This window comes from Vibrio sp. 378, from assembly GCF_033339435.1.
Genome location: NZ_JAWOUO010000014.1, coordinates 57,672 through 100,274, shown reverse-complemented (window position 1 = coordinate 100,274; position 42,603 = coordinate 57,672). Strand labels below are relative to the sequence as shown.

The window sequence follows — 42,603 nt, the reverse complement described above, 5'->3', positions numbered from 1 at the left end:
AGCGTTCAATCTGAGCCATGATCAAACTCTTCAATTTAAGATTTTGTTCGGCTCAATGAATACTGAACATTACATAAGTAATGTTTGAATTGACTGTGCTGAATCTTTCGATTCAATGGTCACTTCGTATCATTGAAACCTAAATTGTTTCCGAAGAAACTATTTGGATTATCATCAACGAGTGCCCACACAGATTGATAGGTCTATATTGTTAAAGAGCTTGCTTTGCGAGAAGTTTTTCTCTCAAAGCGGAGGTGCATTCTAGCGATTTAGTTGTTAGTGTCAAACACTTTTTTAAACTAATTTTTTGTAGAAGCTTTTTACCTCTTCGACCCTGCTAAAGCCTTGTGGCGTCTGCCGTGTCGATGGATGCGCATTATAGGGAGAAGATTTTCTTTGGCAATACTAAAAATGCATTTTTTCTAAAAAAACATGCCAAATGGATACTTTCCATCCAACCCTAAAATTACCCAGAAATAACACTCAGGATTTATACAATTTACCCACAAAAAGCTGTGGATAACTACTCATCACTATCAAAGAAATAAGAAATACGCGAACGCGGATTTAGATACTCTTTTACTTTATCCGGTAATTTTGACGGATGAATCGCGTTAACTATCTTTATATCTTTTGAGGCAAGATCAATGATTGGCGCTTGCGTCCTTGGTACTGATGGATCGTAAACCAAGACATTCGGGAATAATAAATGCGATGCATTCACTGAGATAACCAGGCCGACCATATTATTAGAAAGCTGAACTACGGTACCCGGAGGAAACACGCCCATAAACTTAATTAGGATGTTCAGGTTCTCTTCTTTATATAGGTGTTTACAGTTCTTATATAAATGAGAGAGTGCGGTATAAGGAATCTTTTGATCTGAGACTATCGGTGTATGACACAAGTTATCAAACGCATTGGCTACAGCAATAATTTGAGCAAACTCGTTGATCTCATCTCCTTTCAGGCCTTTAGGATAACCAGACCCATCTCTTAGCTCATGGTGCTGCGCGATCACAATTCTCGCGACTTCGGGAAAAGCCTCGATTTGACTCGCAAGATCGACGCCATATTTAGTGTGCAACTTTAAGTAGTTGGTTTCTGGCTCTGTTAGAGGTAGTTGCTTTCTTAATATTGCAGTCGGGATTTTTATTTTCCCGATATCATGGAATAGTGCGGAGAAGGAAAGCTCTTTCAACTGTGCTGCTGAGTACCCTTTAGCACGGCCAATCATCATCGAGATAACAGCCACGTTCAATGAGTGGAAATAAATATCTTCAAACTCATTTTTTCCGTTCATCAGATGTAACGTAACATTATCATCGCACATTAACTTCTCGACGATATCTTCAATAAGAAGCTTTGCTTCATCAACTGCTGCTGTCGGACGGTTACGGATTTTAGTCATGACTGAACGCATACGTGCCAGAGAGCGCTCAAACTCTTTTTCACACTGAATCACGCGTCGACGGTATGCACTTAACTTTTCTATGCGGTTCTGTTTTTCTTGCCACATTTTTTGAGTTTCATGATCTAACGACGCTTCATTTGTTACTCTGTCAGCTTGTCTTTGATCAACAGGGAGTGGAACGGCATCGCTTTGCTCTGGATTAAAGTAAACGAACTTTACGCCGAGGTGGCGGATCATCTCGACTTGCTCTTGGTCTTTAATCTTAAAGCTATTGAGTAGAAAGGGGTGATCGTTCCACTTTAGCGGAAGACGGATATGTAATCCGGGTTGAATACGATCGACCGTTAGTTTAATGGCTGCCACTTATTCACTACTGATTTATATTTCTTAAGAGAGTTAGAATACTAGTAAATTTTGTGAATAAATTCATCAGTAACTATCAAAACATCAAACCGTTATTTCTAAGCGACTCACTTAATTAGATAGAAGTAAGCTACTTTAAGGAGCGATCTGCTTTGCGTATTTTAAGCTTGGCCTCGAACACTGGCTTGTCTATTACTTCTTGATCTTTGACTAGCCCCATTAACGTTTGTACCGCTACACGGGCCATGTCACTGATAGGAAAGTGCACTGCTGATACTGTAGGGTAAAGACTTTCACAAAGATCAACACTGTCAAAGCTAGTTAATGAGATTTGCTCTGGTACAGAAATACTGTGCTCGTGTAAGTACTGCATTGCGCCAACCGTCATTTCTTCACTGCACGAAAAGACAGCCGTCACATCAGGGTGTCGTTGTAAAATTGCAGCCATTGCATCATAACCACTTTGCCGACCATAATTCCCTTCTTCACACCAGCTTTCATCAATATCTATACCAGCATCCTTCATTGCATCAATATACCCAAGCTTTCTCAATACACTGTTATGACGTTGGGATGGACCGGCAATACAAGCAATCTTTCGATGACCACCAGCTAAAAGGTGCTCAACGGCAATACGGCTTGCATGATGATGGTTAAAGGTAACACAACGCTCTTCTATTCCTTCCACGTAGCGATCCAGAAGAACGAAAGGTGTTGGCTGTTTAGCTAATTCACGTAAGTCATCATCTGACAAATAACGACTATGAAGTACATAGCCGTCACAACGTAAATCATTAAAACGCTGAATTGCCTCTTTTTCACCTTGTGCAGAATGATGGCCTTGAGCTGTAATCAAAAACTTCTTATGAATATCCAGCTCGGTCTGAACCTGCTCCATCATCTCGCCAAAGAAGCCCCCCGTATAGTAAGTCACCAATAACCCAACCATATTACTGGATGAGGTTGCGAGTGAACGAGCAATTGCACTAGGACGATAATTCAATTGCGCCATAGCTTGCTCTACTTTTTTTCGAGTTTCCTCGCGAAATTTCCCCTCTCCATTAATAATTCGAGAAACGGTAGAGCGATTTACACCGGCGAGTTCGGCTACATCTTTAATCCTTGCCATAATGCTATTGGGTCCAACTGCAATTGTTATTAAATATTCGTTTGTGTAGAACGGCTGCCAGCAATTCGTAAGGTGCTATAGGGGGCGAAGCTGGCAGCCTTTAATCATACACCGACCATTTGATTGGTAGAAACAAGCTCAGAGTAATCCGTGACAGTTATGCCATGATGAGCTAACTGTTCTTTTAAAATGGGAGAGGTAAGAACTTGTAACTCTAGCTCTCGCTGAAGCGCATAGCCACTCTTTAAGATAAGCGCCTGATCGGCCTCTGCCGGGTGGCACATCACCTCAACCAAGTCATAGTCAGCTTTTAAGCTCAATAGATGTGCCATTAAGCCATCCAAGCTCACTTTTTGATCATAAAACTCATCAGTAAAGATATACCTGATTGTCATCGATTCTTGACACAAGCCAGTGCCCCGCAGTGGCACTCTGTATTCATTCGCTACTTCTTTAATAACGGGCAAAATTTGAGGGTGAGTATGCGCGTGATGATGGCTATCTAAGTGGCTTAGCTCTAACCCAAGCGATAAAAAATGTTCCACCTGAGCTTTTGCTTCATCATAAATGACCTGAGTTTCGAAGTCCTGCTTACTCCAAAGTTCGTCATAGTTGATAAAGTGCGCTCGGCCGTTGGTCAAGTTAGGATGCTTCGTTATAGGCACACCTGCTGTAAACCTAAGATGAACGCCAATTTTCAAGTCTGGATTATGGCGAGCTAGTTCTAAGGCATGTTGCTCAGCATCCATACCCACCATCATGGTGGTTGAATGAACCACACCTTGCTGATGAGCTTTAACGATGCCGCTATTTACACCTCTCGTTAAACCAAAATCATCAGCATTAAAAATGACTTTCATCGGCGCCCTTCCTTAGTCTTACAACGTCGTTAGTTTAAATTGAGGTAAATACGGAGCGTTCACCGCTAGGATATCATCCAGGATTGACTTGGCGCGGCCAATGTCAGGCACCAATGGGTTATTGGTTAATGCCATAAGCGCCTTGTCATAATTACCTTCGACAGCAGCTTCTATTGTTAGCTGCTCATACGCTTTAACTTGATGGAGTAATCCTTTGATATTGTTTGACAACTCGCCAACCGCAAGAGGTTTCGCCCCCCAGCTACCAATCACGGCACTACATTCAATCACAGCATCGTCAGGTAGGCCGTTGATCGCTCCATTATTTAAAACGTTAACAACATGAATACTATTACGATTGTTATAAATTGAATCAACTAGGTTCAGTGATGCATCAGAATAATAAGCACCACCCCGCTCCTCTAACTCTTTCGGCTTATGATCGAGGGTAGGATCTTGATAGAGCTTAAATAGCGCATTTTCTGTTTCCATTACCTGCTCAGCACGAGTGCCTTTTTCATCGGCACTTTGTTTCTCTTCAGCAAGCATGGCATCAGTTTGGTAGAAGTAACGATGATAAGGACATGGTATCGCCCCCAGTGCTTTTAGAAATGCCGGATCCCACGGCTCTTCCCAGATATTCTTCATACTGAAGTTGGCACCATCACCGACTTTCTCTAATACCGTTTGAGTAATATCTTCCCCATTGAGCCATGCTTTGTGTACCCACACGAGATGGTTTAACCCAGCAAACTCAAGTTGCAGCTCTTTTGGCTCGCACTCCATCATTTCTGCAATCATCATTTCCATTGAAACGGGCACATTGCATAAACCAATACTCTTTACTTTGGTGTACTTACTGACCGCTTCGGAAACTAAACCCGCTGGGTTGGTGAAATTGAGCATCCATGCGTTTGGAGCCAACTCTTCAATGTCTTTACAGATATCAAGAATGACCGGAATGGTTCGCAGTGCTTTAGCAAAACCACCAGGGCCCGTTGTTTCTTGGCCGATGACGTCGTACTTGATTGGGATTCGCTCATCGTTAGCGCGTGCAGCAAGGCCACCAACACGAAACTGCGTCATCACAAAATCCGCATCTTTTATCGCAGCACGGCGATCGAAACCGGCTTTTATCTCAATTTTTGCTCCGGCTTTATCGACCATTCGCTGAGCCAATCCTTTGATGATCTCAAGCTTCTCAGCTCCTGACTCAATGTCCACAAAATGAATCTTCTTAACGGGTAAATATTCTAAGCGCTTAATAACCCCTTCAACCAATTCCGGGGTATAGCTACTACCACCGCCAATAATGGCAAGTTTGATCGCCTCTCTAGACATTTTCATCCCCCTTTATTTGTTCGAGATTTTTTTGTTCAGTGCGACGATTTCTACAGCCATCTCTTGAGCCAAAATCGTAGTCATTAGGTGATCTTGAGCATGCACCATCACTAACGTCATCGGGACTTTCCCTTCTCCCTGATCTTCTTCAATAAGCTGAGTCTGTATTAAGTGGGCTTTATTAATGCACTCTCTTGCTTGAGAGAGCTTCTCATCAGCCGCTTCAAAATCTTGTTCTCGAGATAAACGCAATGCCTCGTAGCTTAAACTTCTGGCTTCACCAGCATTGCAAATGATCTCCATTACAACCAATTCTTGTTCCATCATTTTCTCTCCGAAAATCGGGCCGCGGTAATTGCGGCCCATTAAGCACAGTTAAGCAGTAACGCCTTCGCCTGACGGCTGCGTGTCACCTTTAGTTTCCTTCGTCGTTGGTAGTTCTTGCTCCAACATTTGCTTCTCAAACATTTTGAAGAATGGGAAGTAGATGATTAGATCAAGAATTAATAAACCAATGACGAGCAATACTGGCGCAAAGGTCCAACCGCTACCCCACGAAGCACCTATCAGTGCCGGTGTTGTCCAAGGTGTTGTAGCGACACCCATACCCACAAAGCCGACATGCACAGCAAAATACGCAATCGTAGCGTTGATGACTGGAGCGAAGACGAACGGGATAAACAAGGTCGGGTTCATCACAACTGGGCTACCGAAGATCACAGGTTCGTTGATTTGGAAAAAGCCAGGCACCGCACTCATTCGACCAATGCTCTTAAGGTGAACAGAACGGCTAAACGACATCAGCATAACAAGAGCAAGTGTTGCACCAGAGCCGCCAATAAAGATGTAAAAATCCCAGAACGGCTGAGTAAATACGTTTGGAATCGGTTCACCTGCAACAAAGGCTTCAATGTTGGCACCAATGTTGGTCAAAAAGATTGGAGAAAGCAGTCCAACAACAATTGCAGCACCATGAATACCCGCAAACCAAAGCAGCTGGCAAAGCAATAAAGCGCCAATAATGGCAGGCAATGAGTTAGACGCACTAATTAGCGGTTTAAAGATAGCCATAACAGCATCTGGAATCAGCATGTCGTACTGGGTTTGTACAAAAAGGCTAAGTGGATATAAGGTAATGAATATCGCTAAGACTGGTAGCAATACTTCAAATGATCGCGCAATCGCCGGTGGCACCTGCTCTGGCATGCGAATCGTAATATTGTGCTTTTTCATAAAACGGTAGAGCTCCACCGAGAAAAATGCACACATCACTGCGGTGAAGATCCCGGTTCCGCCCATGTGAGACATAGACAACGCGCCATCTTTAGCTGGGGCTGCAATGAGTAAAAAAGACATTAGTGACAATACAGCACTCGTGATCCCATCCATCTTGTAAGCCTTCGCTAAACTATAAGCAACGCCCAGCGAAACAAAAATGGTCATGATCCCCATCGACATGTTGTAGGGCATCATTATGGTATCAAAATGTGTAGTGGCGAAATCGAGCCAAATTCGACCAAAAGTAAAGGTTGTATCTTCGGCAAATGGGGGGAATGCAAAAATCAAAATGAAACTACCAACAATAATAAACGGCATTGCGACAATAAAACCGTCTCTCATTGCGCGAACATGGGGCTGATTCCCCACTTTAGCTGCTATAGGGGCTATATGCTTTTCGACTGCGCCTATAATTGCGTCATAAAGCTTCATAGAATCCATCCTTATTTTAGGCAAAAGAATCCCACATCAAATATTTATATTTGATGTACAGTTATCTTTTTTAATTTAAAACTATGGTTTAGTTAATTAATTCTAATGCTTGCTCTAGTACTTCCTCTCCCTTCATCATTCCATAATGCTGAGGAGAAATCGCGTCAATGTTTTTACCATGCTCTTGCGCCGTTTTTCTTAGCTCTTCTAGCTGAAAACGTACTTGAGGCCCGAGAAGACAAACATCGTACTCTTTAATTGCATCTTCAAATGCATTCACTGACATCGCATCAATTTTGCATTCAATTCCTTTATTTTCAGCAGCTTGCTCCATTTTCTTAACAAGCATACTGGTTGACATCCCTGCGCTACAGCATAAAAGGATCTTTTTCATAGCCTTACTCCCGTTGTGTAAATTTCAACCTGCAAAAACTGTAGCAAAAATAACCAAGACAAAAAAGCGCAACCGGTTGCATTATTCGTGAACACAATCCCAATTTAGAAAATACCACCTATTTTTTTGTAATTATTTAGGTCTAGGATAAAAGTCATAAAATAATTTAAGACATCACATTAAGTTTCAAATTATCAATATTTTACTACTGACAACGTCGTTATTAATTTCTTAAAAGGAATAGAGAATGAAATTTAATAAATTGGCTATTGCAACGCTTGTAAGTGCCGCACTATCACAACACTCATTTGCTCAAACCGACTCTAAAGGCACAATTTATCTAACGTTTGATGATGGACCAATCAATGCATCTATTGACGTTATTCAAGTACTTAACCAGGAAGATATCAAAGCGACGTTTTACTTTAATGCTTGGCATTTAGATGGAATTGGTGATGAGAATGAAGACCGTTCCCTAGAAGCCTTAAAGCTCGCATTAGACACTGGTCATATTGTTGCGAACCACAGTTACGATCACATGGTGCACAACTGCGTGGATGAGTTTGGACCGAACAGTGCTGCGGAGTGTAATGCGACCGGGGACCACCAGCTTAACTCGTATCAAGACCCTGTTTACGATGCCTCAATGTTTACGGAAAACTTATCTGTGTTAGCAAAGTATTTGCCGAACATTACAAGCTACCCGAACTACAAGGCAACAGAGTTTGCTAGACTGCCCTACACCAACGGTTGGCGCGTGACGAAAGACTTCAAAGCAGATGGGTTATGTGCCACGTCTGATGACCTGAAACCTTGGGAACCAGGATATGTATGCGATACATCCAACCCATCCAACAGTGTAAAAGCAGCTATCGAGGTTCAAAATATCCTAGCGAATAACGGCTATCAAACTCACGGTTGGGATGTGGACTGGGCACCCGAAAATTGGGGCATTGAAATGCCAGCAAACAGCCTTACAGAAGCAGAAGCATTTCTTGGATATGTGGATTCCGCGTTAAACACTTGTGCACCAACAACGATTAACCCGATCAACTCCAAAGCTCAAGAGTTCCCATGTGGTACACCTTTACACGCCGATAAAGTTATCGTATTAACTCACGAGTTCCTATTTGAAGATGGTAAGCGTGGCATGGGTGCAACGCAAAACCTACCTAAGCTCGCTAAGTTTATACAGTTAGCAAAACAAGCGGGTTATGACTTCGACACAATGGATAACTACACACCGAACTGGCAAGTTGGTCATAACTACGACGCTGGCGATTACGTCTTACACCTAGGTACTGTATACCAGGCTGTAACAAACCATACTGCGCAACAAGATTGGGCACCGTCTCCAACCTCTAGCCTTTGGACAAATGCAGACCCAGCCACTAACTGGACTCAGAATGTTTCCTATAAACAAGGTGATGTGGTGACTTATCAAGGTTTGCGTTATCTAGTTGATGTACCGCACGTGTCCCAAGCAGACTGGACTCCGAACACTCAAAATACCTTGTTCACAGCTCTATAGGCTGTTCCTACTATCACCATGTAGTAGTTTGCGCGAGGCATACCCCTCGCGCTTTTTTGTTTTGAAGATCCAGATACAACAAAGCCCCGACTTTCATCGAGGCTCTGTCTTAAAATATGGTACCGGTGGACGGAGTTGATTGGACTGGCATTCCTGCCGCCACCGCGAAGGCAACGCTAACTTTCTTTTGATATTTACGAACACCTAAAACGACGAAAGGCCGCTATAAAAGCGACCTTTCTAATATGGTACCGGTGGGCGGACTTGAACCGCCACGCCCGAAGGCAACGGATTTTGAATCCGTCGTGTATACCAATTTCACCACACCGGCATCTTTGGGCTATTGCCCTTTGATGGTTGGCATTATACGTAAGCTTTTGACCTGCGCAAGCAGAAATACCTTAAATAACTATCGTTTGCTGATAATTTCGCCACAAAGTGTGACAAAGCTGTACTCATAAGAAACGTACGCTCCATTTTCTACTACTCTTCCAGATGAAAATGAGTATACGAAACTCTTTTTAAGTTCTATTCACTGTAATATCAGAAACATAACCATTCCCAATGCTCGACAACGCATTATGGAGCATCTCTGCGGCATCTTCTGCTTGCATGAAGTGACTCGTGTCCATCGTATTGCCGCTTGTTTTCCAGAATTCCGTATCCATTCCACCAGGATAAACCGCGATAATTTTCATAGGTTTTCCTTTTAGCTCCAAACGAACCGACTCAATTAATCCTTTGATGGCCCATTTCACTGCACAATACGTAGACTCTTGCGCTTTAGGTTGTTGCGCGGCTGTAGACATGATCATGACCACTTTTATTGGATGATCTTTGTAACGCTTTACTAACTCTCTTAGCACATGAACCGCAGAATTCAGGTTGTTATCAATCAACTTTTGAATCTCTTCCGGCTCCTGCTCTTCCAGTAAGCCAAAATAACCACTTCCCGCACTATGAATGACCATTTCAGGGGACTGTTTCACCCCATCAAAGAGCTGTTTCACATTTTGGTGCAATGAGAGGTTGCAAGCTTGATAACCAACGTTATGAGAGAGTTGTTTTGCTAGTGCGGATAGTTTTTCTGTATTTCTTCCTATTACATACGTCTCTTTGCCTTCCGCATCATAACGCTTTGCTAGTTCCGCCCCTAAGCCGCTACTTGCACCTGTAATTACAATCATGCGCTACCTCTTTTCAATCACATACTTTTAATTCATCTATCAATTAAGGTAACAGAATCGTTGTAATTCACACCTCAAGAGCACCATTCTTTGAAGCAAGCAGCTTTCTTACTTTCGTGATGCATGAAATATCAAGCAGAACGACGGGCATTTAACCTATGCTTAAGCAAGAATAACTTTCTGAATTTTCTATCGACTTTCTAGTGAGAACTGAATAGGAGCAAAGAATGACTGGGTCAAAATGGCAGTGGTTACTGAAACAGATGACACGAAAACTGTGGGTCCGGACGTCACTCTACGCATTACTAGCTGTTGCTACCGCCTTAATGTCGATTGTTTTAAACCAGTTCATTACTCTGCCCCCTGCCATCAACGTCAGCAAGGATTTGTTGAACAACATATTAAATATCCTCGCAACCTCCATGCTTGCAGTGACTACATTCTCTCTCAATATTATGGTCTCAGCGTACAGTGCCGCTAGTGCAGGGGTAACGCCGCGAGCGACAAAACTGTTGATGGAAGACAGCACAACACAAAATGCCTTAGCAACCTTTCTTGGCTCTTTTCTATTTAGTTTGGTAGGAATTATCGCGCTAGGTATTGGGGCCTATCATCAACAAGCACAAATTTATCTATTCATCGTGACTATCGCCGTAATCGTGATGATCATACTCACTCTGCTACGTTGGATTCAGCACCTTTCCGTACTAGGAAGGGTCAGTGAAACCACTTCATACGTAGAGCAAGCCTTGTTAGATGCGATAAGAAAACGGGGCAAAGAGCGCTGGCTAGGTGCTCACCCATGGAGCTACCCAGAGCATAAGCCCAGAGGAAGTAAACCTATTTTGAGCCAAGAAATTGGCTACTTACAGCATGTTGATATGCATCACCTCGATAGTATTGCTGAAGCAAACCAATGCACCATCTACCTTGAGCGACAACCGGGAAGTTTTGTGTACGTAGGTCAACCATTGGCTTTGGTTTGTGGTGAGTTGCCAGACGAAAGCGAAGTAACGGCAGCCTTCACGATTCGAACGGAGCGTTCATATGATCAGGACCCTCGCTTTGGTTTAGTCGTTATGGCGGAAATTGCCTCACGAGCACTATCTCCGGCTGTAAATGATAATGGCACCGCAATTGACGTTCTTGGGCGTTCTGTACGAGCACTTTCATTATGGGGAGACCTACTCAGTGAGCCGCCTACCAAAACTCGATATCCTAGACTATTTGTGCCCGCATTGAGCTGCCAGGATTTGTTTGATGATGTCTTTTTGCCGATAGCACATGATGGTGCAGCGCAACTCCAAATACAGATTCGCCTACAAAAGGCCTTGCTAGCTCTCTCTAGTATGCACCCTAAGTTATTTTTGTCACCAGCAATCAAGCTGTCAGAAAAAGCTTTAGAGCTTTCGTTAAGCCAACATTATACCGAAGATGAGAAACACCAACTCTCTCAGCTATCTAATCTGGTCACAGACCAAAGAGCCAATGGTTAAGAGAATCGAATTCAGTTGAAACATATTGCTGCACGGCCTCGTGTATCATGACATGTGCTGATAACGTAGGGCAGAAAAGTCACTTCGTTTATACACAATTAAAGACTCTGTGCGTTAGGTCTCTTTTCTCTTGGTGAGGGAATCTATATTCTGACGCACAATTTTTAAGGTAAGTGATGGAATAATGACAACGTCTACAACTCTTCCACCTGCTGGTCTCTTTCGTCGACTTGCAGCGTTGATTTACGACACATTGATTATTATCGCAATTGAAATGATGGCCGCTGGTATTGTTATGGCCGTTGTGTTTGCACTAAATGCAGCAGGATTGTTGAGCTATGGCGAGTACGCTGATGCCGCAGATATGCTCGGAAAGCACCCTGTATTGAGCCCTCTATTTACACTTTATCTTGCGGGTGTGTGGATATATTTCTTTGTGTTCTTCTGGACGCGAGCAGGACAAACTCTTGGGATGCGCGCTTGGAAGCTTCGAGTTCGCAATGCCAAAGACGGAGCACCAATTACGGTAACTCAAGCTCTGATTCGTATTTCGACATCTGGCTTTGGCTTGGCAAATTTGACTGTACCGATTGATCCGAAGAAACGTGGTTTCCACGACATTTGGGCCAAAACAGAGGTTGTTGTATTACCTAAGGCAAACTAACTTGTCTAGGAACACAAAAAAGGAAGGCGTAATGCCTTCCTTTACATTTGGTTCGGTAAAACTTGGTTTATTCGATGATGCTTCAGTTATAGCTTTCTTCGTAGTAGTGCAATCGCAATAGCTAAGAACACCAAACTCGGGGCCAAAGCACCAAACACTGGGGATATGCCATACACCAAGCTTAATGGGCCAAAGAACTCACTGGATATGTAAAAAGTAAACCCGGCAACCACGCCCGACAATACCCTTGCCCCCATGGTCACGCTTCTGAGTGGACCGAAAACAAAAGATAGCGCCATTAACATCATCACAGCAATTGAAAGCGGCTGAGTCAACTTACGCCAAAATGCCAACTCATAGCGAGATGCATCTTGTTCCGACGCTTTTAGGTAAGTCACATAATCATACAAACCGCTCAGTGACAGTTCTTCTGGCTTCACAGTCACCACTGCTAGCTTATCTGGTGCCAAAGAAGTGTGCCACTCCATCTGTTCGATGTCTTGCTTCGAAATTACGTTTTCATTTTCCATATCGGTAATTTGTACGTAGCGCATCAGCCAGTTGTTATCTTGTTGGTAGTCGACTTCTTCGGCGAAAATAACTTTTTGTAGATTCTTATCATCATCAAAACGCCACATATTTAAAGCATAAAGCTTGTCGTCTTCGACTTTACCTATAAAGATAAAGTCGTTTGCGTCACGAGCCCACACACCTGAGCGCACAGACACAATGCTACCACCTGATATCGCAAACGCACGTAAGTCACGGGCCATCTTCTGGGCCTCAGGAGCGCCCCATTGACCTAACGCCATAACGACAATCATGAGCGGGACGGCCGTTTTTAGTACCGATAACCCGATATCCAGCTTAGAGAAACCAGCAGCTTGCATCACCACCAACTCAGAGCTTGAAGCCAACATACCTAAGCCGATCAGGGCACCGAGTAATGCCGCCATTGGAAAGAACATTTCGATATCACGCGGCACACTGAGTAACACAAAGTACAACGCATGAGTGAGGTCGTACACACCTCGCCCTACTTTACGTAGCTGTTCTACATATTTGATGATGCCTGATAAGCCAACAAACGTCGCTAAAACCAAGGCAGTGGTAGAGATGATGGTTCTACCGATGTAAAGGTCTAAGATTTTGAACACAGCTTACGCGAGCCTCTTCTTGCGGAATTTGTCTTTTATTCGTCTAGCAGCAACGCTGTCCATCATATTCGCCATGATAGCAACAATCAGCAACATCGCATTGATTGGCCACATACCAATAGCAGCCGGGATGTCACCATCTTCTAATGCAGATTTGGTTGCACTGATCGCCAAGAAATACGCTAGGTAGATCAGAATCGCAGGCCCCATTTTGGCAAACCGTCCCTGACGCGGATTCACCGCAGACAAAGGAATAACGAGCATCGTTAAGAGTGGAATACACACAAATAACGAAATTCGCCATTGTAGCTCCGCTTGCGCCTCTGGATCTGGGTGACCTATCAAGTCAACCGTTGGGAATGCTTCCCAGTCTCGCCCTTTCTTTTTGACCTCACGTTGGCCGATAACACCTTCGTATTCATCGAATTTCGTGATCATATATTCAACGCGAGTAGGCACACCTTCATAACGCGTACCTTCTTTCATAGTGATGATCTGACGACCGTCCGAAAGCTCTTTTACCTCACCAGAAGATGAGAACATCACACTCGGTAACACCGAATCTCGAGGGCGCATCTGCGCAACAAAAACGTTGCTCAAGGTATTGTCTTTAATGTCATCGATGAACACAACCGATGAACCGTCTGGTGTACCTTGGAACTGACCTTTTTTAAGTAGGTCAACGCTGTTTTCTGACGCTACCTGCTCATAAAGCTGCTCAACGCGGTCTTGAGACCACGGCGATAGCCACAACGCATTGAAAGCCGCCACCGCTGAAGTAATCAACGCTAGGTATAAGGCCGCTTGAACCAAGAATTTATTACCAATACCTGTCGCGTTCATTACGACAATTTCGCTCTCTGCATACAGACGACCAAATGTGATCAATATGCCGATATACAGACTTAAAGGCAGCATTAACAGACCCATTGCTGGCATGTTCAAACCAACAATCGAGAAAATCAATCCAGCAGGAATATCCCCATCAGAAGCATCAGCAAGAACACTTATGAATTTCTGGCTTACAAACACCAAAAAAAGTACGAAAAAAATCGCAAATTGGCTCTTGAGTGTTTCGCGGATCAAATATCTAACAATAATCACGCTGAAATTACCTATACAAAACTTGTTTTTTTGGTCGAATCACTATAGTTTCCCGTTGAACCATTTATTTTTTTAAAAATTATAAACTAGATGTTAGTCGCTTAATCAGCTCTGCATGTAAGCCTGGAGCTAAAATTCAACAAGTAAGCGATCATTATCTAACATTTAGAGCAATTTGTCTTCAGGATGTAGGAGTACGCATGGAGTTCAGTGTAAAAAGTGGCAGTCCAGAGAAACAACGTAGCGCATGTATCGTTGTTGGTGTGTTTGAACCACGTCGCCTTTCTCCAGTAGCCGAACAACTTGATAAAATCAGTGACGGTTACATCAGTTCACTACTTCGCCGTGGTGATCTAGAGGGTAAACCTGGTCAGATGCTGCTACTGCATCAAGTACCAGGTGTTTTGTCAGAGCGCGTTTTACTTGTCGGTTGCGGCAAAGAGCGTGAACTTGGCGAGCGCCAGTACAAGGAAATCATTCAAAAGACGATCAGCACACTTAACGAGACAGGCTCAATGGAAGCGGTATGTTTCCTAACTGAACTGCATGTTAAGGGTCGTGATACATACTGGAAAGTGCGCCAGGCTGTAGAAGCGACTAAAGATGGTCTATACACATTTAATCAATTCAAGAGCGTGAAACCTGAGACTCGCCGCCCACTGCGCAAGCTTGTTTTCAACGTACCAACGCGTCGTGAATTGAACTTGGGTGAAAAAGCAATCACTCATGGTCTTGCTATCGCATCAGGTGTCAAAGCCTCAAAAGACCTTGGCAACATGCCGCCAAACGTAGCTAATCCAGCTTACCTTGCTTCTCAAGCTCGTCGTCTAGCGGACGATTACGAAACTGTAACCACCAAAATTATTGGTGAGCAAGAGATGGAAAAGCTGGGTATGACCTCTTACCTAGCAGTAGGCCGTGGTTCTAAAAACGAATCTATGATGTCTATCATCGAGTACAAAGGTAACCCTGACTCAGATGCAAAACCGATTGTGCTCGTAGGTAAAGGTCTAACCTTCGACTCAGGCGGTATCTCTCTAAAGCCGGGCGAAGGTATGGATGAGATGAAGTACGACATGTGTGGTGCGGCATCGGTATTCGGTACAATGAAAGCGCTAGCGAAGCTAAACCTACCAATCAACGTTATTGGTGTTCTAGCGGGCTGTGAAAACATGCCTGGCAGCAACGCTTACCGTCCAGGTGACATCCTAACGACCATGTCTGGTCAAACTGTAGAAGTTCTGAACACGGATGCTGAAGGCCGTCTTGTTCTTTGTGACGCACTGACTTACGTAGAGCGTTTCGAACCAGACTGCGTGGTTGACGTTGCAACGCTAACTGGTGCTTGTGTTATCGCACTAGGCCACCATATCAGCGGCGTAATCTCTAACCACAACCCTCTTTCTCATGAGCTAGTAAACGCTTCTGAGCAAGCGAGTGACCGTGCATGGCGTCTACCAATGGCAGACGAGTACCACGAACAGTTGAAAAGCCCGTTTGCGGATATGGCAAACATTGGTGGTCGCCCTGGTGGCACAATTACTGCGGGTTGCTTCTTATCTAAGTTCGCGAAGAAGTACAACTGGGCACACGTCGATATCGCAGGTACCGCGTGGAAATCAGGCGCAGCGAAAGGCTCAACGGGCCGTCCTGTCTCAATGCTTGTCCAATTCCTTTTGAACCGCAGCGGCCAAGAGACAGAAGAGTAATTTCTGAACAGAATCTAAAAGGGCCGCAAGGCCCTTTTTTATTATCCTAATTTTCTAAAATGAAAGTGGGACTTAAGATGGTCTTAGGAAGAGACCCAAGGCAAGTGAGAGAATGATGCAAACTGCAACCTTCTACATCATTAACGAAGAGAGCCCGCAAGCAACGGTGGCTGGCTTTGAAGAATACATCGTGTTTTTGGCTCAGCACTTTGCTCGCCAAGGCGCTAAAGTGTATTTAAACTGCCAAGACAAACCACACGCCGAGCAGCTCGCTGAAGCCTTTTGGCAAGTTGATGCAGACAAGTTCATGGCACATAACCTCGTAGGCGAGGGACCGAAATACGCCACCAATATTGAAATCGGCCATGAAGGTGTAAAACCTAATTGGAACCGTCAGCTGGTAATTAATTTGGCGGAAAATGAGACAACCTTTGCGAACAAGTTTGCTCAAGTGGTAGACTTCGTGCCCTGCGAAGAAAAAGCTAAACAACTCGCAAGAGAAAGATATAAAATTTACCGTCAAGCAGGTTACCAGCTGCAAACGATCGAAATTCAATATCCTTAACGGTCAATCCTTATAGTTAAGGCGATCTTGTTAAGATCCCTCACTTATAAAGATTGACTAAGATTCAACCATCAACGTATCCATTAAAAGAGCGCTATGGAAAAGACATACAACCCAACTTCAATCGAACAAGCTCTGTATCAGACTTGGGAAGAGAAAGGCTACTTTAAGCCACACGGTGACACTACTAAAGAATCATACAGCATCATGATCCCGCCACCGAACGTCACTGGTAGCCTACACATGGGCCACGCGTTCCAAGATACGATCATGGATACGCTTATCCGTTGTGAACGTATGAAGGGTAAAAACACCCTTTGGCAAGTAGGTACTGACCACGCTGGTATCGCAACTCAGATGGTTGTTGAGCGTAAGATCGCTGCAGAAGAAGGCAAAACAAAACACGATTACGGTCGTGAAGCTTTCATCGACAAAATCTGGGAATGGAAAGGCGAATCTGGCGGCACTATCACTAAGCAGCTTCGTCGTCTTGGCGCATCTGTAGACTGGGATCGTGAACGCTTCACGATGGACGATGGTCTATCTAACGCCGTTCAAGAAGTGTTCGTACGTCTATACGAAGACGATCTAATCTACCGCGGTAAGCGTCTAGTTAACTGGGATCCAAAGCTACACACAGCGATTTCAGATCTAGAAGTAGAGAACAAAGACACTAAAGGCCACATGTGGCACTTCCGCTACCCACTAGCAGATGGCGCAAAAACAGCGGATGGCAAAGACTACATCGTTGTTGCAACGACTCGTCCAGAGACCGTGCTAGGCGATACGGGTGTTGCAGTTAACCCAGAAGATCCACGTTACAAAGATCTTATCGGTAAAGAAATCATCCTTCCTATCGTTGATCGTCGCATCCCAATCGTGGGCGATGAGCACGCAGATATGGAAAAAGGTACTGGCTGTGTGAAAATCACACCTGCGCACGACTTCAACGACTACGAAGTAGGTAAGCGCCACCAGCTACCAATGATCAACATTCTGACTTTCGACGCGAACATCCGCGACTCAGCAGAAGTATTCAACACTAACGGCGAAGCAAGCGACGCTTACAGCACTGAGCTACCAGCTAAATACCACGGTATGGAGCGTTTTGCCGCTCGTAAAGCTATCGTTGCTGAATTCGACGAGCTAGGCCTACTTGAAGAAGTGAAAGATCACGATCTACAAGTTCCTTACGGCGACCGTGGTGGCGTGGTTATCGAACCAATGCTAACTGACCAATGGTACGTGCGTACTGCGCCTCTAGCGAAAACCGCAGTTGAAGCAGTAGAAAACGGCGACATCCAATTCGTTCCTAAGCAATACGAAAACATGTACTTCTCTTGGATGCGTGACGTTCAAGACTGGTGTATCTCTCGTCAGCTATGGTGGGGTCACCGCATCCCAGCTTGGTACGACAACCAAGGTAATGTTTACGTAGGTCGCACTGAAGAAGAAGTTCGTAAGAACAACAACCTAGAGTCAGTCATTGAACTTCACCAAGACGAAGACGTACTGGATACGTGGTTCTCTTCTGCACTATGGACGTTCGGTACTCAAGGTTGGCCAGAGCAAACTGACGATCTGAAAGTATTCCACCCTTCAGACGTACTAGTAACTGGTTTCGACATCATCTTCTTCTGGGTTGCGCGCATGATCATGATGACCATGCACTTCGTGAAAGACGAAAACGGCAAGCCACAAGTACCATTTAAGACGGTTTACGTTACTGGTCTAATCCGTGACGAAAACGGCGACAAGATGTCCAAGTCGAAAGGTAACGTACTTGACCCAATCGACATGATTGATGGTATCGACCTAGAGTCTCTCGTAGAGAAGCGTTGTGGCAACATGATGCAGCCTCAACTAGCGAAGAAGATCGAGAAGAACACTCGTAAGACGTTTGAAAACGGTATCGAAGCATACGGTACAGACGCACTGCGTTTCACTCTTGCAGCAATGGCATCAACAGGTCGTGATATCAACTGGGATATGAAGCGTCTTGAGGGTTACCGTAACTTCTGTAACAAACTATGGAACGCAAGCCGTTACGTAATGATGAACACAGAAGAGCAAGATTGTGGCTTCAACGGTGGTGAGATTGAATACTCACTAGCAGACAAATGGATCGAGTCTCAGTTTGAACTTGCAGCGAAAGCATTCAACAACCATATCGACAACTTCCGTCTAGATATGGCTGCGAACACGCTTTACGAATTCATCTGGAACCAATTCTGTGACTGGTACCTAGAGCTAACTAAACCCGTTCTATGGAAAGGTACTGAAGCGCAACAGCGTGGTACTCGCCGTACACTAATCACGGTACTTGAGAAGACTCTACGTCTGGCTCATCCTGTGATTCCTTACATCACTGAAACTATCTGGCAAAGCATCAAGCCACTAGTTGAAGGTGTAGAAGGTGAGACAATCATGCTTCAAGCACTGCCTCAATTCGACGAAGCAAACTTCAACCAAGAAGCGCTAGATGATATCGAATGGGTGAAGGCGTTCATTACCAGCATCCGTAACCTACGTGCTGAATACGACATCAACCCTGGTAAGCCGCTTGACGTTATGCTGAAAGCAGCAAATGCAGAAGATGCCTCTCGTCTAGAAGCAAGCAAGCAAGTACTGATGTCACTAGCGAAGCTAGAAGCAGTACGCGTGCTTGAAGCTGGCGAACAAACTCCAGCGTGTGCAACGGCACTGGTTGGCAAGTCTGAGCTGATGATCCCAATGGCGGGTTTGATCGACAAAGATGCAGAGCTTGCTCGTCTAGATGGCGAAATCAAGAAGACGCACGGCGAAATCAAGCGTATCGAAGGCAAACTTGGCAACGAAGGCTTTGTAGCGAAAGCACCTGAAGCTGTTGTTGCTAAAGAGCGTGAGAAGCTTGAAGGCTACAAAGAGACACTAGCTAAGCTAGAAGAGCAGAAGACAACGATCGCTGCACTTTAAGCCTCCGTGAAAGAGAAGAATTAACACTTCTCACTTTGAATCCAAAGGTTGGCCATCATGGTCAACCTTTTTTGTATATCTTTCACCAAAAACCATCATCAATAGCTTTCCCCTATCGCAACAATACTCATCATCCATTAGCATTAATGAGAATTATTATCGATAATGAACTCATCGAAACAAACACGATTGAGTAATTATCATGAAAAAGACACTAACTTTCGCAGCACTGCATTTTACTATCGCATTTAGTGTCGCTTACGTACTCACAGGCGACATTCTAATTGGTAGTTTAATTGCCATGATTGAGCCTTCAGTGAACACCGTAGCCTTCTACTTTCATGAAAAGGCATGGGCAAAAGTCCCAGCACTTAAAGCTCGTCAGTGGATGACCAAATTAAAAACCGCAAGCTTTGCGACCGTGCACTTCAGCGTCGCTTTTACCGTGGTTTACTTACTAACAGGTGATGCATTCGTCGGCGGCGTAATGGCGATGCTAGAGCCGAGTTTGAACACGGTGGTTTACTACTTCCACGAGAAAGTATGGATGCGTAAATCATCAGAAAAAGCTCCAGCACCGCAGTTTTGTTTACATCACCACGCTTAAACATGGAGGCTCACTACGTCTCCTAACGAGAAAAATGACATTTACCATTGACAAGGTTGCGCACCGCAATTAATTTAATTGCGATGCGCAACTTTATTTTTAGAGGTAAGTGATAATGAACGCTCGTCAACTTCGACACTACTCCCGTCAAGCCGTCCGATTGCTTGGTATGCTTGATAAACAATGCGGCGATGTCGCTCTCACTCCAGTGCAAGCGCACGCATTGGGTGAAATCCAATTGCAGCCATTGACCATCAATCAGCTGGCACAGCAGCTTAATGTCGACAAGTCCAACGCGAGCCGAACCGTTACTGGTTTGATTAAATTAGGTTTGGTCGAGAGCATCGAAAACCCAAAAGACAAACGTAGTCAACTCGTAGCGATTACAGAGCAAGGCCAACAGGCGTTATCGCAATTGGACCAACAGCAAAACCACTTCTTTGAACAGCTGCTTACCCAACTCGATGACAGCGAGCAAGAGCAACTCAAACTTGGTCTAGAGACTTACCTAAAAGGGCTAACAAAAGTGTGTCAGGCTGAGGAATACGTTCTTCGACCTCTTACTAAAGCAGACAACCCGCAAGTCGCAGATGTGATTCGTAAAGTCTCTGCAGAATACGGCTTAACCGCAGACAAAGGTTATGGTGTGGCCGATCCAACGCTTGATGATATGTATTCGGTTTACAATCAATGCGGGGCCGCCTACTGGGTCATTGAACATCGCGGAGAGATCGTTGGTGGCGGTGGCTTTGCCCCTTTAGCTGGCGAGCCAAATGTGTGTGAACTACAAAAGATGTACTTCTTACCTCAAACACGAGGGCACGGTTTAGCCAAACGCATCGTCGCATTGAGCTTACAATTGGCGAAACAATTTGGGTATCAGCAGTGCTATTTAGAGACAACTGAATGTCTGAGAGAAGCGGTAAGCTTGTATGAAAAGCTAGGCTTTGAGCATCTCGATACCCCGCTTGGACAAACAGGGCATGATGCATGTGAAGTAGTGATGCTTAAAACACTGTAATAAAGAGCATTACTAAGAGTTAAAGCACAACATGGGTAACACAAAGCTCCTGGCTCAAGGCAACAGTGAAGTTTTGGTGCTGCCCATCCAACTCAACAGACAACTGGTAGAGATCACTTGGATCAGGATCAGTAAGATCGGCATACTTTGGCGCTTCGATCTGGAATAAAGCGCTCGCATGCTCCGCTCGGACATCAATAGGAATATGGTAAGTCATACCATTAAACTTAACCGATGCAGAGACCAGACCCGGCGCAAAAGTTTGATAGTACAAGTCTACTTTAAACTCGCAACCACCACCGTGGTGCCAAATCTGCTCGGTTGCCACGCGGTCTAAACGTACATTGCGAATGAACTGCAGATACGGTTCTTGCCATACCCCTAAGCGCTCGTCACTCTTTTGGTATTCATGATCTGCAAGTGAACACAACTCCGGTTTATCCTCATCCAACAGAAGATCTTCTTCTTCCTCAAGGAATAGGATCTCAAAACGGTTGCGCCCCATCTGCATGAACGGGCGAATGTCTTTCTTGTAGACATTTTGAGAACCGTCACAGTCAAACAATGCTACTCCGTTCAAACGCACTTCTGCATGGTAATCCACACCACCCAACACCATTTCTACCGCTGGGAATGCCATCATGGATTCGTCCACTTCAATGTCATGCATCAGGTGCCACTCTTGCTGACGAATTGCTTCTTCTGTCAGTTCAGCTGGCAATACCTGACTCAAAGGAGCAGGGAAAGTAATGTCATCCTGTGGGATAGAAAGGTCCGTCAGTGGAGAGACTTGCCATAAACCGGCGAGTGAGAGTTGCATATACACCTTGAGCTAGATCAATTTTCACGCATTATAGGGAGAAATCCCCTATAAACTCAATGTGAATTATTTATCGTCTCCACATTCGTCAGTTTTTCAAGGTATAAAAAAACCAGCGTTAAACGCTGGTTTTTCCAAAAGTAGTGAGCTTTGATTACTCGCCGTCTTCATCTTCTTCAGGGTAAAGCGCATCTTCGCCTTCGTAGTACGTACCCCAACCGTCATAGATGATGTCGTATTTTTCTGCCAAGTGAATCAATTTTTCAACTTGCGCATCAATTGCTTCTGCGTCAAGTGCGGACTCCATAGTCGCATCACAGCAAAGCAACTTGTTACCATCTTCATCTTCAGTTTCTTCTGCTTCAAGAACTTCAAAGCCCATCTTGAATGCTTCAACTACCGCTTTTTCTAGCGTGTCAAAATCTTCTGCAAACAGGTGGTGCTCAATTTCGTATAGCGAATCTGGATCGCTGCCATCTTCTAGCAATGCTGCAATGATATCGCGAGTCTCTTCCTTTTGAATCTCAATTAATTCTTCTACTGATAGATATTCATCTTCGTGAGACATGTTTTGGCTCCAGATTAGTTACTTGATGGAAACACAATACCCGATACTGAGTATGCTGATCCGGTGAAATATGGCATGGATTGCGATGAAAAGCCACAAACAAACATCATACCACTGCGATTCTTATCGGTTATTTGAATCTAAATATTAAACCGACCACACAAAGAAACAAAAAATTAACAAAGAATGGCATTTTTTAATATTCAGAACATCCTAATTGACACTTAATGTGGTTATTTTCTCTTTCTATGCGTGTTTATGATGCTTTCTTGAATACACTCACGTGTAAAACGAAGAAGCATAACGAATAAATTCACTTTAATAATGCATAGTTTAGAATAAAAATGCACGTTTTATGCACTGTGCGTGTATTCTTTCTCAACGGGAAAATTAGAATAAAAACGCACGCACTCTAATTTTAGTAAAATAGCATTTATATCTAATAATAAATTTCATAAGAATCAAAATAAAAATAAAAAACTCACAAAACCAGAAACACCAGAATATAAACAAAGCTTGATAACTTGCATCTTTCTAGGAAGCTTGTCATAACTAATGGCTGGAAAATTTGTAAGGATACAAAATGAGCAAGCTGTACGTTGGATCAGAAGTTGGTCAACTTCGACGAGTTCTATTAAATCGCCCTGAACGCGCCCTAACCCACTTAACTCCGTCAAACTGTCATGAGTTGCTATTTGATGACGTTCTTGCTGTAGAAGCGGCAGGTGAAGAGCACGATGCATTCGCACGTACGCTGCGCGAGCAAGACGTTGAAGTGCTTCTCCTCCACGATTTACTGGTCGAAACCCTCGCCGTTCCAGAAGCAAAACAATGGCTGCTGAACACTCAGATTTCTGACTTTCGCTACGGGCCAACATTTGCGCGAGACCTACGCCAATACTTTTCAGAAATGGATGATGAACATCTTGCCTGCATCTTTTTAGGTGGCTTAGCTTACTCAGAGCTACCGATCTCCTCATCTTCTATGCTGCCAAAAATGAAGCGTCCTCTCGACTTTGTTATTGAGCCACTGCCTAATCACCTCTTTACTCGTGATACCTCATGTTGGGTTTATGGTGGTGTATCGCTCAACCCAATGATGATGCCTGCACGCCAACGTGAAACAAACCACTTACGTGCAATTTATCGTTGGCACCCAATTTTTGCTGGCCAAGATTTTATCAAATACTTCGGTGACGATGATCTGCATTATGATAATGCGAATGTCGAAGGCGGTGATGTGTTGGTTATTGGTAAAGGTGCAGTTCTTATCGGTATGTCTGAGCGTACGACTGCTCAAGGTGTAGAGAACCTTGCAGCGAGCCTATTTAAAGCAGGCCAAGCTACCGAAGTTATTGCAATTGATCTGCCTAAACACCGCTCATGTATGCATTTAGACACTGTGATGACCCATATGGATGTAGATACTTTCTCTGTCTACCCAGAGATCATGCGCAAAGATCTCGACACATGGCGCTTAACACCAAAAGGCAACGGTGAAATGCATGTTGAAGCCTCACATAACTATCTGCACGCGATTGAGTCCGCTCTTGGCTTAGATCAGCTGAAAATCATCACCACTGGTGGCGACAGTTATGAAGCGGAACGCGAACAATGGAATGATGCCAATAACGTTCTAACTGTAAAACCGGGCGTAGTAATTGGTTACGAACGCAACGTATACACCAACGAAAAATACGATAAAGCTGGCATCAAAGTACTGACAGTACCTGGTAACGAGCTTGGTCGTGGTCGCGGTGGCGCTCGCTGTATGAGCTGTCCAATAGAACGAGACGATATATAACTTACTCGTCCCTTTACATTAGGCGAATCAAAACTAAGGTTGATGTGAATACATCAACCTTTTTTAGCTTCAGTTGAAAATAATTATTCACAATAAAAGCATTTATATGTTTTAATGGATTCTATTAATCTAATCACATGTACTAAGGGACGAGCTATGGCTTTCAATTTACGTAACCGCAACTTTTTGAAGCTATTGGACTTCTCAACCAAAGAAATCCAGTTTTTGCTCGAACTGTCTGCAGAGCTGAAAAAAGCTAAATATGCAGGAACAGAGCAGAAGACACTTCAAGGTAAAAACATCGCACTAATCTTTGAGAAATCTTCGACTCGTACCCGATGTGCGTTTGAAGTCGCTGCCTTTGACCAAGGTGCTCAAGTCTCTTACATCGGCCCTTCTGGCTCGCAGATCGGTCATAAGGAATCGATGAAAGACACCGCTCGTGTTCTTGGTCGTATGTACGACGGGATTGAATACCGAGGCTTTGGCCAATCCATTGTTGAAGAGCTTGGTACTTATGCTGGTGTTCCAGTGTGGAATGGTTTAACGGATGAGTTCCACCCAACCCAGATCCTTGCTGACTTCCTGACCATGCAAGAGCACGGCCGTGGTAAACAGCTACATGAAATAACCTTCGCTTACCTAGGTGATGCACGCAACAACATGGGTAACTCACTTATGGTGGGCGCAGCGAAAATGGGCATGGATATTCGCCTTGTCGCGCCAAAAGCGTTCTGGCCTGAAGAAGAGCTCGTGGCAACTTGTCAAACTATCGCGCAACAAACCGGTGCAAAAATCACGTTAACAGAAAGCGTTGAGGAAGGTGTGAAAGGTTGTGACTTCCTATACACCGACGTTTGGGTGTCTATGGGTGAGTCTGCCGAGGCATGGGATGAACGTGTAGCGTTAATGACACCTTATCAAATCAATATGGACGTGATTGAGCAAACGGGTAATCCACATGTGAAATTCATGCACTGCCTTCCAGCTTTCCACAATGATGAAACCACCGTCGGCAAAGAAGTCGCTGAAAAATACGGTATGAAAGGCCTTGAAGTAACAGAAGAGGTATTTGAATCGGAATACTCCATCGTATTCGACGAAGCTGAAAACCGTATGCATACCATCAAAGCCGTGATAGTTGCGACGCTAGGAAGCTAAACCAGTGCGCAAAAACAGCCGATAAAAACCATGATGTAATCGCTTGCGCTCACGAAAGTTAAGCGTATAATGCTCGGCAATTTGTCTGAGGATTAAGAAATGACCACGCTGATTGCTGACGTAAAAACGCGATTTGCTCTCGCTAAGCGACTACGCTTACGTGGTGTTATTTTCGTTAATTCTATTGAATTTTAAAACCTCCCCATTGGGGAGGTTTTTTTATGTCCAAAATTCCTTTCGGTTATTTGGATGTAGTCATCAATGTTATAGGGAAGAAGATCATGGCGAACTCGCTTTACCAGAAGCACATCATCTCTATTCCAGAGCTTTCACGCGAAGAACTGGAACTTATCGTAGAAACAGCAGGTAGCCTTAAAAAAGCACCTCGACCAGAACTGATTAAAAACAAAGTCGTTGCAAGTTGTTTCTTTGAACCATCAACACGTACACGTTTATCGTTTGAAACAGCGATTCAGCGCATTGGTGGTGACGTGATTGGCTTTGATAATGATGGTAATACCTCTCTGGCGAAAAAAGGCGAAACACTCGCAGATTCAGTACAAGTCATATCTTCTTACGTCAATGCCTTTGTGATGCGTCATCCACAAGAAGGCGCCGCTCGCTTGGCATCTGAATTTTCAAATGGCGTGCCAGTGATCAACGCGGGCGACGGTGCAAACCAACACCCAACTCAAACGCTACTCGACCTATACACCATCGCGGAAACACAAGGGCGTCTAGACAACCTGAACGTCGCATTCGTAGGTGACCTAAAATATGGCCGCACAGTGCACTCACTGACTCAAGCCTTAGCAAAGTTTAACAACATCCGCTTCTTCTTTGTTGCACCAGATGCGCTGGCAATGCCAGATTACATCTGCGAAGAACTAGACGAATCTGGCATTCAATATAGCCTACACACAGACATGGAAAGTGTGATTCCTGAACTGGATATTCTGTACATGACACGCGTACAGAAAGAACGTTTTGACGAATCGGAATACGCACATATTAAGTCGGCTTACATCCTAACGGCGGCACTACTAGAAGGCGCGCGTGAGAACTTGAAAGTGCTGCACCCACTACCACGTGTGGATGAAATCACAACTGATGTTGATAAAACGCCTCATGCTTACTTCTTCCAGCAAGCTCAAAATGGCGTGTATGCTCGCCAAGCACTGCTGGCGCTTGTTCTAAACGAAACACTGTAATCGAGGGGAAAAATCATGGCTAAAGAAACTCAATTGCAGGTAGAAGCAATCAAAAATGGTACGGTCATCGACCACATCCCTGCGCAAATCGGCATCAAAGTATTAAGACTGTTCGATATGCACAATTCATCACAACGCGTAACGATTGGACTGAACTTGCCATCATCAGCACTCGGTCATAAAGATCTACTCAAAATCGAAAATGTGTTTATCAATGAAGAGCAAGCGAGCAAGCTAGCGTTGTATGCTCCTCACGCGACCGTGAATCAAATCGAGAATTATGAAGTGGTGAAAAAGCTCGCGTTAGAGCTTCCTGAGCGCATCAATGATGTATTTGAATGCCCAAATTCAAACTGTATTTCTCATAATGAACCAGTAGAAAGCAGCTTTAGCGTGTTCGAGAAAAAACAAGAAATCCGCCTAAAGTGTAAATACTGCGAGAAAGTGTTCTCACGCGAGATCGTAACCGAGCGATAAACACGCCGCACGACTAGGCTGTGATACGTTTAAAATACCCTGCAATGCCAGGGTATTTTGCTCTTTACCTACCGAGGGTTTAGAGGCAAACTGAGAATCTTTATTCCCTACAACTGATGGAAAAAATCAAATGACGAAAGTACTTCACACTGAGTCTGCACCAGCAGCAATCGGTCCTTACGTTCAAGGCGTAGATCTAGGTAACATGGTTCTTACTTCAGGCCAAATCCCAGTAAACCCAGCGACAGGTGAAGTGTCTGCTGATATCGCAGAACAAGCTCGTCAGTCTCTAGAAAACGTAAAGGCTGTAGTTGAATCTTCAGGTCTTAAAGTATCTGATATTGTAAAGCTAACGGTTTTTGTTAAAGACCTAAATGACTTTGGCACAGTGAACGAAGTTTACGGCAAGTTCTTTGATGAGCACGGCGTAGCAAACTACCCTGCACGCTCTTGTGTAGAAGTGGCTCGCCTACCAAAAGATGTTGGCATCGAGATTGAAGCAATCGCTGTTCGCAAATAATTGCACTTGCTGACAAACAATAAAAAACGGGTAGCTCAGGCTACCCGTTTTTTATTGTCTTTTCGTGATGATATCGCAGTAAAACTTAAGCAGCGTTGCGCTGTTTGACTTCTTCATCTAACGATTCAAGCTTCTCTTTCATCTGTTCACGACAGATATTCGCTAACTCGCGAATGCCCTCTTTACCATAGCCTTCAGTGCTGATTGGAGGTAGCATTTCAACAATCACATGACCATTGTTCCAACGGTTCAGCTTAATTTTATTCGTCGAGCTACATACGATAGGAATGATTGGCACACCTGCACCAATTGCCGCATGAAAAGCACCTGTTTTGAATGGCAGCAAACCACGTCCACGAGAACGCGTGCCTTCTGGGAACATCCACACCGAAACATCACTTTCTTTCATGCTGCTCACGACCTGATCGATAGTACCTTTTGCTTTAGAACGATTCGCTCGGTCAATCAGAATGTTACCCGTAAGCCAGTAAAGCTGACCAAACAGTGGCATCCAAGCCAAGCTCTTTTTACCTACTGTCACAACTTTCGGAGTCACAGCCGCAGAAACAGTAAACATGTCCCAGTTGTTCTGGTGGTTAGCAATGTAAACATGTTGGCCGCGTGAATACGCATCTTCAGGGATACGCAACTCTAACTTAATCCCAAACACACGAGACATCTTGGCAAACAAACGGCCAAAAGTGAAAACGTGCTTAGGGTTTCTAGGGCTTAATAGGCAGTAACCACAACCACCAATAAACATAACAATCGCAAAGATAGCGACAGCAAATACACGTAACAGTGCAATCATTCTTGTTCTCCAGGAACCGGCTTTTGCCAGATACAGCTATTAATATCTCTCTTTCCATAAAGGGAAAATATGGTCATGAGAGTGATATAAAAAAGCCGAAACTCAGGTTTCGGCTCTCTTGATATCCAAGTTACCTGCGGTGCAGTTTAACTTGCCTAGCTCACTCGCTCAATATTTGCGCCAAGTGCAGCCAGTTTATTTTCGATTTTGTCGTAACCACGGTCGATATGGTAAATACGATCAACGACGGTTTCGCCTTTAGCAATGCAACCTGCAATAACCAAACTAGCCGAAGCTCGTAGATCGGTTGCCATCACTTGCGCACCGCTAAGTGACTCAACATCACCACAGATAACCGTATTGCCTTCGATCTCAGCTTTAGCGCCCATACGCATGAGTTCTGGTACGTGCATAAAGCGGTTTTCAAAGATAGTCTCAGTGATTACGCCGCCACCTTTCGCCATCATGTTCAGTAGCGTAAATTGAGCTTGCATATCCGTCGGGAAACCAGGATGTGGCGCAGTACGTACACTTACCGCTTTTAGCTCGCGGTCGGTCATATCAACGGAGATCCAATCTTCACCCGTTTCGACAAGCGCGCCAGCTTCTTCCAGCTTGGCGAGAACCGCTTCAAGCAAATGAGCATTAGTGTTGCGACATACCACTTTACCGCCAGATACCGCTGCTGCGACAAGGAATGTTCCCGTCTCAATACGGTCAGCAACCACGTTGTGTTTACAACCGCCTAGGCGCTCAACACCTTCAATCGTAATGGTATCTGTGCCAGCGCCAGAGATTTTTGCGCCAAGCTTATTTAGGAAATCAGCGGTATCGACGATTTCAGGCTCACGCGCAGCGTTATCTAGTGTTGTTGTGCCTTCCGCCAGCGCTGCGGCACACATGATGGTGATCGTCGCGCCTACGCTGACTTTATCCATCACGATGTGCGCGCCTTTTAGACGACCATCCACTTCTGCTTTCACATAACCATCTTCTAATGTAATGGTTGCGCCAAGCTGCTCTAAACCAGAAATATGCAGATCCACAGGACGAGCGCCAATAGCACAACCGCCTGGTAAAGAAACCTGACCTTGACCAAAGCGCGCCACCAAAGGACCCAAAGCCCAAATAGAAGCACGCATGGTTTTCACCAAATCATAAGGCGCACAGTATTCTGTAATACTGCTTGGATCAACATGAACAGAGCCATTGCGGCTTACTTTCGCGCCTAAACGCTTAAGCAATTCCATGGTTGTATCGATATCACGAAGGTGTGGTACGTTTGCCACTTCTACTGGCTCTTCCGCCAAGATAGACGCAAATAAAATCGGCAGTGCTGCGTTTTTTGCACCTGAAATGGTCACTTCACCAACTAGTGGTTTATCTGACCCAATAACTCGAAACTTTTCCATCAATAAACCTTAAAGCGACATCAATTTCTTATCACGAGCCCACTCTTCTGGTGTGAACGCTTTGATTGATAATGCGTGAATGTCGTTACGCTGGATGTATTCCATCAGAGGAGCATAAATTAGCTGCTGCTTCTTAACGCGGCTCATTCCATCGAAACAAGCATCAACAGCAACCACTTCATAGTGGCTACCTTCACCTTTCACATGCACTTCTTGAAGGTTTAGTGCTTCTTCTAATAACTGTTGTACTTTTGCGCTATCCACAATTTACCCCTGATAATTCTGTATGTGTTTGGCCACTAAAGATTCAACATTGCTCAGTTGAAACAAAGTGCGCAGTTGCGCCGGCACGAAACTGAGCATTATATGACAGTTTTGCTTTTTTGCATGCTCTAATAAGTGGATTAACATCACCATTCCTGCAGAGTCGACGCGCTCTATCTCTTTTAGCGAGCATTCCAGCTCCGATTGAGCAGGTTGCCATTGCTGTGCATACGCCCACAATGAAGGCACTGTATCTCTATCAAGTGCCCCTGTTAGCTTAAGAATGTTTTGATCCAATTGCCACTGAGCGGGAGTCTGGGCCATTATTTCTTAGCCTCGAAGCGGATCGGTTCTGCGGCCAATTTTTCTAGGTCTTTAGCAACAGATAGAATACCTTCTTGACGAATTTTACTGTTCCATTCGGATTGTTTACTAGAAAGCAAACTAATGCCCTCTGCAATCATATCGAATGCTTCCCACTCACCAGACTGGTTGTCTTTACGCAGTTTAAACTCAAGTTTGATGTTTGGACGCGGAGTATCGATGATATCAACTTTAATGCTTGTAATACGCTTAGAGTCATCAATGCTAGGCTCAGGACCAAACTCAATTTTTTGGTCAGAGTATTGCGTCAACACTTGTGCATAAGACGCAATCAGGTACGCACGAAATGCATCGATAAACTCAAGTACATCTTCACGCTTAGCACCTTTTAAGTTTGGACCAAGAAGTTTTAACCCTGCATAGCGGTAGTTGACGTAAGGCATTAGCTCTTCTTCAACGATCACTTTAAGTAAATTTGGATCTTGTTTGATTTTCGGCTGTTCGGCTTTCAATCTTTCGAACGTGACTTCAGCTACCTGCTTCATCATCTTATAAGGTTCAGTTTTATCCACCTCTGCTGCTGTTGCTCCAAATACGCTAAACACAGCACAAACTGAAAGTAGTAATCTCGCTAACATAGTTATTCCTTACTTGAGTCGTCTGAACCACCTACGCTGTATAGTACTTGACCAATTAAGTCTTCAAGCACAAGCGCCGATTTGGTGTCTTCGATGGTATCACCATCCACCAGCATGACTTCATCATCAAAAACGAAGCCAGGTACTAAACCAATGTATTGCTCACCAATCAGGCCAGATGTCAAAATTTGTACGCTCGACGTTTCTGGGAACTGATTGTATTTACTATTGATAGATAGTGTTACAACTGGCAATAAGTTGTCTGGGTTAAGCGAAATACTACTTACTCGACCAATCACAACGCCCCCCACTTTTACGGGCGAACGAACTTTTAAACTGCCAATATTATCGAACTCGGCTTTGAGGGTATAAGTATCACCAGAGCCAATGCTTTTTACGTCAGCAACTTGAAAAATCATCACAAGAATCGCGCAAATTCCCGCTAATACAAAGCTGCCAACCCATAATTCAGTTTTACGTGTTTGTTGCATGATTAATTCCCAAACATCAATGCGGTCAGTACAAAGTCTAATCCTAGTACTGCTAAAGAAGAATGCACAACAGTGCGCGTAGTTGCTCGGCTGATCCCTTCCGATGTTGGAATAGCATCATAACCGTTAAATAGAGCGACCCAAGTAACCGTAATTGCAAACGCAAAACATTTGATCATACTGTTACCAATGTCTTGCCCTAGCTCAACAGAGGACTGCATCGCTGACCAAAAACTGCCGTGATCAACGCCTTTCCAGTCAACACCAACAAGCTGAGCGCCCCAAATTCCCACAGCCATGAAAATCATAGCCAGTAAAGGCATTGAGATAACCCCAGCCCAAAACCGTGGTGCAATCACTCGTTTCAATGGGTCTACCGCCATCATTTCAAGGCTAGACAGTTGTTCCGTTGCTTTCATTAGACCTATCTCTGCGGTTAACGCAGAACCGGCACGACCAGCAAACAAAAGTGCAGTAACAACGGGTCCTAATTCACGGAGTAACGAAAGCGCTACCATTTGCCCCAAACTGCCTTCTGCGCCGTAATCCACCAACACAACATAGCCTTGTAGACTCAAAACCATTCCAATGAACAGACCAGATACGACGATGATCGCCAGCGACTGAACACCAACAGAATAAAGTTGCTTAACAAGCAGAGGAAAGCTTCTGATCGGTTGTGGCTTAGAAAATAGCGCCCCAATCAACATGAAAGTCGCACGACCAAATGCTCCGCAAATAGAAAGCGTGCGTCGACCCAGCGAGGCGACAAAGTGAATGAAGTTATCGACCATCAAATAAGTCCTTTTCGATACTTTGAGAAGGGAAACGAAACGGTACAGGACCGTCGGCATCACCTTGTAAGAACTGCTGGACACGAGGATCAGAGTTTTGAGTCAGCTCTTCTGGCGTACCATAGGCGATGATTTTTCCATCGGCCATCAGGTATACCCAGTCAGCAATACTCATGACTTCAGGTACGTCGTGAGAAACCACAATAGAGGTCAAACCTAACGCTTGGTTTAGATTGCTAATTAGCTCAACCAAAACGCCCATAGTGATTGGGTCTTGCCCCACAAACGGCTCATCGTACATGATCAGATCAGGATCAAGTGCGATTGCACGAGCCAAAGCAGCGCGTCTTGCCATACCACCTGAAAGCTCACTCGGCATTAATTGCGCCGCGCCGCGCAGACCGACAGCTTCGAGCTTGAGTAACACCATGGTGCGAATCAAATCTTCCGATAAATCGGTATGCTCTCTCAATGGAAAGGCGACATTATCAAAAACATTCAAATCAGTGAATAAAGCCCCTGACTGGAACAACATGCTCATTTTCTTTCGAGCATGGTAGAGTTTTTTACGCGAGAGAGAGGGAATATTGTCGCCATCAAACCAGATCTCTCCTTGCTCGGGATACAACTGACCACCAATCAAACGCAGCAGTGTTGTTTTACCAATTCCCGATGGTCCCATAATGGCCGTCACTTTGCCCTCAGGAACATGCAGATCAATATCATCAAAGATCATGCGTTCTCCCCGTGAAAAAGTGAGGTTGTTCACGGTGACTAAATCGTTGTTCGACATATCATCTCTTCTACTGTAGGAGCGTTGCAACTCACGGAATCATCAAGCAGATACTCATCGGAGTTGAATTCTACGTTTAATAAAGTAACGTCGGTACATTTATTAGGCTGCAATCATAAGCACATTGGCGTTGAATTTAAAGCACTGTTCAATTAAATAAAGTCGAGTATATCCCTGCAATTTCTCATGGTTTATGACCGAATTAGCACGAAGTGTTTAAATCCTAGACCAGAATTGCTCATTTAAATGAGTGAGATTTACATACATTTTCGTTACTAACCTTTAATTTATTCTTCGTTTATCTTCCATTTTAGGCCGCAAAAGGTCAAAATTAGCGGTTATTCATTTTACTTATTTAATACTTAGGAATTCTCATGCTCGAAGCCGTTGCGTTGCTTATAGTCGGTCTTGTTTTGCTTGTTTGGAGTGCAGATAAACTTGTTTTTGGCTCTGCAGCGATAGCCCGCAACGTCGGTATTTCCCCGCTTGTCATCGGCATGACAATCCTCGCGATGGGCTCATCCGCCCCTGAGATGATGGTATCTGCAACCGCTGCTTGGGATGGCAAAACAGATACAGCGGTGGGTAACGTATTAGGCTCAAACATAGCGAACATTGCGTTAATCCTAGGTATTACAGCGCTGATCAAGCCTTTGTCGATTAGCTCCGCCGTCATCCGCCGAGAACTTCCACTCATGATAGCCGTAACCGTACTCGCTGGTATTCTGCTTTGGAATAGCCATCTCGGTTTTTATGAGGGTGTCTTATTGTTTGTACTCTTTGGGGCATTTTTATTTGCTATGTTGCAAATCAGCCGCAAAGAGCAAAAATCAGGTGATGTTTTTCTTGATGACCAAGAGTCAGAGATCCCAGAAGGCGTCAGTAACCCTAAAGCAATCATGTGGGTGGTTATTGGCTTGATACTGCTTCCTTTGGCAGCCAGCATGCTGGTTGATAACGCGGTAATCATTGCTAAACACTTTGGTATGAGCGACCTTGTTATCGGCCTAACTATTATCGCCATTGGCACTAGCCTGCCTGAACTAGCCGCATCACTTGCGGGAGTTTTAAAGGGTGAAGACGACATGGCTGTCGGTAACATTATCGGGTCGAATGTGTTTAACATTCTGGCGGTAATGGGGATTCCTGGCATCATTAATCCATCAGTGCTCAGTGAGTACGCGATGGGCCGTGACTTCTGGGTCATGTTAGGCGTTTCATTGTTACTTGTCGCGATGTGTTTGGGTAAATCGCGCAGTATTAACCGTATTGAAGGTGCCATCTTGTTTGTGTGCTTCTTAGGTTACCAAGTGTACTTATTCGCAAACATGACCGCTTAATTACCACGATCAATAAGTAGAGATCTGATATGTCCAATCAATTTGATTTTCGCGCTGCTGCTAAACAAGTTCTTGATATCGAAGTTGCTGCTCTGCAAGAGCTAGATACCTACTTTGATGATCAATTTGAAAAAGCGTGTGAACTTATCCTTTCCAACAACGGCAAAGTTGTCGTTATGGGTATTGGCAAGTCAGGCCATATTGGTAACAAGATTGCCGCCACTCTGGCAAGCACTGGGACTTCGGCGTTTTTCGTTCATCCAGGCGAAGCCGCACATGGCGACTTGGGTATGATCAGCCCTGGTGACATTGTGCTGGCAATTTCTAACTCTGGTGAATCAAACGAAATTCTGTCTCTATTTCCAGTATTAAAGCGCCTGAATATTAAGATCATCAGCATGACAGGTAAGCCAGAATCAAATATGGCCAAGCTGTCTGACTTACACCTGCAAATTACGGTACCTCAAGAAGCTTGTCCGTTAGGCCTGGCGCCAACTAGCAGTACGACTGCCACATTAGTGATGGGAGATGCATTAGCCGTAGCTCTGCTTCAAGCTCGTGGTTTTTCTGCCGAAGATTTTGCCCTGTCTCACCCAGGTGGTGCACTGGGGAGAAAACTGCTACTTAAGTTGTCTGATATTATGCACTTTGGAGAAGCGCTACCTAAAGTTTCTCCTGACGCATTAATTCGCGATGCCCTGCTTGAAATTTCAGAAAAGGGGTTAGGCATGACAGCCATCGTCGATGAGCACGATGCTATGCTTGGTATATTCACCGATGGTGATTTACGTCGTACCCTAGACAAGCGTATCGATATTCATACGACGGCAATTGGCGAGGTCATGACGACAAACCCAACCACAGCGCACCCTGATATGCTGGCGGTTGAAGGTTTGAACTTGATGCAGAATAAAAACATTAACGCTCTGATTTTATGTAAAGACGAAAAAATTGTGGGTGCACTGAACATGCACGATTTACTAAAAGCTGGCGTGATGTAATATCAGCACAAACATTTAAACCATTTATTAGACGAATAAAGGCAATGGTCAGGGAAGTACTGAGCTAAACGATAGGCCTTCATTATATGAGTTTTACTCGCCTTATTTATTTGCTCTTGATCTTCGTTGTAGCGTGGTGCGGTTATTACCTACTAACCCCTAAAGGCAACGACGCAATTCAAGTAGCACCAGATTCTGAACTGCCCATGTTCAGTGGTTCTGGATTAGAAAATATCACCTACGGTGAAGATGGTGTCCGCAGTTACATCATTCGCTCCACTAACTTAGACCATTATGCTAAGAGTGGAGATACTATTTTTAATAACCCGACTTTGATGGTTTACCGTGAAGGTAGCGTCATTGAATGGAAGGTGACTGCCACAAGAGCAGTGTTAGATGAAGACCAAGTTTTGACTTTATATGACAAAGTCTTAATGCAAAATCTTCTGCCTGGTGCGAGTTTTGATACCATGGCAACAGACAAATTGGTCATTAATCTAACCAATCGTGATTTTAAAGCTGACCAACAAGTGATGTTGGTTGGACCACAATTTGAAACTACTGGAGGCGCAATGCAAGGCAACTTAAAACAGCATACTGCGACTCTGACAGATGAAGTTCAAGGTCGATATGAAACCGTTACACCTTAGCCTACTGGCACTGGTATTGGCGGCGCCTCAAGCGCTGGCACTCAAGTCGGATACTCAACAGCCGGTTTACATAAACTCTGACACCCAACAGGTGGATATGAAGAGTAACCAGGTTGTTTTTGAAGGCGATGTATCTCTTAAGCAAGGGAGCATCAATATCGATGCTGATAGAATCGTGGTAACTCGCGATCCTAAAACCGAAGCAATTAAACAGATTCAAGCATTTGGTAAACCTGCGAAGTTTTCTCAGCTGATGGACGATGGTAAAACACTTAGTGGTCAAGCTACGGAATTGGATTACCGTATTTCTACAGACGAACTGACCATGAAAGGTCAAGCGCAGCTGGCGCAAGACAACAACACCATCAAAGGTTCTTCGATTCGTTACCAAATTGGTAAACAAAAGCTAGTCGCAGATAGCTCTAAGGAAGAGCGCGTTACGACCATTTTGCAACCCAATCAGATAGAGAACTAATATGGCAGTACTGAGTGCGAAAAACTTGGCGAAAAGCTACAAAAAACGCAAAGTCGTCACTGATGTTAGCTTAGAAGTTGAATCTGGTCAGATTGTTGGGCTGCTCGGTCCAAACGGTGCGGGTAAAACCACCTCGTTTTACATGATTGTCGGCTTAGTACCTCGAGATGAAGGCACCATTACCATTGACGACAATGACATCAGTATTTTGCCGATGCATAGCCGTTCACGACTTGGCATTGGCTATCTTCCGCAAGAAGCGTCGATTTTCCGTAAGCTTTCAGTAGAAGATAACATCATGGCCGTACTTGAAACTCGTCAAGAAATGACGAGGGAAGAGCGCCAAGATAAACTGGAAGATTTGTTGGAAGAATTCCACATCCAGCACATCAGAACCAGTGCTGGTATGGCACTATCAGGGGGTGAGCGACGCAGGGTGGAAATCGCTCGAGCTTTAGCGGCCAACCCTCAGTTCATTTTATTGGATGAACCTTTCGCTGGTGTTGACCCAATTTCGGTTAATGACATCAAGAAAATCATTGAACATCTGCGCGATCGTGGTCTCGGAGTGTTAATCACTGACCATAATGTACGTGAAACACTGGACGTATGTGAAAAAGCCTATATCGTGAGCCAAGGGCACCTAATTGCATCGGGAACTCCGGCAGAAGTTCTCAATAATGAACAGGTGAAACAAGTTTATCTCGGCGAACAATTCCGTCTATGATTATATTAGGAACGGTAAGATTCTGAGCATTACAAGGTAAGTAACACTGAATGAAACCTTCATTACAACTCAAGCTAGGTCAGCAGTTAGCCATGACGCCACAGTTGCAGCAAGCGATTCGCTTATTGCAATTGTCGACACTCGATCTTCAACAAGAAATCCAAGAAGCGTTGGACTCCAACCCATTATTGGAAGTTGAAGAAGGCCAAGACGAGCCTCTAGCAAACGGTGAAGATAAGTCAGCGGTCGAGGCTGCTGATAGCAACAGTGCTAGCGAACCAACAGAAATTGACGTTCCAGATAGCTCCGATGTGATAGAGAAATCAGAAATTAGCTCTGAACTTGAAATCGACACGACTTGGGATGACGTCTACAGCGCGAATACTGGTAGCACTGGCTTAGCTCTTGATGATGATATGCCCGTCTACCAGGGCGAAACCACTGAATCATTACATGATTACCTCATGTGGCAGCTTGACCTAACACCATTCAGTGAAACCGACCGCACGATTGCATTAGCGATTATTGACGCTGTTGACGACTACGGCTATTTAACTTTGTCGCCTGAAGAGATTCATGAGAGCTTCGATAATGAAGAGATAGAGTTAGACGAAGTAGAAGCTGTTCGTAAACGCATTCAACAATTCGATCCTCTTGGCGTTGCATCGCGTAACTTACAAGAATGTTTGTTACTGCAACTGACGACCTTCCCAGAAGACACGCCGTGGCTTGCTGAAGCTAAAATGATACTTGCGGATCACATTGATCACCTAGGCAACCGTGACTACAAGCTCGTCATCAAAGAGACTAAGCTGAAAGAAGCCGATCTTCGTGAAGTCTTAAAGCTTATCCAACAGTTAGATCCTCGTCCAGGTAGTCGCATCACTCCTGATGATACCGAGTACGTAATTCCAGACGTATCCGTTTTTAAAGACAATGGCAAATGGACCGTTTCTATAAACCCGGATAGCGTGCCAAAATTAAAAGTAAATCAACAATATGCTCAATTAGGCAAAGGTAATAGCGCGGATAGCCAGTACATCCGCAGCAATTTGCAAGAGGCAAAATGGTTAATTAAGAGCTTAGAGAGTAGAAACGAGACGCTACTCAAAGTTGCAAGATGTATTGTTGAACATCAACAAGATTTCTTCGAGTATGGTGAGGAAGCCATGAAGCCAATGGTACTCAATGATGTTGCTTTGGCTGTGGACATGCATGAATCCACGATTTCTCGTGTAACAACGCAAAAGTTTATGCATACACCACGTGGTATTTTTGAATTGAAGTACTTCTTCTCTAGCCATGTTAGTACTGACAACGGCGGAGAATGTTCGTCAACAGCAATTCGTGCACTCATTAAAAAACTGGTCGCAGCAGAGAATACTGCCAAACCACTGAGTGATAGCAAGATTGCTGCTCTTCTGGCTGACCAAGGGATTCAGGTCGCAAGACGTACGATAGCCAAATATCGCGAATCCTTGGGAATTGCCCCTTCAAGTCAGCGTAAACGCCTATTATAAGGCACTAACTGAAAAGGAAAGTCTATGCAAATCAATATTCAAGGCCATCACGTTGATCTTACCGATTCAATGCAAGACTATGTAAATTCTAAGTTTCAGAAGCTCGAAAGGTTCTTCGACCATATCAATCAAGTGCATGTTGTACTAAAAGTTGAAAAAATTACTCAAATCGCGGAAGCTACGCTTCACATAAATCAAGGCGAAATCCACGCATCAGCCGATGACGAAAATATGTATGCCGCGATCGATTCGCTGGTAGATAAATTGGTTCGCCAACTTAATAAGCACAAAGAAAAACTAAACAGTCATTAATCATGCAACTGAGCGAAATACTGTCATTGGACTGCACCAAAAGTGCGGTCCACTGCACGAGTAAAAAACGCGCCCTTGAAATGATCAGCCGTATCGTGGCTGATCAAACGGGCCAAGATTCTACCGAGCTGTTCGAATGCATGCTCAATAGAGAAAAAATGGGCAGTACCGGTATCGGAAACGGTATTGCGATCCCTCACGCGAGAATGCAATCAAGCGACAAGGCCATTGCTGTCTTACTGCAATGTGATGAAGCAATCGAATTTGATGCGATTGACAATCGACCTGTCGATCTTCTTTTTGCGCTCCTTGTACCAGAAGAACAGTGCAAAGAGCACCTCAAGACTCTATCCTCTATGGCAGAACGTCTGAGCGATAAGCAAGTATTAAAACTACTGCGTAATGCTCAGAGTGATGAAGAACTTTACGACATCATGATTCACCAATAAGCAGGACTAACTCCATGCGACTAATCGTTGTTAGTGGGCATTCAGGTGCCGGTAAAAGTATTGCGCTTCGTGTACTGGAAGACTTAGGTTACTACTGTGTTGATAACCTGCCAGTTAACTTGCTAGACGCATTTGTTCATTCTGTTGCTGACAGCAAACAGAATGTTGCAGTCAGCATTGATATTCGCAATATTCCTAAAAAGCTAAAAGAACTGACGAGTACACTAGAACAGTTAAAAACTGAGCTTGATGTGACCGTGCTTTTCTTGGACGCTAATAAAGAAACGCTACTCAAACGCTACAGCGAAACACGCCGAATTCACCCGTTATCTTTAGGTGGCACCTCCCTCTCGCTCGATCAAGCCATCGAGCGTGAGAAGCAAATTTTGACGCCACTCAAAGCGCATGCAGATCTGGTCCTGAATAGTAGTGGGCAGTCTTTGCATGAATTGAGTGAAACCGTGCGTATGCGCGTTGAAGGCAGAGATCGCAAAGGGCTCGTTATGGTATTTGAGTCTTTTGGTTTTAAATACGGCCTGCCTTCCGATGCCGATTACGTATTCGACGTTCGCTTCTTACCTAACCCACATTGGGAACCAGCACTACGCCCGCTTACAGGTCTGGATGCTCCTATCGCCGCATTTTTAGAGCAACACCAATCGGTGTTAAGTTTGAAATATCAAATTGAAAGCTTTATAGAGAATTGGTTACCTCTGCTTGAGAAAAACAACCGCAGCTACCTGACCGTTGCAATCGGTTGTACTGGTGGTAAGCACCGCTCGGTGTACTTAACTCAGCAAATCGGTGAATACTTCGCCAACAAAGGACACCAAGTACAAATTCGCCATACCTCACTAGAGAAAAACGCTAAGGAGTAGCCGTGGAGTTAAGTCGTAAAGTATTGATTCAAAACCGCCTTGGCTTACATGCTCGTGCAGCAGTCAAACTGGTCGAACTGGCACAGAGCTTTGAAGCGGTCATCACCATCGACAATGAAGAAGACAAAACCGCCACAGCAGACAGCGTAATGGGCCTGTTAATGCTAGAGTCCGCTCAAGGACAATACGTTACGATCCACGCAACGGGTGGGCAAGCGGAAGAAGCACTGGATGCCGTTTGCCACTTGATCGAAGATAAATTTGATGAAGGCGAGTAGTTTACTCGCTTTTTTCTTACCTCCCATTATCTTTCTCTTCCCTGACCTAATAAATAAATTTGCTTAGTATCATAAGTTGTTATTAAAAGGCGCCTAGAATTAAGTTATTATTCAACGCATTGTAAATATCAGGAATTGGGAGGAATGAATGGCAGAGCAAATTGAATTCGACCAAGCTCACCAAGCCCTCCAAGAAGTCACAGAAGCGCTAGAAAATGGCCGCTTCGTCCATGTTCGTCGTCAATTACAGGACATGGAACCTGAGGATATCGCTCACCTTTTAGAAGCCTCCCCACGGAAGAGCCGTGAAGTTCTTTGGCAACTCACCGACCCTGAAGATTATGGTGAAATCCTTGACGAGCTGAATGAAGACGTCAAAGACAGCCTCGTATCCAAAATGGCACCAGAAGCGCTTGCAGAAGCGACAGAAGGCATGGATACCGATGACGTAGCTTACGTACTGCGTAGCTTGCCTGACAACCTGTCACGCGAAGTTCTGTCGCAAATGGACTCCTCTGACCGTCTACGGGTCGAAACCGCCCTATCCTACCCAGAAGACACCGCGGGTGGACTGATGAACACCGACGTCATCACAATTCGTGGTGACGTAGATGTGGACGTAGTTTTGCGTTATCTACGTATGAAAGGCGAGCTTCCAGAAGCTACGGATGCCCTGTATGTGATCGATGAAGAGAGTAAGCTCATCGGTGAACTGCCGATCACGACGCTTATTACCACTCAGCCAGACGTAAAAATCATTGATGTAATGGAAGACGCGGACGAGGCCATCACCGTCGATACTAGCGACTCAGATGTTGCGAGTCTGTTCGAACGCCGTAATTGGGTATCTGCACCTGTTGTTGATGAAAACTTGCATTTGGTCGGTCGTATCACCATCGATGACGTGGTTGACGTTATTCGTGAAGACGCGGAACACTCGATGATGAGTATGGCGGGTATGGACGATGACGAAGATACTTTCGCGCCTGTTGTAAAATCAGCTCGCAAACGCAGTATCTGGCTTGGCGCTAACGTATTAGCCGCCCTTGCTGCTGCTTCCGTTTCTAACATGTTTGAGGCCACATTAGACCAAATGGCCGCCATTGCGGTATTGATGACGATTGTTCCGTCCATGGGTGGTGTCGCTGGTAACCAAACCGTCGCACTAGTGATTCGTGGTCTTGCTCTTGGTCATATCGGAGACTCAAACAAACGCGAACTGTTAATGAAAGAAGCCTCGATCGGCTTACTTAACGGCATCATGTGGGCGCTAATTATTGGTGGTATTGTTGTTGCTTGGAAAGGTAACTGGATGCTCGGAGGAATCATTTCCGCCGCCATGCTGACCAACTTATTGGTCGCAGGTATTGCCGGAGTAACGATTCCAATCCTATTGAAAAAAATGAACATCGATCCCGCTTTAGCTGGTGGTATGGCATTAACAACAGTGACGGATGTGATTGGTTTATCTGTCTTCTTAGGGCTTGCCACAATACTGATTACCTAACAGCAAAAACGAAAAAGCCTGATGAACACATCAGGCTTTTTTGATTCTGAATTGCTAGAAAAGCTTATTCACCCGCCACTTTCATGGTATCCAGTAGGATAGAGCCCGTTTGGATTTGTGAGCGCGTTTCAATATCACTACCAACCGCTACAATCTTGGTGAACATGTCTT

Annotated in this window: 45 protein-coding genes and 1 tRNA gene (1 of these 46 cut by a window edge); 24 read left to right on the top strand and 22 right to left on the bottom strand. The window is 44.5% G+C overall.

Annotated elements, in window-relative coordinates:
• Positions 1-523: 523 nt before the first annotated feature.
• The 7 genes from R7Q48_RS20295 to R7Q48_RS20265 all read right to left on the bottom strand — a co-directional run bounded on the left by R7Q48_RS20295 (position 524) and on the right by R7Q48_RS20265 (position 7,211).
• A complete protein-coding gene (locus R7Q48_RS20295) occupies positions 524-1,777 on the bottom strand; it encodes an HD-GYP domain-containing protein (protein WP_005381029.1) in 1,254 nt (417 codons plus the stop codon).
• A 130-nt stretch (positions 1,778-1,907) separates the two neighbouring features.
• Positions 1,908-2,906 carry a LacI family DNA-binding transcriptional regulator gene (locus R7Q48_RS20290; protein ID WP_005381031.1) on the bottom strand — a complete coding sequence of 333 codons (999 nt, stop codon included), beginning with the start codon at positions 2,904-2,906 and terminating at the stop codon, positions 1,908-1,910.
• Between the two features lie 104 nt (positions 2,907-3,010).
• Complete coding sequence (chbG, locus tag R7Q48_RS20285; protein ID WP_054579416.1) at positions 3,011-3,766, bottom strand: chitin disaccharide deacetylase; 756 nt, start codon at positions 3,764-3,766, stop codon at positions 3,011-3,013.
• Between the two features lie 18 nt (positions 3,767-3,784).
• A complete protein-coding gene (locus R7Q48_RS20280) occupies positions 3,785-5,107 on the bottom strand; it encodes a 6-phospho-beta-glucosidase (RefSeq protein WP_005381048.1) in 1,323 nt (440 codons plus the stop codon).
• A 12-nt stretch (positions 5,108-5,119) separates the two neighbouring features.
• Entirely contained in the window at positions 5,120-5,431 is a 312-nt protein-coding gene (locus R7Q48_RS20275) for a PTS lactose/cellobiose transporter subunit IIA (RefSeq protein WP_031777269.1), read from the bottom strand.
• 51 nt (positions 5,432-5,482) lie between these two features.
• Positions 5,483-6,817, bottom strand: a complete 1,335-nt coding sequence (locus R7Q48_RS20270) for a PTS sugar transporter subunit IIC (protein ID WP_005381064.1) — start codon at positions 6,815-6,817, stop codon at positions 5,483-5,485.
• Between the two features lie 88 nt (positions 6,818-6,905).
• Complete coding sequence (locus R7Q48_RS20265; RefSeq protein WP_025767645.1) at positions 6,906-7,211, bottom strand: PTS sugar transporter subunit IIB; 306 nt, start codon at positions 7,209-7,211, stop codon at positions 6,906-6,908.
• Positions 7,212-7,458: 247 nt separating this feature from the next.
• Between R7Q48_RS20265 and R7Q48_RS20260 the strand changes: the two genes are divergently transcribed.
• A complete protein-coding gene (locus R7Q48_RS20260; RefSeq protein ID WP_005381066.1) occupies positions 7,459-8,742 on the top strand; it encodes a carbohydrate-binding protein in 1,284 nt (427 codons plus the stop codon).
• A gap of 246 nt (positions 8,743-8,988) precedes the next feature.
• On the opposite strand, the gene R7Q48_RS20255 is transcribed toward R7Q48_RS20260, so the two are convergent.
• Positions 8,989-9,073: transfer RNA gene (locus R7Q48_RS20255), tRNA-Leu, on the bottom strand.
• A 190-nt stretch (positions 9,074-9,263) separates the two neighbouring features.
• Positions 9,264-9,929 carry an SDR family NAD(P)-dependent oxidoreductase gene (locus tag R7Q48_RS20250; protein ID WP_256903338.1) on the bottom strand — a complete coding sequence of 222 codons (666 nt, stop codon included), beginning with the start codon at positions 9,927-9,929 and terminating at the stop codon, positions 9,264-9,266.
• A 227-nt stretch (positions 9,930-10,156) separates the two neighbouring features.
• Here R7Q48_RS20250 and R7Q48_RS20245 point away from each other — a divergent pair, with 227 nt between their 5' ends.
• Together R7Q48_RS20245 and R7Q48_RS20240 are read left to right on the top strand one after the other, a co-directional pair.
• Positions 10,157-11,425, top strand: a complete 1,269-nt coding sequence (locus R7Q48_RS20245) for a DUF2254 domain-containing protein (RefSeq protein WP_318132423.1) — start codon at positions 10,157-10,159, stop codon at positions 11,423-11,425.
• Positions 11,426-11,609: 184 nt separating this feature from the next.
• Complete coding sequence (locus tag R7Q48_RS20240; RefSeq protein WP_005381070.1) at positions 11,610-12,089, top strand: RDD family protein; 480 nt, start codon at positions 11,610-11,612, stop codon at positions 12,087-12,089.
• A gap of 86 nt (positions 12,090-12,175) precedes the next feature.
• Here the strand turns inward: R7Q48_RS20240 and lptG are convergent, their stop codons facing one another.
• Together lptG and lptF are read right to left on the bottom strand one after the other, a co-directional pair.
• On the bottom strand, positions 12,176-13,246 hold the full coding sequence (gene lptG, locus R7Q48_RS20235; protein WP_005381071.1) for an LPS export ABC transporter permease LptG: 1,071 nt from the start codon (positions 13,244-13,246) through the stop codon (positions 12,176-12,178).
• Positions 13,247-13,249: 3 nt separating this feature from the next.
• Positions 13,250-14,350, bottom strand: coding sequence for an LPS export ABC transporter permease LptF (gene lptF, locus R7Q48_RS20230; RefSeq protein ID WP_167415467.1), 1,101 nt, complete (start codon positions 14,348-14,350; stop codon positions 13,250-13,252).
• Between the two features lie 200 nt (positions 14,351-14,550).
• Between lptF and pepA the strand changes: the two genes are divergently transcribed.
• The 5 genes from pepA (at position 14,551) to R7Q48_RS20205 (ending at position 21,207) form a co-directional block, all read left to right on the top strand.
• Complete coding sequence (gene pepA / locus R7Q48_RS20225; protein WP_005381073.1) at positions 14,551-16,059, top strand: leucyl aminopeptidase; 1,509 nt, start codon at positions 14,551-14,553, stop codon at positions 16,057-16,059.
• A gap of 115 nt (positions 16,060-16,174) precedes the next feature.
• Positions 16,175-16,624: a DNA polymerase III subunit chi gene (locus R7Q48_RS20220; protein WP_031777270.1), complete on the top strand. Its 450-nt coding sequence runs from the start codon at positions 16,175-16,177 to the stop codon at positions 16,622-16,624.
• A gap of 96 nt (positions 16,625-16,720) precedes the next feature.
• The gene (locus R7Q48_RS20215; RefSeq protein WP_025767623.1) at positions 16,721-19,579 is read left to right on the top strand and encodes a valine--tRNA ligase; all 2,859 of its coding nucleotides are present in this window, start codon (positions 16,721-16,723) and stop codon (positions 19,577-19,579) included.
• Between the two features lie 202 nt (positions 19,580-19,781).
• A complete protein-coding gene (locus R7Q48_RS20210) occupies positions 19,782-20,186 on the top strand; it encodes a DUF2061 domain-containing protein (RefSeq protein WP_137282381.1) in 405 nt (134 codons plus the stop codon).
• A 115-nt stretch (positions 20,187-20,301) separates the two neighbouring features.
• Positions 20,302-21,207, top strand: coding sequence for a bifunctional helix-turn-helix transcriptional regulator/GNAT family N-acetyltransferase (locus tag R7Q48_RS20205; protein WP_137282382.1), 906 nt, complete (start codon positions 20,302-20,304; stop codon positions 21,205-21,207).
• 19 nt (positions 21,208-21,226) lie between these two features.
• Here R7Q48_RS20205 and R7Q48_RS20200 read toward each other — a convergent pair whose 3' ends face one another.
• Together R7Q48_RS20200 and rraB are read right to left on the bottom strand one after the other, a co-directional pair.
• The gene (locus R7Q48_RS20200) at positions 21,227-22,027 is read right to left on the bottom strand and encodes a glycosyl hydrolase 2 galactose-binding domain-containing protein (RefSeq protein WP_104975633.1); all 801 of its coding nucleotides are present in this window, start codon (positions 22,025-22,027) and stop codon (positions 21,227-21,229) included.
• 154 nt (positions 22,028-22,181) lie between these two features.
• Positions 22,182-22,595: a ribonuclease E inhibitor RraB gene (gene rraB, locus R7Q48_RS20195; protein WP_005385523.1), complete on the bottom strand. Its 414-nt coding sequence runs from the start codon at positions 22,593-22,595 to the stop codon at positions 22,182-22,184.
• Between the two features lie 583 nt (positions 22,596-23,178).
• Here rraB and arcA point away from each other — a divergent pair.
• The 5 genes from arcA (at position 23,179) to R7Q48_RS20170 (ending at position 27,768) form a co-directional block, all read left to right on the top strand.
• Entirely contained in the window at positions 23,179-24,399 is a 1,221-nt protein-coding gene (gene arcA, locus R7Q48_RS20190) for an arginine deiminase (protein WP_005381082.1), read from the top strand.
• 156 nt (positions 24,400-24,555) lie between these two features.
• Positions 24,556-25,560: an ornithine carbamoyltransferase gene (locus R7Q48_RS20185; protein ID WP_318132422.1), complete on the top strand. Its 1,005-nt coding sequence runs from the start codon at positions 24,556-24,558 to the stop codon at positions 25,558-25,560.
• Between the two features lie 281 nt (positions 25,561-25,841).
• Positions 25,842-26,771: an aspartate carbamoyltransferase gene (pyrB, locus tag R7Q48_RS20180; RefSeq protein WP_104975635.1), complete on the top strand. Its 930-nt coding sequence runs from the start codon at positions 25,842-25,844 to the stop codon at positions 26,769-26,771.
• A 15-nt stretch (positions 26,772-26,786) separates the two neighbouring features.
• Entirely contained in the window at positions 26,787-27,248 is a 462-nt protein-coding gene (pyrI, locus tag R7Q48_RS20175; protein WP_005381086.1) for an aspartate carbamoyltransferase regulatory subunit, read from the top strand.
• Between the two features lie 130 nt (positions 27,249-27,378).
• A complete protein-coding gene (locus R7Q48_RS20170) occupies positions 27,379-27,768 on the top strand; it encodes a RidA family protein (RefSeq protein ID WP_005381087.1) in 390 nt (129 codons plus the stop codon).
• Positions 27,769-27,853: 85 nt separating this feature from the next.
• On the opposite strand, the gene R7Q48_RS20165 is transcribed toward R7Q48_RS20170, so the two are convergent.
• The 8 genes from R7Q48_RS20165 to mlaF all read right to left on the bottom strand — a co-directional run bounded on the left by R7Q48_RS20165 (position 27,854) and on the right by mlaF (position 33,295).
• A complete protein-coding gene (locus tag R7Q48_RS20165; RefSeq protein WP_005381088.1) occupies positions 27,854-28,579 on the bottom strand; it encodes a 1-acylglycerol-3-phosphate O-acyltransferase in 726 nt (241 codons plus the stop codon).
• Positions 28,580-28,734: 155 nt separating this feature from the next.
• On the bottom strand, positions 28,735-29,991 hold the full coding sequence (murA, locus tag R7Q48_RS20160; protein WP_005388419.1) for a UDP-N-acetylglucosamine 1-carboxyvinyltransferase: 1,257 nt from the start codon (positions 29,989-29,991) through the stop codon (positions 28,735-28,737).
• Positions 29,992-30,000: 9 nt separating this feature from the next.
• A complete protein-coding gene (gene ibaG, locus R7Q48_RS20155; protein WP_005381092.1) occupies positions 30,001-30,255 on the bottom strand; it encodes a BolA family iron metabolism protein IbaG in 255 nt (84 codons plus the stop codon).
• A gap of 3 nt (positions 30,256-30,258) precedes the next feature.
• Positions 30,259-30,579 carry a lipid asymmetry maintenance protein MlaB gene (locus R7Q48_RS20150; protein ID WP_005381093.1) on the bottom strand — a complete coding sequence of 107 codons (321 nt, stop codon included), beginning with the start codon at positions 30,577-30,579 and terminating at the stop codon, positions 30,259-30,261.
• A complete protein-coding gene (gene mlaC, locus R7Q48_RS20145; protein WP_005381098.1) occupies positions 30,579-31,217 on the bottom strand; it encodes a phospholipid-binding protein MlaC in 639 nt (212 codons plus the stop codon). The genes R7Q48_RS20150 and mlaC overlap by 1 nt, the downstream gene beginning before the upstream one ends.
• A gap of 2 nt (positions 31,218-31,219) precedes the next feature.
• The gene (gene mlaD / locus R7Q48_RS20140; RefSeq protein ID WP_005381099.1) at positions 31,220-31,708 is read right to left on the bottom strand and encodes an outer membrane lipid asymmetry maintenance protein MlaD; all 489 of its coding nucleotides are present in this window, start codon (positions 31,706-31,708) and stop codon (positions 31,220-31,222) included.
• Between the two features lie 2 nt (positions 31,709-31,710).
• Positions 31,711-32,502 (bottom strand): lipid asymmetry maintenance ABC transporter permease subunit MlaE, encoded by a 792-nt coding sequence (gene mlaE, locus R7Q48_RS20135; RefSeq protein ID WP_005381100.1) that lies wholly within the window; start codon positions 32,500-32,502, stop codon positions 31,711-31,713.
• Entirely contained in the window at positions 32,492-33,295 is an 804-nt protein-coding gene (gene mlaF / locus R7Q48_RS20130) for a phospholipid ABC transporter ATP-binding protein MlaF (RefSeq protein ID WP_005388422.1), read from the bottom strand. Before mlaF ends, mlaE begins: the two co-directional genes overlap by 11 nt.
• 374 nt (positions 33,296-33,669) lie before the next feature.
• Between mlaF and R7Q48_RS20125 the strand changes: the two genes are divergently transcribed.
• From R7Q48_RS20125 to mgtE, 11 genes are all read left to right on the top strand, one after another.
• Positions 33,670-34,635 (top strand): calcium/sodium antiporter, encoded by a 966-nt coding sequence (locus R7Q48_RS20125; RefSeq protein WP_005381102.1) that lies wholly within the window; start codon positions 33,670-33,672, stop codon positions 34,633-34,635.
• 29 nt (positions 34,636-34,664) lie between these two features.
• Positions 34,665-35,636: an arabinose-5-phosphate isomerase KdsD gene (gene kdsD, locus R7Q48_RS20120; RefSeq protein ID WP_005381104.1), complete on the top strand. Its 972-nt coding sequence runs from the start codon at positions 34,665-34,667 to the stop codon at positions 35,634-35,636.
• 86 nt (positions 35,637-35,722) lie between these two features.
• Positions 35,723-36,286, top strand: coding sequence for an LPS export ABC transporter periplasmic protein LptC (lptC, locus tag R7Q48_RS20115; RefSeq protein ID WP_005381106.1), 564 nt, complete (start codon positions 35,723-35,725; stop codon positions 36,284-36,286).
• Positions 36,267-36,761: a lipopolysaccharide transport periplasmic protein LptA gene (gene lptA, locus R7Q48_RS20110; protein WP_005381109.1), complete on the top strand. Its 495-nt coding sequence runs from the start codon at positions 36,267-36,269 to the stop codon at positions 36,759-36,761. The genes lptC and lptA overlap by 20 nt, the downstream gene beginning before the upstream one ends.
• Position 36,762: 1 nt before the next feature.
• Complete coding sequence (gene lptB / locus R7Q48_RS20105; protein ID WP_005381111.1) at positions 36,763-37,488, top strand: LPS export ABC transporter ATP-binding protein; 726 nt, start codon at positions 36,763-36,765, stop codon at positions 37,486-37,488.
• A 50-nt stretch (positions 37,489-37,538) separates the two neighbouring features.
• Entirely contained in the window at positions 37,539-39,008 is a 1,470-nt protein-coding gene (locus R7Q48_RS20100; protein ID WP_005381112.1) for an RNA polymerase factor sigma-54, read from the top strand.
• A gap of 24 nt (positions 39,009-39,032) precedes the next feature.
• Positions 39,033-39,320 carry a ribosome hibernation promoting factor gene (gene hpf, locus R7Q48_RS20095; protein ID WP_005381114.1) on the top strand — a complete coding sequence of 96 codons (288 nt, stop codon included), beginning with the start codon at positions 39,033-39,035 and terminating at the stop codon, positions 39,318-39,320.
• A 2-nt stretch (positions 39,321-39,322) separates the two neighbouring features.
• Positions 39,323-39,769, top strand: coding sequence for a PTS IIA-like nitrogen regulatory protein PtsN (ptsN, locus tag R7Q48_RS20090; RefSeq protein WP_005381116.1), 447 nt, complete (start codon positions 39,323-39,325; stop codon positions 39,767-39,769).
• A gap of 14 nt (positions 39,770-39,783) precedes the next feature.
• Positions 39,784-40,647, top strand: coding sequence for an RNase adapter RapZ (gene rapZ, locus R7Q48_RS20085; RefSeq protein WP_005381118.1), 864 nt, complete (start codon positions 39,784-39,786; stop codon positions 40,645-40,647).
• A gap of 2 nt (positions 40,648-40,649) precedes the next feature.
• Entirely contained in the window at positions 40,650-40,925 is a 276-nt protein-coding gene (locus R7Q48_RS20080) for an HPr family phosphocarrier protein (RefSeq protein ID WP_005381120.1), read from the top strand.
• A gap of 148 nt (positions 40,926-41,073) precedes the next feature.
• Complete coding sequence (gene mgtE, locus R7Q48_RS20075; RefSeq protein WP_005381121.1) at positions 41,074-42,432, top strand: magnesium transporter; 1,359 nt, start codon at positions 41,074-41,076, stop codon at positions 42,430-42,432.
• Between the two features lie 64 nt (positions 42,433-42,496).
• Here mgtE and pmbA read toward each other — a convergent pair whose 3' ends face one another.
• On the bottom strand, positions 42,497-42,603 hold the end of the coding sequence (gene pmbA / locus R7Q48_RS20070) for a metalloprotease PmbA (RefSeq protein ID WP_042523482.1). The gene runs 1,237 nt beyond the window's last position; the window shows 107 of its 1,344 coding nt (coding positions 1,238-1,344); the start codon falls outside the window, past its right edge — the gene reads right to left on this strand; it ends in the stop codon at positions 42,497-42,499.

What these genes read in the sequence shown, in the direction of transcription:
- R7Q48_RS20290 (WP_005381031.1), bottom strand. Translation starts at nt 2,906, where the DNA reads ATGGCAAGGATTAAAGATGTAGCCGAACTCGCCGGTGTAAATCGCTCT.
- chbG (WP_054579416.1), bottom strand. Translation starts at nt 3,766, where the DNA reads ATGAAAGTCATTTTTAATGCTGATGATTTTGGTTTAACGAGAGGTGTA.
- R7Q48_RS20280 (WP_005381048.1), bottom strand. Translation starts at nt 5,107, where the DNA reads ATGTCTAGAGAGGCGATCAAACTTGCCATTATTGGCGGTGGTAGTAGC.
- R7Q48_RS20275 (WP_031777269.1), bottom strand. Translation starts at nt 5,431, where the DNA reads ATGGAACAAGAATTGGTTGTAATGGAGATCATTTGCAATGCTGGTGAA.
- R7Q48_RS20270 (WP_005381064.1), bottom strand. Translation starts at nt 6,817, where the DNA reads ATGAAGCTTTATGACGCAATTATAGGCGCAGTCGAAAAGCATATAGCC.
- R7Q48_RS20265 (WP_025767645.1), bottom strand. Translation starts at nt 7,211, where the DNA reads ATGAAAAAGATCCTTTTATGCTGTAGCGCAGGGATGTCAACCAGTATG.
- R7Q48_RS20260 (WP_005381066.1), top strand. Translation starts at nt 7,459, where the DNA reads ATGAAATTTAATAAATTGGCTATTGCAACGCTTGTAAGTGCCGCACTA.
- R7Q48_RS20250 (WP_256903338.1), bottom strand. Translation starts at nt 9,929, where the DNA reads ATGATTGTAATTACAGGTGCAAGTAGCGGCTTAGGGGCGGAACTAGCA.
- R7Q48_RS20245 (WP_318132423.1), top strand. Translation starts at nt 10,157, where the DNA reads ATGACTGGGTCAAAATGGCAGTGGTTACTGAAACAGATGACACGAAAA.
- R7Q48_RS20240 (WP_005381070.1), top strand. Translation starts at nt 11,610, where the DNA reads ATGACAACGTCTACAACTCTTCCACCTGCTGGTCTCTTTCGTCGACTT.
- pepA (WP_005381073.1), top strand. Translation starts at nt 14,551, where the DNA reads ATGGAGTTCAGTGTAAAAAGTGGCAGTCCAGAGAAACAACGTAGCGCA.
- R7Q48_RS20220 (WP_031777270.1), top strand. Translation starts at nt 16,175, where the DNA reads ATGCAAACTGCAACCTTCTACATCATTAACGAAGAGAGCCCGCAAGCA.
- R7Q48_RS20215 (WP_025767623.1), top strand. Translation starts at nt 16,721, where the DNA reads ATGGAAAAGACATACAACCCAACTTCAATCGAACAAGCTCTGTATCAG.
- R7Q48_RS20210 (WP_137282381.1), top strand. Translation starts at nt 19,782, where the DNA reads ATGAAAAAGACACTAACTTTCGCAGCACTGCATTTTACTATCGCATTT.
- R7Q48_RS20205 (WP_137282382.1), top strand. Translation starts at nt 20,302, where the DNA reads ATGAACGCTCGTCAACTTCGACACTACTCCCGTCAAGCCGTCCGATTG.
- R7Q48_RS20200 (WP_104975633.1), bottom strand. Translation starts at nt 22,027, where the DNA reads ATGCAACTCTCACTCGCCGGTTTATGGCAAGTCTCTCCACTGACGGAC.
- rraB (WP_005385523.1), bottom strand. Translation starts at nt 22,595, where the DNA reads ATGTCTCACGAAGATGAATATCTATCAGTAGAAGAATTAATTGAGATT.
- arcA (WP_005381082.1), top strand. Translation starts at nt 23,179, where the DNA reads ATGAGCAAGCTGTACGTTGGATCAGAAGTTGGTCAACTTCGACGAGTT.
- R7Q48_RS20185 (WP_318132422.1), top strand. Translation starts at nt 24,556, where the DNA reads ATGGCTTTCAATTTACGTAACCGCAACTTTTTGAAGCTATTGGACTTC.
- pyrB (WP_104975635.1), top strand. Translation starts at nt 25,842, where the DNA reads ATGGCGAACTCGCTTTACCAGAAGCACATCATCTCTATTCCAGAGCTT.
- pyrI (WP_005381086.1), top strand. Translation starts at nt 26,787, where the DNA reads ATGGCTAAAGAAACTCAATTGCAGGTAGAAGCAATCAAAAATGGTACG.
- R7Q48_RS20170 (WP_005381087.1), top strand. Translation starts at nt 27,379, where the DNA reads ATGACGAAAGTACTTCACACTGAGTCTGCACCAGCAGCAATCGGTCCT.
- R7Q48_RS20165 (WP_005381088.1), bottom strand. Translation starts at nt 28,579, where the DNA reads ATGATTGCACTGTTACGTGTATTTGCTGTCGCTATCTTTGCGATTGTT.
- murA (WP_005388419.1), bottom strand. Translation starts at nt 29,991, where the DNA reads ATGGAAAAGTTTCGAGTTATTGGGTCAGATAAACCACTAGTTGGTGAA.
- R7Q48_RS20150 (WP_005381093.1), bottom strand. Translation starts at nt 30,579, where the DNA reads ATGGCCCAGACTCCCGCTCAGTGGCAATTGGATCAAAACATTCTTAAG.
- mlaC (WP_005381098.1), bottom strand. Translation starts at nt 31,217, where the DNA reads ATGTTAGCGAGATTACTACTTTCAGTTTGTGCTGTGTTTAGCGTATTT.
- mlaD (WP_005381099.1), bottom strand. Translation starts at nt 31,708, where the DNA reads ATGCAACAAACACGTAAAACTGAATTATGGGTTGGCAGCTTTGTATTA.
- mlaE (WP_005381100.1), bottom strand. Translation starts at nt 32,502, where the DNA reads ATGGTCGATAACTTCATTCACTTTGTCGCCTCGCTGGGTCGACGCACG.
- mlaF (WP_005388422.1), bottom strand. Translation starts at nt 33,295, where the DNA reads ATGTCGAACAACGATTTAGTCACCGTGAACAACCTCACTTTTTCACGG.
- R7Q48_RS20125 (WP_005381102.1), top strand. Translation starts at nt 33,670, where the DNA reads ATGCTCGAAGCCGTTGCGTTGCTTATAGTCGGTCTTGTTTTGCTTGTT.
- kdsD (WP_005381104.1), top strand. Translation starts at nt 34,665, where the DNA reads ATGTCCAATCAATTTGATTTTCGCGCTGCTGCTAAACAAGTTCTTGAT.
- lptC (WP_005381106.1), top strand. Translation starts at nt 35,723, where the DNA reads ATGAGTTTTACTCGCCTTATTTATTTGCTCTTGATCTTCGTTGTAGCG.
- lptA (WP_005381109.1), top strand. Translation starts at nt 36,267, where the DNA reads ATGAAACCGTTACACCTTAGCCTACTGGCACTGGTATTGGCGGCGCCT.
- lptB (WP_005381111.1), top strand. Translation starts at nt 36,763, where the DNA reads ATGGCAGTACTGAGTGCGAAAAACTTGGCGAAAAGCTACAAAAAACGC.
- R7Q48_RS20100 (WP_005381112.1), top strand. Translation starts at nt 37,539, where the DNA reads ATGAAACCTTCATTACAACTCAAGCTAGGTCAGCAGTTAGCCATGACG.
- hpf (WP_005381114.1), top strand. Translation starts at nt 39,033, where the DNA reads ATGCAAATCAATATTCAAGGCCATCACGTTGATCTTACCGATTCAATG.
- ptsN (WP_005381116.1), top strand. Translation starts at nt 39,323, where the DNA reads ATGCAACTGAGCGAAATACTGTCATTGGACTGCACCAAAAGTGCGGTC.
- rapZ (WP_005381118.1), top strand. Translation starts at nt 39,784, where the DNA reads ATGCGACTAATCGTTGTTAGTGGGCATTCAGGTGCCGGTAAAAGTATT.
- mgtE (WP_005381121.1), top strand. Translation starts at nt 41,074, where the DNA reads ATGGCAGAGCAAATTGAATTCGACCAAGCTCACCAAGCCCTCCAAGAA.